This is a genomic window from Acinetobacter sp. ESBL14 (assembly GCF_036668815.1).
In the GTDB taxonomy this organism is placed as follows: Bacteria; Pseudomonadota; Gammaproteobacteria; order Pseudomonadales; family Moraxellaceae; genus Acinetobacter; species Acinetobacter gyllenbergii.
Map to the genome: position 1 here is coordinate 1 of NZ_JAZEVS010000011.1, position 57,671 is coordinate 57,671.

The 57,671-nt window shown below is 41.6% G+C and carries 54 protein-coding genes (1 of these 54 running past the window's edge); 26 read left to right on the forward strand and 28 right to left on the reverse strand.

Annotation, left to right across the window (positions count from 1 at the left end):
- Nucleotides 1-381: 381 nt before the first annotated feature.
- The 4 genes from V6E90_RS20850 to V6E90_RS20865 form a co-directional block, all read right to left on the reverse strand.
- Nucleotides 382-939: a peptidylprolyl isomerase gene (locus tag V6E90_RS20850; RefSeq protein ID WP_023271062.1), complete on the reverse strand. Its 558-nt coding sequence runs from the start codon at nt 937-939 to the stop codon at nt 382-384.
- A 132-nt stretch (nt 940-1,071) separates the two neighbouring features.
- On the reverse strand, nt 1,072-2,142 hold the full coding sequence (locus tag V6E90_RS20855) for an alpha/beta hydrolase (RefSeq protein ID WP_212750477.1): 1,071 nt from the start codon (nt 2,140-2,142) through the stop codon (nt 1,072-1,074).
- Between the two features lie 362 nt (nt 2,143-2,504).
- Nucleotides 2,505-2,744: a hypothetical protein gene (locus V6E90_RS20860; protein WP_016543245.1), complete on the reverse strand. Its 240-nt coding sequence runs from the start codon at nt 2,742-2,744 to the stop codon at nt 2,505-2,507.
- Between the two features lie 388 nt (nt 2,745-3,132).
- Nucleotides 3,133-3,987, reverse strand: a complete 855-nt coding sequence (locus V6E90_RS20865; protein ID WP_016543244.1) for an MBL fold metallo-hydrolase — start codon at nt 3,985-3,987, stop codon at nt 3,133-3,135.
- Between the two features lie 107 nt (nt 3,988-4,094).
- On the opposite strand from V6E90_RS20865, the gene V6E90_RS20870 reads away from it, so the two are divergent.
- From V6E90_RS20870 to dnaK, 3 genes are all read left to right on the forward strand, one after another.
- Complete coding sequence (locus V6E90_RS20870) at nt 4,095-4,988, forward strand: LysR family transcriptional regulator (protein ID WP_065344223.1); 894 nt, start codon at nt 4,095-4,097, stop codon at nt 4,986-4,988.
- Between the two features lie 160 nt (nt 4,989-5,148).
- The gene (gene grpE, locus V6E90_RS20875; RefSeq protein WP_016543243.1) at nt 5,149-5,694 is read left to right on the forward strand and encodes a nucleotide exchange factor GrpE; all 546 of its coding nucleotides are present in this window, start codon (nt 5,149-5,151) and stop codon (nt 5,692-5,694) included.
- Nucleotides 5,695-5,844: 150 nt separating this feature from the next.
- A complete protein-coding gene (gene dnaK, locus V6E90_RS20880) occupies nt 5,845-7,788 on the forward strand; it encodes a molecular chaperone DnaK (RefSeq protein ID WP_016543242.1) in 1,944 nt (647 codons plus the stop codon).
- A gap of 49 nt (nt 7,789-7,837) precedes the next feature.
- Here dnaK and V6E90_RS20885 read toward each other — a convergent pair whose 3' ends face one another.
- On the reverse strand, nt 7,838-8,722 hold the full coding sequence (locus tag V6E90_RS20885; RefSeq protein ID WP_065344224.1) for an MBL fold metallo-hydrolase: 885 nt from the start codon (nt 8,720-8,722) through the stop codon (nt 7,838-7,840).
- Between the two features lie 199 nt (nt 8,723-8,921).
- Here V6E90_RS20885 and V6E90_RS20890 point away from each other — a divergent pair, with 199 nt between their 5' ends.
- The 5 genes from V6E90_RS20890 to V6E90_RS20910 all read left to right on the forward strand — a co-directional run bounded on the left by V6E90_RS20890 (nt 8,922) and on the right by V6E90_RS20910 (nt 13,336).
- Nucleotides 8,922-9,338, forward strand: coding sequence for a hypothetical protein (locus V6E90_RS20890; RefSeq protein ID WP_065344225.1), 417 nt, complete (start codon nt 8,922-8,924; stop codon nt 9,336-9,338).
- Nucleotides 9,335-10,243 carry a matrixin family metalloprotease gene (locus tag V6E90_RS20895; protein ID WP_065344226.1) on the forward strand — a complete coding sequence of 303 codons (909 nt, stop codon included), beginning with the start codon at nt 9,335-9,337 and terminating at the stop codon, nt 10,241-10,243. Before V6E90_RS20890 ends, V6E90_RS20895 begins: the two co-directional genes overlap by 4 nt.
- A 383-nt stretch (nt 10,244-10,626) precedes the next feature.
- The gene (locus V6E90_RS20900; protein WP_213029727.1) at nt 10,627-11,538 is read left to right on the forward strand and encodes a matrixin family metalloprotease; all 912 of its coding nucleotides are present in this window, start codon (nt 10,627-10,629) and stop codon (nt 11,536-11,538) included.
- Between the two features lie 385 nt (nt 11,539-11,923).
- The gene (locus V6E90_RS20905) at nt 11,924-12,832 is read left to right on the forward strand and encodes a matrixin family metalloprotease (protein WP_332606353.1); all 909 of its coding nucleotides are present in this window, start codon (nt 11,924-11,926) and stop codon (nt 12,830-12,832) included.
- Nucleotides 12,833-12,952: 120 nt separating this feature from the next.
- On the forward strand, nt 12,953-13,336 hold the full coding sequence (locus tag V6E90_RS20910; RefSeq protein ID WP_167539957.1) for a hypothetical protein: 384 nt from the start codon (nt 12,953-12,955) through the stop codon (nt 13,334-13,336).
- A 58-nt stretch (nt 13,337-13,394) separates the two neighbouring features.
- Here the strand turns inward: V6E90_RS20910 and V6E90_RS20915 are convergent, their stop codons facing one another.
- The 4 genes from V6E90_RS20915 to purE all read right to left on the reverse strand — a co-directional run bounded on the left by V6E90_RS20915 (nt 13,395) and on the right by purE (nt 18,291).
- Nucleotides 13,395-14,690 carry a lytic murein transglycosylase gene (locus V6E90_RS20915; protein ID WP_262758567.1) on the reverse strand — a complete coding sequence of 432 codons (1,296 nt, stop codon included), beginning with the start codon at nt 14,688-14,690 and terminating at the stop codon, nt 13,395-13,397.
- A gap of 595 nt (nt 14,691-15,285) precedes the next feature.
- Nucleotides 15,286-16,257, reverse strand: coding sequence for an acyl-CoA desaturase (locus tag V6E90_RS20920; RefSeq protein WP_332606354.1), 972 nt, complete (start codon nt 16,255-16,257; stop codon nt 15,286-15,288).
- 328 nt (nt 16,258-16,585) lie between these two features.
- Nucleotides 16,586-17,707 carry a 5-(carboxyamino)imidazole ribonucleotide synthase gene (locus V6E90_RS20925; protein WP_332606355.1) on the reverse strand — a complete coding sequence of 374 codons (1,122 nt, stop codon included), beginning with the start codon at nt 17,705-17,707 and terminating at the stop codon, nt 16,586-16,588.
- A gap of 68 nt (nt 17,708-17,775) precedes the next feature.
- Nucleotides 17,776-18,291, reverse strand: a complete 516-nt coding sequence (gene purE, locus V6E90_RS20930) for a 5-(carboxyamino)imidazole ribonucleotide mutase (protein WP_004656816.1) — start codon at nt 18,289-18,291, stop codon at nt 17,776-17,778.
- A gap of 229 nt (nt 18,292-18,520) precedes the next feature.
- Here purE and V6E90_RS20935 point away from each other — a divergent pair, with 229 nt between their 5' ends.
- A complete protein-coding gene (locus tag V6E90_RS20935) occupies nt 18,521-18,979 on the forward strand; it encodes a hypothetical protein (RefSeq protein WP_016543232.1) in 459 nt (152 codons plus the stop codon).
- Between the two features lie 64 nt (nt 18,980-19,043).
- Here the strand turns inward: V6E90_RS20935 and V6E90_RS20940 are convergent, their stop codons facing one another.
- Nucleotides 19,044-19,394 carry a DMT family protein gene (locus tag V6E90_RS20940; protein ID WP_332606356.1) on the reverse strand — a complete coding sequence of 117 codons (351 nt, stop codon included), beginning with the start codon at nt 19,392-19,394 and terminating at the stop codon, nt 19,044-19,046.
- Nucleotides 19,395-19,616: 222 nt separating this feature from the next.
- On the opposite strand from V6E90_RS20940, the gene mpl reads away from it, so the two are divergent.
- Entirely contained in the window at nt 19,617-20,978 is a 1,362-nt protein-coding gene (gene mpl / locus V6E90_RS20945) for a UDP-N-acetylmuramate:L-alanyl-gamma-D-glutamyl-meso-diaminopimelate ligase (protein ID WP_065344231.1), read from the forward strand.
- A 322-nt stretch (nt 20,979-21,300) separates the two neighbouring features.
- Here mpl and V6E90_RS20950 read toward each other — a convergent pair whose 3' ends face one another.
- Genes V6E90_RS20950 through V6E90_RS20965 form a run of 4 tightly spaced genes read right to left on the reverse strand, consistent with a single transcriptional unit; the run spans nt 21,301 to nt 25,124 of the window.
- Nucleotides 21,301-22,044 (reverse strand): SDR family oxidoreductase, encoded by a 744-nt coding sequence (locus V6E90_RS20950; RefSeq protein WP_332606357.1) that lies wholly within the window; start codon nt 22,042-22,044, stop codon nt 21,301-21,303.
- A 17-nt stretch (nt 22,045-22,061) separates the two neighbouring features.
- Nucleotides 22,062-22,760 carry a histidine phosphatase family protein gene (locus tag V6E90_RS20955; RefSeq protein ID WP_016543228.1) on the reverse strand — a complete coding sequence of 233 codons (699 nt, stop codon included), beginning with the start codon at nt 22,758-22,760 and terminating at the stop codon, nt 22,062-22,064.
- The gene (locus V6E90_RS20960; protein ID WP_278491390.1) at nt 22,757-23,878 is read right to left on the reverse strand and encodes a phosphotransferase family protein; all 1,122 of its coding nucleotides are present in this window, start codon (nt 23,876-23,878) and stop codon (nt 22,757-22,759) included. Before V6E90_RS20960 ends, V6E90_RS20955 begins: the two co-directional genes overlap by 4 nt.
- A 16-nt stretch (nt 23,879-23,894) precedes the next feature.
- Nucleotides 23,895-25,124 (reverse strand): acyl-CoA dehydrogenase family protein, encoded by a 1,230-nt coding sequence (locus V6E90_RS20965; RefSeq protein ID WP_016660068.1) that lies wholly within the window; start codon nt 25,122-25,124, stop codon nt 23,895-23,897.
- Between the two features lie 105 nt (nt 25,125-25,229).
- On the opposite strand from V6E90_RS20965, the gene V6E90_RS20970 reads away from it, so the two are divergent.
- The gene (locus tag V6E90_RS20970; protein WP_332606358.1) at nt 25,230-26,147 is read left to right on the forward strand and encodes a LysR family transcriptional regulator; all 918 of its coding nucleotides are present in this window, start codon (nt 25,230-25,232) and stop codon (nt 26,145-26,147) included.
- 59 nt (nt 26,148-26,206) lie between these two features.
- Here the strand turns inward: V6E90_RS20970 and V6E90_RS20975 are convergent, their stop codons facing one another.
- Nucleotides 26,207-27,406, reverse strand: coding sequence for a low temperature requirement protein A (locus V6E90_RS20975; RefSeq protein ID WP_262758560.1), 1,200 nt, complete (start codon nt 27,404-27,406; stop codon nt 26,207-26,209).
- A gap of 393 nt (nt 27,407-27,799) precedes the next feature.
- On the opposite strand from V6E90_RS20975, the gene V6E90_RS20980 reads away from it, so the two are divergent.
- On the forward strand, nt 27,800-28,756 hold the full coding sequence (locus tag V6E90_RS20980) for a TerC family protein (protein ID WP_016543223.1): 957 nt from the start codon (nt 27,800-27,802) through the stop codon (nt 28,754-28,756).
- A gap of 24 nt (nt 28,757-28,780) precedes the next feature.
- On the opposite strand, the gene V6E90_RS20985 is transcribed toward V6E90_RS20980, so the two are convergent.
- Nucleotides 28,781-29,407, reverse strand: coding sequence for a nucleotidyltransferase family protein (locus V6E90_RS20985; protein WP_332606359.1), 627 nt, complete (start codon nt 29,405-29,407; stop codon nt 28,781-28,783).
- A gap of 139 nt (nt 29,408-29,546) precedes the next feature.
- Between V6E90_RS20985 and guaD the strand changes: the two genes are divergently transcribed.
- From guaD to V6E90_RS21000, 3 genes are all read left to right on the forward strand, one after another.
- Nucleotides 29,547-30,875: a guanine deaminase gene (gene guaD / locus V6E90_RS20990; RefSeq protein WP_332606360.1), complete on the forward strand. Its 1,329-nt coding sequence runs from the start codon at nt 29,547-29,549 to the stop codon at nt 30,873-30,875.
- Between the two features lie 212 nt (nt 30,876-31,087).
- The gene (hpt, locus tag V6E90_RS20995) at nt 31,088-31,618 is read left to right on the forward strand and encodes a hypoxanthine phosphoribosyltransferase (protein ID WP_016162105.1); all 531 of its coding nucleotides are present in this window, start codon (nt 31,088-31,090) and stop codon (nt 31,616-31,618) included.
- A 203-nt stretch (nt 31,619-31,821) separates the two neighbouring features.
- Nucleotides 31,822-32,073 (forward strand): GlsB/YeaQ/YmgE family stress response membrane protein, encoded by a 252-nt coding sequence (locus tag V6E90_RS21000; protein ID WP_016543219.1) that lies wholly within the window; start codon nt 31,822-31,824, stop codon nt 32,071-32,073.
- A 54-nt stretch (nt 32,074-32,127) separates the two neighbouring features.
- Here the strand turns inward: V6E90_RS21000 and V6E90_RS21005 are convergent, their stop codons facing one another.
- Nucleotides 32,128-32,826 (reverse strand): DsbC family protein, encoded by a 699-nt coding sequence (locus tag V6E90_RS21005; RefSeq protein WP_016543218.1) that lies wholly within the window; start codon nt 32,824-32,826, stop codon nt 32,128-32,130.
- 434 nt (nt 32,827-33,260) lie between these two features.
- Between V6E90_RS21005 and V6E90_RS21010 the strand changes: the two genes are divergently transcribed.
- Nucleotides 33,261-34,442 carry a PilT/PilU family type 4a pilus ATPase gene (locus V6E90_RS21010; RefSeq protein ID WP_065344238.1) on the forward strand — a complete coding sequence of 394 codons (1,182 nt, stop codon included), beginning with the start codon at nt 33,261-33,263 and terminating at the stop codon, nt 34,440-34,442.
- A gap of 54 nt (nt 34,443-34,496) precedes the next feature.
- Here V6E90_RS21010 and V6E90_RS21015 read toward each other — a convergent pair whose 3' ends face one another.
- The 6 genes from V6E90_RS21015 to rpmH all read right to left on the reverse strand — a co-directional run bounded on the left by V6E90_RS21015 (nt 34,497) and on the right by rpmH (nt 39,599).
- The gene (locus V6E90_RS21015) at nt 34,497-35,312 is read right to left on the reverse strand and encodes a DUF2310 family Zn-ribbon-containing protein (protein ID WP_065344239.1); all 816 of its coding nucleotides are present in this window, start codon (nt 35,310-35,312) and stop codon (nt 34,497-34,499) included.
- Nucleotides 35,313-35,475: 163 nt separating this feature from the next.
- On the reverse strand, nt 35,476-36,831 hold the full coding sequence (mnmE, locus tag V6E90_RS21020; RefSeq protein WP_332606361.1) for a tRNA uridine-5-carboxymethylaminomethyl(34) synthesis GTPase MnmE: 1,356 nt from the start codon (nt 36,829-36,831) through the stop codon (nt 35,476-35,478).
- A 114-nt stretch (nt 36,832-36,945) separates the two neighbouring features.
- Entirely contained in the window at nt 36,946-38,706 is a 1,761-nt protein-coding gene (yidC, locus tag V6E90_RS21025; RefSeq protein ID WP_016543214.1) for a membrane protein insertase YidC, read from the reverse strand.
- Nucleotides 38,707-38,708: 2 nt separating this feature from the next.
- Entirely contained in the window at nt 38,709-39,032 is a 324-nt protein-coding gene (gene yidD, locus V6E90_RS21030; RefSeq protein ID WP_004803336.1) for a membrane protein insertion efficiency factor YidD, read from the reverse strand.
- A 9-nt stretch (nt 39,033-39,041) separates the two neighbouring features.
- Nucleotides 39,042-39,437: a ribonuclease P protein component gene (gene rnpA / locus V6E90_RS21035; RefSeq protein ID WP_004656857.1), complete on the reverse strand. Its 396-nt coding sequence runs from the start codon at nt 39,435-39,437 to the stop codon at nt 39,042-39,044.
- Between the two features lie 27 nt (nt 39,438-39,464).
- Nucleotides 39,465-39,599 carry a 50S ribosomal protein L34 gene (rpmH, locus tag V6E90_RS21040; protein ID WP_000831329.1) on the reverse strand — a complete coding sequence of 45 codons (135 nt, stop codon included), beginning with the start codon at nt 39,597-39,599 and terminating at the stop codon, nt 39,465-39,467.
- Nucleotides 39,600-40,268: 669 nt separating this feature from the next.
- On the opposite strand from rpmH, the gene dnaA reads away from it, so the two are divergent.
- The 4 genes from dnaA to gyrB all read left to right on the forward strand — a co-directional run bounded on the left by dnaA (nt 40,269) and on the right by gyrB (nt 46,533).
- Entirely contained in the window at nt 40,269-41,666 is a 1,398-nt protein-coding gene (gene dnaA, locus V6E90_RS21045) for a chromosomal replication initiator protein DnaA (protein ID WP_004803339.1), read from the forward strand.
- Nucleotides 41,667-41,756: 90 nt separating this feature from the next.
- Nucleotides 41,757-42,905 (forward strand): DNA polymerase III subunit beta, encoded by a 1,149-nt coding sequence (gene dnaN / locus V6E90_RS21050; protein WP_016543212.1) that lies wholly within the window; start codon nt 41,757-41,759, stop codon nt 42,903-42,905.
- Nucleotides 42,906-42,932: 27 nt separating this feature from the next.
- Nucleotides 42,933-44,015 (forward strand): DNA replication/repair protein RecF, encoded by a 1,083-nt coding sequence (gene recF / locus V6E90_RS21055; RefSeq protein WP_332606362.1) that lies wholly within the window; start codon nt 42,933-42,935, stop codon nt 44,013-44,015.
- 49 nt (nt 44,016-44,064) lie between these two features.
- Nucleotides 44,065-46,533, forward strand: a complete 2,469-nt coding sequence (gene gyrB / locus V6E90_RS21060) for a DNA topoisomerase (ATP-hydrolyzing) subunit B (RefSeq protein ID WP_005277650.1) — start codon at nt 44,065-44,067, stop codon at nt 46,531-46,533.
- A gap of 28 nt (nt 46,534-46,561) precedes the next feature.
- On the opposite strand, the gene V6E90_RS21065 is transcribed toward gyrB, so the two are convergent.
- From V6E90_RS21065 to V6E90_RS21080, 4 genes are all read right to left on the reverse strand, one after another.
- On the reverse strand, nt 46,562-46,738 hold the full coding sequence (locus V6E90_RS21065; protein ID WP_016543210.1) for a hypothetical protein: 177 nt from the start codon (nt 46,736-46,738) through the stop codon (nt 46,562-46,564).
- Complete coding sequence (locus V6E90_RS21070; RefSeq protein ID WP_065344242.1) at nt 46,722-47,882, reverse strand: PepSY-associated TM helix domain-containing protein; 1,161 nt, start codon at nt 47,880-47,882, stop codon at nt 46,722-46,724. Before V6E90_RS21070 ends, V6E90_RS21065 begins: the two co-directional genes overlap by 17 nt.
- Nucleotides 47,883-48,092: 210 nt before the next feature.
- Nucleotides 48,093-48,650, reverse strand: coding sequence for a VTT domain-containing protein (locus V6E90_RS21075; protein WP_016543208.1), 558 nt, complete (start codon nt 48,648-48,650; stop codon nt 48,093-48,095).
- Nucleotides 48,651-48,992: 342 nt separating this feature from the next.
- Nucleotides 48,993-50,921: an ATP-binding cassette domain-containing protein gene (locus V6E90_RS21080; protein ID WP_065344246.1), complete on the reverse strand. Its 1,929-nt coding sequence runs from the start codon at nt 50,919-50,921 to the stop codon at nt 48,993-48,995.
- A 213-nt stretch (nt 50,922-51,134) separates the two neighbouring features.
- On the opposite strand from V6E90_RS21080, the gene V6E90_RS21085 reads away from it, so the two are divergent.
- The 5 genes from V6E90_RS21085 to erpA all read left to right on the forward strand — a co-directional run bounded on the left by V6E90_RS21085 (nt 51,135) and on the right by erpA (nt 56,315).
- Nucleotides 51,135-52,142 carry a putative solute-binding protein gene (locus V6E90_RS21085; RefSeq protein WP_332606363.1) on the forward strand — a complete coding sequence of 336 codons (1,008 nt, stop codon included), beginning with the start codon at nt 51,135-51,137 and terminating at the stop codon, nt 52,140-52,142.
- 195 nt (nt 52,143-52,337) lie between these two features.
- Nucleotides 52,338-53,339: a putative solute-binding protein gene (locus tag V6E90_RS21090; protein ID WP_004803362.1), complete on the forward strand. Its 1,002-nt coding sequence runs from the start codon at nt 52,338-52,340 to the stop codon at nt 53,337-53,339.
- A gap of 216 nt (nt 53,340-53,555) precedes the next feature.
- Complete coding sequence (locus V6E90_RS21095; protein ID WP_016543205.1) at nt 53,556-54,563, forward strand: putative solute-binding protein; 1,008 nt, start codon at nt 53,556-53,558, stop codon at nt 54,561-54,563.
- Nucleotides 54,564-54,852: 289 nt separating this feature from the next.
- Complete coding sequence (locus tag V6E90_RS21100) at nt 54,853-55,857, forward strand: putative solute-binding protein (RefSeq protein WP_065344245.1); 1,005 nt, start codon at nt 54,853-54,855, stop codon at nt 55,855-55,857.
- 122 nt (nt 55,858-55,979) lie between these two features.
- Nucleotides 55,980-56,315 (forward strand): iron-sulfur cluster insertion protein ErpA, encoded by a 336-nt coding sequence (gene erpA, locus V6E90_RS21105; protein ID WP_016660072.1) that lies wholly within the window; start codon nt 55,980-55,982, stop codon nt 56,313-56,315.
- A gap of 52 nt (nt 56,316-56,367) precedes the next feature.
- Here erpA and V6E90_RS21110 read toward each other — a convergent pair whose 3' ends face one another.
- Nucleotides 56,368-57,501: an anhydro-N-acetylmuramic acid kinase gene (locus V6E90_RS21110; protein WP_016543201.1), complete on the reverse strand. Its 1,134-nt coding sequence runs from the start codon at nt 57,499-57,501 to the stop codon at nt 56,368-56,370.
- 61 nt (nt 57,502-57,562) lie between these two features.
- Between V6E90_RS21110 and tyrS the strand changes: the two genes are divergently transcribed.
- A protein-coding gene (tyrS, locus tag V6E90_RS21115) for a tyrosine--tRNA ligase (protein WP_016543200.1) crosses the window boundary here: on the forward strand, nt 57,563-57,671 show its 5' end (the start). The gene runs 1,124 nt beyond the window's last position; the window shows 109 of its 1,233 coding nt (coding positions 1-109); its start codon is at nt 57,563-57,565; its stop codon lies off the right edge, out of view.

Here is a 57,671-nt window from a genome sequence, read left to right on the forward strand (position 1 = left end):
ATTTTCTGACTAAAAATTCGCTCAAATAAACTTCGAGAAATTTCTACTCTTCAATCAATGAAATATTTTCGATTGATCAACTAGTAAAAATCCACACAAGTTGTTCTTCTATTCTCTTAATGATCTTTTCACCACTTCGTCAGTGGCAAATCAACGCAATAAACATTCAACAACTTAACCAGTAAAGCTAAGTTATTTTTGCTTCATCGCGTCGGGATGAGTGCATTATAGGAGATTTTTTTTAGTGTGCAAGTCTTTTTAAACCCTTGTTTTATCAAGTGTTCTTTTTTTACACATTAACATGTATAACAAAGCAGCATAATTCTCGTAAGCACATAAAATTAAAGCAGAAATATTTTATAGATATTTCTGCTTTGTTTTTTACTTAGTGTTCTTTATCTGTACGCTGATAATTTTAATCGGTTGTTTTGGTACATTTTGATGCATCCCGTAGTTTGCCGTTGGTACATTTACGATCTTATCGACAATATCCATCCCTTTGGTCACTTTACCAAATACGGCGTACCCTGCATCCATTGCTGACTTATTTAAAAAGTTATTATCCGCCACATTAATAAAGAATTGGCTGCTTGCAGAATTCGGATTACTGGTACGTGCCATTGCCAAAGTACCACGTGTGTTCTTCAAACCATTGCTCGACTCATTCACAATCGGTGCTTTAGTTGTCTTCTCAATCATATTGGCATCTAAACCACCGCCCTGCACCATAAAACCAGGAATCACACGATGAAAGATCGTGCCTGTATAGAAGTTGCTTTTTACATAGCTTTCAAAGTTTTTTGCCGACACAGGTGCTTTATCATCAAAAAGTTCAATTTCGATGTTGCCCATACTGGTTTTCATATCAACCATGGTATTTGCAAATAAATGGCTGCTTGCCAAAATTAAACCTGTTGTCATGAACAACTTTTTCATCATTGCTTTTCTCGGCTTGATCATTGATTTGTTGTGAATGCTCATCTTAGTTTTGCTAATTCTATTTTGCTATTTCTATTTGTTATCTTTAAAACAAAAACCGATGTTTCACGTGAAACATCGGCTCAGACTTTATTAACTATGTTTATCCCAAAATTTTCTAAAGTTTTTGGCAACTTCAATGGTATTGCGTTTAGCCTTACTAGAGACTGGCGTGAGGTTAATAAAGCCATGGGTCTGATCTGGGTAATCAACGTATTGTACTTTCACCCCGTTTTGTCTGAGCTTATGACTATAGATTGCACCCTCATCATGCAGCAGATCATGCCCGGCAGTAATCACATAGGCTGGTGCCAGCTTTCTAAGACTGCCATAGGTTGGTGAGATCAACGGATCATCGAGTGCAACATCGTGCTGTGTCGCATAGTAGTCAGTGACATAGTCTACATCTTTGCTGGTCAACACCAAGCCCTCTCCATAGGCATAGAACGAAGGATGGCGGCTTTTGAAATCAACCACGGGATAAATCAATAATTGTGCTTGAGGTGCATAGGCCTTACCTACAGCATGTTGCGCAACCGTGGTACTGATATTACCCCCTGCACTGTCTCCTGCAACCGCAATCCGGTTTTTATAGATTTTCAGTTGACGGCGATTTTGATACACCCATGCCAAGGCATCTTCACATGATTTGATCAACAGTTGTGGCGATGCTTCTGGTGCAAGTGGATAATCAATACTTAAGACCTGTACTTTTGCATACTTGGCAATGAGTCGACAGGCTTCATCATGGGTATCCAAACCACCCACCACAAAACCACCACCATGATAGAACACAATCATCGGTAATTTTTTATTGGGTGCAGGATGATAATGTCTGGCAAATACCGTACCGCTTTGCAGTGGAAGACGGATATCTTCAACAGATTCTATTGAGGTTGGCTTGTTAATGATTGCCAACATTTGTGCATCAAACTGACGGCGAGATTCAATTGGGTCATCACCAATGAAGCCAATGCGCCCTTGTTTAATTTGGACAGCCATCAGACATTTGATAAAAGAATCTAAATCTGGATATTGGTGTGGATAAGCGAGAAGCTTGGCAAGAGACTCCTGTACGATTTTGGGGAGCTTATCAAGTGCTCGTGCAGCAGGGCCCTGTCCTTTGTCTAGAATGGTTTGAATTTTTTGAGGTAATGCTGTCACTTCTGTCCCCTTCTTCGCTCTGTCCATAATTCTTGTTGTCTTCGACTATATGCTTTTCTAAAGTCTTAGATCAAGTTCAAGATTTGAAAAAATATGTCGTACGCTAAAGGGCTATTATCAAAAAGTCATTAACCATAGTGCTTATTCACAACTACTTTTTATGTCAATTAAATGCTGTTTTAACATGCGATTGTTAAAACAATAAAACTAGAACCAATGAATTCGTTCTAGTTTTATAGCACTAAAAAAGTGTCAGTTTTATGAATTCAGTTAACTTCGCGTGATGTATAGCAGTACATCAATAAGATTGCATGCGGCATCGTGTGTTCAATCTTATGCGAAGCCAACTTCATCCTAAAAAATTATTGAGCAGTCGTACCTGCTGAACCAGAAACTGAACCTGATACATCCGCAGAAGCGCCACCAGGTTGAACATCAACAGATGATCCACCTTGCACACCAACACCACCTTGTACGCCTGCCGGGCTTGCACCTGTTGTTTGAGCTGAGCCAGATGCATCTAAACCACCTTGAGTTGAGCAACCTACAGCTGTTAATGCAACACCTGCTACAACCGCAGAAATCAATGCTAACTTTTTCATTTCGTATTTCCTTTCATTATGACAAAAAGCAAAGTTGTCTTTGCGATGCCTATGATTCACAATTTTTTTCTTAGACGTGATGCGGATTAGTTGCAGTTTGTTATGTAAGCCGCTCTATTTTGCAATTTTTCTTAAATCAACTCTTTTCATATTTCACATATTAAGAAAAACATTCAAAATCTCTAAAGCATTAGAGTTAAAGTAATTTCACGGTTTTTAGTTTTATTTTTTCAGTTAAAAAGAGATTATCTTATTTTTTTATAATTCATAGAAACACCGTACAATCTGCTTAAAAGATTACAATTGGGTAATTTTGATTAAAAATAAATGTAGCAGCCATAAAAAACCGTGACCTCTGATCACGGTTTTTCCATTTATTTAGCTTGGTTTAAGGCCATTGCATCTCGCCTTTTACCACTTTAGCCCCCAACTCTAGGCTGCTTGACTCACCTAAAGTTGGATACTGTTTTTGCATAATTCCAATTAATTCAGCTGAGTTTTTGCTGGCTTTTACCGCTTTTTCATACTGCTTTAAATAGTCAATCGAGAAGTTTACCGCATCAAGACCTTCGGCTGCGCCTACTTTCATATGTGCAGGCACCACCACTTGTGGATTTAAGGCTTTGATACTCTCTAAAGTCTGTACCACTTCTGCACGATCTTTGGCTGTTGGGGTATCCGCAGTCCACAGATGAATCCCCGAAGACACTGGAATACCACCGACAACTGCTTTGGCACTCGGAATCCATAAATAAGTCAGTTCTTTCTTACCTTTAATTTCGATATTTTCATTTTCTAATTTTAAGGTTTTAGCTGTATACGCTTGTGGAACAATAATCTTGCTCGGTGCATTGGCACCCATTTTTGGTCCCCAATACTGTACTTTCAGCGCTTGCGTATCCTGAATATGCTTCACAGTTTCAGGGGTCGCAATCACTTGCACATTCGGGAAGTACTGCTTAAATACGTCCAAACCAAAATAGAAGTCTGGATCGCCATAGCTGACAAAAATGGTTTTTAAGGTTTTACCGCTATCTAAGATATCTGCTGCAATACGCAATGCCTCTGATTTAGAGAATTGTGCATTCACCAATAACACTTCTTTATCGCCTTCAATTAAGGTCGAAGTCACACCAAAGTGTTCAGGTTGAGCCAGAAAGTTTTGGATTTTTAAGTCTTGTGCAAAAGCAGTTGATGTTGCCGCTAAAGTAGATAAAGCAATGATATAAGGTTTGGTATTCATCTTATCGTCTCCAATCTGATAAGGAACACTTTAAATTGCAATTATTGCTGAATAAACACCCTGAATTAAGATAAAATGTTGCATATCTTGCAACAATGATAATAAACATGGACACCTTAAAAGCCATCCAAGTCTTTGTCTGTATCGCGCAGCAAGGCAATCTCAGTAAAGCGGCCGAACATCTGGATTATTCTAAGGCAATGGTGTCACGCTATTTAGAACATCTCGAACAAACTTTTTCGACGCGGTTGTTTCAACGCAATACCCGTAAAGTTTCACTCACCCCTGCGGGTGAAAAAGCCTTGGTCTATTGTGAAAATATTTTACAGCAACAACAACTATTAGAAGGCTTAGCCGCGCCTGAACAGCACAGTGGTACGATTCGTTTCACCTGTGGCTTGTTTCTGTTCCAACTGGGTGTGAATGAATGTATTAAACAGTTTAAGAAACGCTACCCACAGATCCATTTCGATGTCTATTTAACTGAAAATACGGTCGACCTGATGGATGCCCATGTCGATCTGGCACTGCGTATTACCCAAAAAGTTGCTGAAGGGCTGATTGCCCGACCCGTCTGTCAAATCGAATCCATCTTTTGTGCACATCCCCACTATTTACAGGATCACACGCCCCTATCACATCCCAGTCAACTCATTCAACATGAATGCATTGCCCATCACACACATAACCAATACTGGACCCTATTTGATACAGATCAGCAACCGCAGAACTATCCATTAAATGTTACGTTTAAAAGCAATGATGTGATTGCGCTTTATCAAATGTGTCTTAAAGCCCAAGGGATTGCCATGTTGCCAACATTACTGGTGCGTAAGGATATTGCGCAACAGCGTTTGCAACAGGTATTTACAGATTTTGCTGCACCCGATCTGACCTTGTCCTTAGTCTATGCTTCTCGACAACATTTACCGAAAATCACCCAAGAATTTATTGCTTTTGTCATCGAAAACTTAAATTTTTACTTAAATCAGCAAAATTAAAAGATTTAAATCGACCTGAACGCTTGAATTTTGTCGGCTTGCCCATACTTCATCCCTATCTATGAATGACCAAGATGTGGCAGTTCGGGTTTAACCCTATGAGCATTCACGCCAAAAAGGACTGTACATGTTTAAGAACCTTTTTCAACGGAGATCATCAATGGCTAATGAGCACAATGAGCAAGCTCAAGACATTCAAAATGAGCAACAGACTGAACAAACTCAAGCTGAAGGTGTAGAGCAGGCAAACGAGCTTAGCGTTGAAGATTTACAAGCGCAAATCACCAAACTTGAAGAAAGCTTGAAATTAGAAAAAGCACGTACTGCCAATGCTGTTTATGAAGCGCAGAAGAGTGTCGAGCGTATTCAACGCGAATCTGAAAAGCACAAAGAGACCGTGCTAGAAAAATTTGCAAAAGAATTACTAGATTCTGTCGATAACCTTGAACGCGCAATTCAAGCGGCTGGCGAAGAAGAAACGCCTGTGCTTGAAGGTGTCAAGCTAACCCTGAAATCATTACTGACCACACTGGAAAAATTTGGCGTGCTTGAAGCGGATACCCAAAATGGCTTCAATGCTGATCTACACCAAGCAGTTGGGATCGATCCAAATGCCAAAGCCAACCAAATTGGCACTGTTTTACAGAAGGGTTATACCTTAAATGGTCGCCTACTCCGCCCAGCGATGGTGATGGTCGGTCAATAATCCAAGCAGCAAAGCGTTTATTTGCTCAAAAGTGCAGAAATTTGAGAGTTTTTTGATTTTTTTTCATAAAAATGCTTGAAAAATACCAATTGACTCTCATATCGAATAACAAGCAAAACATTGCAACAAAATTTTAGAGGAACACAATCAATGGCAAAAATTATTGGTATTGACTTAGGTACTACCAACTCATGTGTTGCTGTACTTGAAGGCGATAAAGTAAAAGTAATCGAAAACGCAGAAGGCGCACGTACAACTCCATCGATCATCGCATATAAAGATGGCGAGATCCTTGTGGGCCAAAGTGCGAAACGCCAAGCGGTAACCAACCCAAAAAACACATTATTCGCAATCAAGCGTTTAATTGGCCGTCGTTATGAAGATCAAGCGGTACAAAAAGATATCGGTCTTGTCCCTTATAAAATCATCAAAGCGGACAATGGCGATGCTTGGGTTGAAGTTAACGACAAGAAATTAGCACCTCAACAGATCTCTGCTGAAATCTTGAAAAAGATGAAGAAAACTGCAGAAGACTACTTAGGTGAAACCGTTACTGAAGCAGTCATCACTGTTCCTGCTTACTTTAACGATGCGCAACGTCAAGCAACTAAAGATGCAGGTAAAATTGCAGGTCTTGATGTTAAACGTATCATTAACGAACCAACTGCTGCGGCACTTGCGTTCGGTATGGACAAAAAAGAAGGCGATCGTAAAATCGCGGTTTACGACTTAGGTGGTGGTACATTCGACGTATCAATCATTGAAATCGCTGACCTTGATGGCGACCAACAAATCGAAGTGTTATCAACCAATGGTGATACTTTCCTTGGTGGTGAAGACTTTGATAACGCATTAATTGAATTCTTGGTTGAAGAGTTCAAGAAAGAACAAAGTGTGAACTTGAAAAATGATCCACTTGCGTTACAACGTTTGAAAGAAGCTGCTGAAAAAGCAAAAATCGAGCTTTCTTCATCGAATGCGACTGAAATCAACCTTCCATACATCACCGCTGATGCGACTGGTCCTAAACACTTAGTGATCAACGTAACACGTGCAAAACTTGAAGGTTTGGTTGCTGACTTGGTTGCTCGTACCATCGAGCCTTGCCGTATTGCGCTTAAAGATGCGGGTCTTTCAACGTCTGACATTTCTGACGTAATTTTGGTTGGTGGTCAGTCTCGTATGCCGCTTGTACAACAAAAAGTACAAGAATTCTTCGGTAAAGAGCCACGTAAAGACGTGAACCCTGACGAAGCCGTTGCAATCGGTGCCGCGATTCAAGGTGCGGTATTGTCTGGTGACAAAACTGACGTACTTTTATTAGACGTAACACCATTAACTTTAGGTATCGAAACAATGGGCGGCGTATTGACTCCGATCATTGAGAAAAACACCACGATTCCTGCGAAGAAATCACAAGTGTTCTCTACTGCTGCTGACAACCAGCCTGCTGTAGACATTTCGGTTTACCAAGGTGAACGTAAAATGGCCCAACAAAACAAATTGTTGGGTAACTTCCAATTGGGCGATATCCCACCTGCTCCACGTGGTGTACCGCAAATTGAAGTATCATTCGACATCAACGCAGATGGTATCTTGAAAGTATCTGCAAAAGATAAGAGCACTGGTAAAGAGCAATCAATCCAGATCAAAGCAAACTCAGGTTTGTCTGATGCTGAAATCGATGCAATGATCAAAGATGCTGAAGCGAATGCTGAAGAAGACCGTAAGTTTGAAGAGTTAGCGAAAGCACGTAACGAAGCAGATGCGCTGGTTTCTAGCTCAACAAAAGCAGTAAAAGATCTTGGTGACAAAGTCACTGAAGATGAAAAAACTGCCATCACAACTGCGGTTTCTGAGCTTGAAGCAGCAACCAAAGAAAATGATGTTGAAGACATCAAAGCGAAAACTGAAGCTTTACAAAACATCTTGATGCCAATCACTCAACGTGCTTATGAACAAGCACAAGGTGCTGGCGGCGCAGAAGGTTTTGATCCAAATGCATTCCAAGGTGATGCTGCTGGTCAACAACAAAAAGCGGACGATGGCGTTGTAGATGCTGAGTTCACTGAAGTAAAAGATGACAAAAAATAATTTGTCTCTTTAGAAAAGACCGCGCGAAAGCGCGGTTTTTTTTTATATTTTAAGATGAATCATTTTGTTCAAAATAAAGTTCGCCCAAAATTGGCATAAACAAAGGTATCACGCCACACGCTTTAATTTCATCCAGAAACTCAGCAATATTCACTCCAGGTAATAACTGCGCTGGTGCATCAATGGGTGTCACCATGCTGTCCCAATGACATGGAATAATATATTTCGGCTTGAGTAGTCGGACTACATCTTTGACATAGTTTGGTCGATATTTACGTCCGATTGCACATAAACAGACAATATCAGCGTGTTTGCCCTGTAACTCTTGCTCAATAAAGTCAGCAGAGTCGATGTGAACAACACGCAGTTGACCTGTGTCAATCCACCAGTTCAAAACCAAACCATGCCGTAACTGATGAAATTTTGGTGGATACGGTGGTGGTTCGATCATATCTCCAGGCAATGGAACACGACCAAACAAGGCTTTGCCATGGATTGAAGGTAAGCCAATCACCTGCCAAGAACCACAGTGAATCACATCCCTTCCCTGCGTTGCATGCATCTGTTGCTCAGGCAAACCTGCGGAACGCCCATACATCACACTGGCTTGTGAGCCAATCAAGCGAGCGCCTGTTTGTTTGCACACTTCTGCGGCATCCAGAATATGGTCATAATGCGCATGTCCAATCAGTACCTCATCCGCATCAGGAATATAGTGCTTGACCAATGCTGGATCACTAGATAAAGGTTGAGTAAAGGTCTGCCAAAGATTTGGACGGCTAATAAAAGGATCAAGTACTAAGCTTCGATTAGAATCAGACAAGATAAACCCTGCGGTCCCCAGATATTTAATTTTTAGATTTTCTGCCTTTGCTGGTGCGGGTGAAACGGCCGCCCATGCAGCCTCAGGCGATTTGAGTAAATATTTCAGCATGCATATTCCTTCGCACTATTTTTTTATTGTCCATCAGAATAAATTGTCTCATCGACCAGATGGCCAGTGTATGAATTAGTCCCATCGGAAATACTAAACCTGAACCAAATCGATTTGAATACCACAATATTGGCTTAATACACATGAAATTATTTTCGGTATAATCCAAATATTAAAAATAATGATACCTAGATTAAAGATGAAAATAGATCCTGTCATTAGCAGAACCCAATTTAGATTCATGCTTATTTTTTCGCTGCTGTGTATTTTTACAGGCGCAATATTCGATGCATATGATGAAACGTCGATTGCAATTAACCAACTATTATTCACAGACCCTCAGAACTGGGAACTCATTCTTTCAGGTCTTTTAGCTATTGGTCTCTTTGTTATCGTGGTCGGTTTACTTCTATTTAAAGAGTGGGCAAGAAAGCTATACGTTTATAGCTTCTTCCTGGGTCTACTCATTTATCTGTTACCAAGTTATTCTTGGACATTCATCTCTGGTTTTGGTGCTATTTTTTATGAGCTAGGCAATATTCTCTCTACACTGATCTGGGGAATTTTAGTACTACCTAGCCTCTACCAACCTCTATTTTCCAAAAATAACGAATGAAGCTCTTTCTCATTATTGCATTGCTACTCTTTATCTTCTGGTCGGGTTATCAAACCCGTCAACACCCTCAACTTAAATTTAACTCGCTAACAGATCGCATCACTAATCCACTAGATACACGTCTACGTTATCGTATTGCTGAAGTCGATCCTCGCTTTAAACTCAGTATTGAACAAGTCAAAGATATTAGCCAACAAGCGACTCAAATCTGGAAAGATGGTACAGGAGAAGATTATTTTATCTATGACCCCAATGCTCAACTCGCCATTCACCTGATTTATGATGAACGTCAAATCGAAAGTGAGCAACGCCGAGAACATTTAAGCCAACTCGCGTCGAATCAACAACATTGGCAAGAGAAAAAACAACAACTGGATCAGATCGAACAGGAAATTATACGGAGCAAGCAATTTCTGGATTTAAAACAACAACAGCTGAATCAGCAAATCCAGCACTATAATCAAGAACAACAAAATGCACGACAGCATCCAAGCGCATTTGCCAATTCGGACTATTTTCAGCAACGGCAGCGGGATCTAGAGCAAAATGTGCAAACCTTGCAGCAGGAAATTAATCAATATAATCAGAAAATTGCTCAACTCAATCAGCAAGTCGATGAACTCAATGCTCTAGACCAACAACTCAATGCCTCGGTGAACCAATATAAACAGCGCTTTAAACCACATTTATTTCATAAAGGTTTATTTAATGGTAAACAGATCTTTATTTATGAATTCGAATCTGAGGATGATCTACGTTTAACACTCGCCCACGAGTTCGGCCATGCATTGGGCTTAGCCCACGCCGAGGATGCTCAAGCCCTGATGTACCCAATCATGAAAGAACAAAATGCTGCTCATTTTCGCCTGACCCCAGCCGATCGTGCGCTATTCCTGACACGATAGGCTTTGTCTCCGCCAAGGTTGAATATCTCCTCAGGCACCCCCAAAATTTCATGGACTATAAATGTCACAAACAAACAATTATTCACTGAAAAGTCAAAAACTTGCCGCTTTCAGAAAAATTTTACAAAAGTTAACAATAGGTCTCTTCGTTGCGTTTATTCCTGAAAATTTTTACATCTGTTAATTTAATTCATTGATATTTTTTGAGTTATGCTTAAAAAAACAACAAAAACATCATTTTTTGATTGTGTACATCATTCGATTCATTTTTTTATTTATTAGAAAAAAATCACACTTTTTCATTTTATTTATTAACTACATAGCATTTTGACGCTCACAAAATAATGATCAAAAATAAGTTTTTATTTTGGGGAGATTTCACAATGCGAGTCTATTCTCTAGCATTTTTGATCGCTTGTTTAAGCATGGGCATATCTCAATTCAGCAATGCACAAAGCAATACCCATTCACAGGATACACACCAACACGCAAGCCCCAAAAAAATCGTGCATTATCGTATTGCAGAGATTGATCCACGCTTTAATTTAAATCAGCAACAAGTGCTTGAATTGACCCAACAAGCCGCCAAACTGTGGGAACAAGAAACAGGACAACAAAATTTCATTTATGACCCACAAGCCGAATTTAGCATTCATTTAGTCTTTGATGAGCGTCAACAACGCAGTACTGAGCGATTACAAGGCTTAGATCAACTGAAGCAACAGCAAAAGCAATGGGAAATCTTGAATCAACAATTGAAACAAGCAAAGGATGAAATCCAAAAAACGACCGCTTTAATTGCCACGAAACAGGCACAGCTCGCTGCTCAGTTCCAGCACTATAATGCAGAAGTACAGCGTTTCAATCAAAGTCGTTCCAGTTCAAAAGACTTGGCACAACAATTTTCACAAAGACAGCAAGCATTACAACAACAGTCTTTAGCACTACAACAGGAAGTTCAAGAACACAATCAACGTACGCAACAACTCAATCAACAGATCCAGAATTTAAATCAGAACAATCAACAACTGGTTGCATCCGCAAGTCAATTTAATCAAGTGTTTCAGCCCCACTTATTCCATAAAGGCCATTTCAACGGTAAACAGATTCTGATCTATGAATTTTCATCAATGAACGACCTCCGTTTCACACTGGCACACGAGTTTGGACATGCGCTTGGCTTAGAACATACCAATGATCCAAGCTCACTAATGTACCCTGTGATCCAAAAACAAAATCTACAGCAATTTGCACTCACCGATTCGGATAAAGACCTCGTAAAAGCCATTTATTAAATTGATTTCAGGAAAAACAGTTACAAGAATTAACATTAACTAGACTTTGAGTATAGTTTTTGTACAAATAGATAAATATTTTATGTGAAATAGAATGTATTTTTTGAAGCAGAAAAAAATATGTTTTCTAAATGTTTCGAGAAATTTTTATCAATCAAGCCGACTTAAAATAAAAAATAAACAGTTGTTCTGATGTTATTTTTAGATCATTTAATAAACAAATCTTGTTTTTTTATCACGATTTTTTAGCTATATGTCTACAAATGTATTTTTATTCATTTTACGGAAATATCGTTAAAACTCATAAGGCGCATCCTTTTACATCAATTTGACTACTGTCTTTTTTCGCTTAAAATGTGACCTCTTTCATGTTTTATCTCCTATTATGCGTCTTTTATCTCTACTTTTGGCTACATGTTTTAGCGTGCTAGCCCCAGTCACGGCTTTTGCTCAAATTTCCTCAACGGCCTCGGCACAGCCACAAATTCGCTACAGCACAGAGCAACCTTTACGCTACCGTATCGCAGAACTTGATCCACGCTTAAATATTGATCAAGCACAAATGGTTGCCTTAAGTAAACAAGCAGCAGCAATTTGGGAAAAAAACACGGGGCAAAAATATTTTGTGTATGACCCTGAGGCTGAATTTGCAATCAATCTGGTGTTTGATCAACGTCAAATTCGTAGCATGAAACGTGCTGAAAGTTTAGGTCAACTTGAGCAGGAACAACAGAATTGGGTGAGTCGAAATGAGCAGCTACAAAAAGTTAATGCTGACTTAGCTGAAAGCAGTGCCCAACTTGAGCGTCAAAAGCAAGTTTATGAAAACCAAGCTCAGCAATATCAACAAGGTTTAGCGCAATATAAGGCTGACAGCAGCAATAAAGCACTGTTCATTGCCTTACAAAAACAGCAGCAGCAATTGCAGCAACAAGCTCAGAAGCTACAAGCCAAGATTACTGAATACAATCATAAAGTTCAGCAAAATCAGCAACAGGCTGAAAAATCAAAGCAGATTCATCAGCAATTAAGTGCTTCTGTGAATGAATTTAATGAAACCTTTAAGCCTGAAGTACTGCACAAAGGTCAATTTGATGGAAAACAGATTTTTATTTATGAGTTTTCTTCAATCGATGATCTACGTTTAACTTTAGCACATGAGTTTGGTCATGCTTTGGGGCTCAAGCACACCCGTGACCCTAAATCTTTAATGTATCCACGTATTAAAGATCAAGATGCCAAAGATTTTCAGTTAACAGATACGGATCTCAAGTTACTCGGTTTTTCAAATTAAAAGCAGATCAATCTCACAGAATAGGTCGATATAAGATGATCTGCTAAGCAATAACAAGAATGGGTCGATTGTTTTGATTTATTCATGTTATTGTGGTGTTAAAACATCATCTTAGCCTTAATGGAGATCAGCATGAGTTATTATCATATCTTAATTGAAGTGAACGACCACATCAGTACGATTGAACAAACTCGTGATGTCGAACTTTTGGATATTCAAGATATTAGCCCATATCTGCACTCTATTTTAATTCCTTATTTCAATGAGCAGGAAATTGAGCTTGAAGATGAAAATGTAGCATATGACGAGATACTGCATTTAGAAGTTAAACAGACGTTATTACCGATTGAACACTTGATTGAAGAAGAACAAAAACAATTACCCAGTGATACTGATGTCACCATCACCGCTTTTGAGATCTTCAATGATCGTGATTTAAGCCAAGATGTGACTGCGGTGATTTTTGATATTTTAGAGGCCGTGAAATTAGACGCAGCACCATAAAACTGAAAGATAAAAAAGGTCTGCATTAAGCAGACCTTTTTGTTTTATCGAAGCCACTTTATTGCATCATTTGCTTGGCCTGTTCCTGACGGAAGGCACGTAAGATCTGCTGTCCAGCACGCCCCGTCTGGTTTAAACCGAGACGGCTCTGCTCTTGGCGAATGGCTTGACGACTTTTATCACCAATCAAACCATCAACAGCACCAATATCATAGCCACGCTGAACTAAGAACTGTTGAATTTCACGACGTTCAGCACGTGATGTACCTGCATCATCAGTTGGCCACGTGGTTAAAAATGGCGTACCACCACGTAAACGATCAGATAAATGCGCAATGGCTAAACCATAGCTCTCGGCTGCGTTATAGCTATAAATCGCATCAAAGTTTTTAAACACCAAGAACACTGGACCATTAGCCCCTGCTGGTGACATGAGTCCTGCCGGTGTGCTACCCGATAAATTGCCTTGAATCAATGCTGTCCCATCGGCACGGGTGACGCCTTGTGCAATCCAGCTATTCAATGGCTTTTTATTACGACGGCTTTCACCAGAGATGGACATACCTTGTGGAATTTTGACCTCAAAGCCCCATGGCATACCGGTTTGCCAGCCTGCTCGCTTTAAGAAATTTGCAGTCGAAGCCAAGGCATCGGTGGTGCTTGAAACCAAATCACGGCGGCCATCGCCATCAAAATCAACCGCTAAACGTTCATAGGTCGATGGCATAAATTGAGTATGACCAAAAGCCCCTGCCCATGAACCATACAATTGATCTTGAGTTAAATCACCACGTTGCAAAATCCGCATGGTGGCAAAAAACTCACCACGGAAATAACTTTGACGGCGACCTTCACAACTTAACGTACCGAGTGCTTGTAATAAAGGATATTTACCCGAAATATCACCATAATTACTTTCTACCCCCCAAACGGCAACTACTGTTTCTGCAGGTACACCATAGGCCTGTTCAACGCGGTTTAAGACTGCACGGTGTTGGGTGAGTTTTTGCTGCCCAGCCTGTACGCGTTCGTTATCCACAAGGCCCGACAAATAATCCCAAATTGGTGTCGAAAATTCAGGTTGATAATTCAGACGATCAATCACCGAATAATCTGGGCTTAAATTTTGGGTATAACGATCATAGCTTGCGCCCGATACACCGGATGCAATCGCCTGTGAACGTAAATTGGCAATACAGCCCTGAAAGTTGGTATTTGGCGTATAATTACTACTAACAGCAGCAGCTGTGGTCGGTGTCGAAACCGTTGCACCGTTAATCACAAGCTCAGCATGCGCCTGATTAAAAAAAGTAAATAAGGCAGTGCCTAGAAAAAAAGAAAAATGACGTTTCATGACTGAACCAAAACTTTTGAATTTAAATTTCCTTTCCACCTTAACATGCTCGATCAAGATGTATAGTTTGGAAACGTAACTTTAAATTCATTTTTGGGTTTTAAATTTAAAATACGCTTTTTAAATTCATAATTTCACCTTTGTTTTAAATTTAAAAGTTATCAACACCCCTCATTTAAATTCAAAAAACATAACCACCAAACCAACCCTTTTAAATTTAAAAAAGTTATCCACTTTTAAATTCATTTCACCCCTAAAAGCCAATCAAACACAGAATAAAACATCGAACCAACACAAATCCAAGCACTTAAATCATGAAAACAATAGATATCCACACGCCATTGATTTAAATTTAAACCCAAACCAACGCAGTTCTTTTAAATTTAAAACCCAGGATTATTTTTGAATTTAAAAACACATAACCACAATCAAGCTAGTTTTAAATTCAAACCACCCACCTGATTTTAAATTCAAAATCCACAACCAAGTTATCCACAGAAAACCACCACATGTTTTTTAAATTTAAAACCATCGCACATAAAAAAAAGCTTAATGAAGTTAACTCCACCAAGCTTTTTTTCGACACTGCATACAACTAACGAATCAAACTCAATACAGGACATTTAAAAGGCGCCTTAGTCCCTTTACCCTGTATTGCCCTATAGGTCAGTGCTTTTAAATTATGACGATGCGATAAATTTTCAGGCAACACAATATCCCAAACCAAGCCCAAATTATTTAAAGCATTTAAAGCCCACCAACCCGGATCAGGCTGATTCTCATAGATTCCTAAAATTGCTGATTCAGGATAAGCATGATGGTTGTTATGCCACGATTCACCCATGGTAATATACGAAGCCCATTTCACATTATGCCCTTGAACAGCAGCACCCATCACCTCATTGTCCATTTCCCCATGATTATGAGCAAAATAACCAATCAACCAATGTCCTATCACAGAAACAACGATACGCGCGGAAATTCCCCAAATCACCCATGCAAAACCACCACAAATAAACAAAAGAATTGCCAATGGCAGCTGTTGCAGCATCCACGTTCTTTCCATAAATTGATAAACCCAATTATCCTTCAAATGAGATTCAGGTTTAAACACAGGTGGGTGCTTTAATCTAAGGTCACAATGTAATTGCCACCAACCATCCTTCATCATATTTTCACCATGACGCAAATAAGAATGGCATTGCTTTTGTCTTTGCGCCCAGTCTCTTAAATCATGGGTGTGTACCATCCCAAATGGCCCAGCCAAGCCAACCAGCACCCCCAGATGAACCAAAAAATATTCTAGCCATTTTGGGCACTTATAGCTGTGATGAATCAATTTACGATGCATTCCCAAAGAATGCCCAAAACACAAAGTAAAAGCTGTCGTTAATATAAATACCAACAGTGCATCGAAAGAAAATGTCAGCGCACCACCAATCAATGCAATCGCCAAATGACTAAACACCCATAAAGATTTTAAAGGTGACCACCGCACCTCACCATCCATCGCATTGGTTAAAGGACTCTGCATTTTTATTCGAGCAATTTCAATTTTTTCGGACATCAGACCCTCCCACAGGCTTAGCCAATTTTTTTATTTAGAATCTTTTTATCTATTTGTTATAACGATTATTCCAAAGCAAGTAAATCACTGTTTTCTTTTTATACAATCTCAAATAAAACAACTCAACGCAGCTTATTCTCAGCAAATAAATTTAAAGTCATTCATTATATTTTGAATTCAAATCACCCCCTTGTTTTAAATTCAAAATCCACAATTAAGTTATCCACAACTTCTATTTATCAGTTTTTAAATTTAAAAGTTTAAATTTAAAATCAACCTGCAATAAAAAAGCGATCCGAAGATCGCTTTTTAGGAATTGTGGATAAGTTTAGAGCGTCATTTCTGCGGTTAGTGCCAATGGGACAGGTAAAATCTGAGCCAATTGACGACATAAATCCGTTAAATCATCTGTATTATTTGGCATCAAGGTAATATGACCCAGCTTACGACCTGTACGCTCAGACTTATTATAGAGGTGTAAATGTGCGCCATTTAGCGCCAAAACATCCTCAGAATTGGGATGTTGACCAATAATATTGATCATCACTGTAGGACGAATGACTTCTGTAGAACCTAATGGCAAGCCTGCAACTGCACGAATATGGTTTTCAAACTGCGAGCAAATTGCACCTTCAATCGACCAATGACCCGAGTTATGTACACGACATGCCATTTCATTGGCATATAAACCTTGTTCAGTGACAAACAATTCAAGCGTCAACACACCGACATAATTTAAGTGGTTTAACAAACGGGTAATATAGTCCTGTGCCACAGGCTGCAAATCGACACTATTCGGTGCAGGTACAATTGAATGCGACAGAATACCGTTATGGTGGTGATTTTCGGCCAATGCCCAAGTTTTCACATCACCATTTTGACCACGTACTGCAATGATCGAAACTTCACGGCTGAATTTGACAAAACTTTCCGCGATCAAGCTTTTCGCAGGACCGAGTTCAGCCCAAGCTGTCTCGATTTGATCTTGCGTACGTAATACGAATTGGCCCTTACCATCATAACCACCTGTTACGGTTTTTAAGACGATGGGTAAGCCTAATTCCGTCACCGCTTGTTTTAAGCTGTCCAAGCTATCCACAGCACGATACGGCGCAACTGGGATACCCAGTTCGTCAAACAAACTTTTTTCTGCCAAGCGATTTTGTGCGGTCGCCAAAGCAAGGCGAGGTGGGTACAAGGTTTTGCTTTGCGTCAACACATCTACATCTGCAACAGGCGTATTTTCAAATTCAAGGCTAAACACATCCGCACTGGCAATAAAATCTTGCAAGCCTTGCGGGTTTTGGCTAGAAAATACAGGACCTAAAATTGCAGCAGGGCAATCCGTTTCTGCTTCAAAAAAAGTACATTGAATATTCAGTGGTAAGGCTGCTTGCGCCATCATGCGACCAAGCTGTCCACCACCAAAAATACCGATGGTTTTATTCATATCTATAACTCTTTTGCTCAGACAAAGTCTTCGCCTTACATTCGGGCAAAGCGTTGCTTTGCTTATCCTCATTCATGACCAGGGATATTATTATTCGACACTTTTTCAGTTTGTGCGGTACGGAAGTCCGCTACATTTTTTGCAATGTCTGGGCGGGTTAAACCTAAAATCTGCGCCGCCATAATCGCTGCATTGGTTGCGCCAGCCTGACCAATGGCCAAAGTACCGACTGCAATACCTGCTGGCATTTGTACAATCGAAAGCAATGAATCTACACCATTTAAAATTGAAGACTTTACAGGCACGCCAAGCACAGGTAAATCAGTTTTCGCTGCACACATACCCGGTAAATGTGCTGCACCGCCGGCACCTGCAATAATCACTTGAATACCACGATCACGTGCAGTTTCCGCATATTCAAACAAACGGTCTGGGGTACGGTGTGCAGAAACAACTTCCGCTTCAAATGGGACACCAAGCTGTTTAAGCATATTGGCAGTATGTTCGAGAGTTGCCCAATCTGATTGAGAACCCATGATAATTCCAACAAGTGGTTGAGCGTCTTGTGCTGCGGCCGCATTCATTGCTAATGTTCCAGAGACAAAAATTAAAGAAGATAAATCTCGACGAGAGCCAAGCTTTAGAGGATTCAGAACCCGATTATTATAGACTGATTTTTCATCTCACGAAAATTTAACTGAACGACTGCAACTATATTTTTTAGGAAAAAATGAAATAAAGTGTGCTAACAATGACATAGCGCTATATTTCAATAATAATAGGGGAGCTTAAAAATCAACAAGAGCATTAATAATGAAAAAACGGTTAAGCCTATTGGCAATCACACTTTTCACAGCATACAGCAATGCCGCTTTAGTGAATTTAAATCTCGATGAGTTTCAAAAAACCTTTAAATCGTTAAATAAAGCACAGGGCTATAATGGCGAAATTAACAGTGATGCACTCACGGGTAAAGCCTATGAGAAATTCATTGTCACCGGTTCATCACATACCGATGAAAGAGAACCTGTATTGATGACAGGATATTATATGAACCCGACTGAGCTCGGTACGCTTTATTCAATTACACAGTATCGTGTGTACTGTGACGATGAGACCTATAGCTATGCCTTGTCTAATTTTGAGCCCAATGGTGCATTATCCACAACAACAATGGACAGTGACTATGGCTTTGAATATGAAAATCCTTCGGCAAGAGATCAAAAGTTTAGCAAAATTTTAAAAAATGCCTGTAAGCACCCAGCCAAATAGAGCTGAATGCGTATCTCACAATGGTGAAGGGCTTCAGACCATGTTTGATCCGAGCCATTGTGATTTACTGATTTCTAAAAACGAAATAGACACACCCCATTAAACACAGCATCGCCCAGACATAATCCAGTTTGAAGGGTTGTTTAAATAGAAAAATCATAAAAGGCACAAATACCAATAAAGTCACCACTTCTTGGGTAATCTTCATTTCGCCCAGACTCCAGCCATGCTGGTTGAGCAATTTGGTGGCAGGAATCATAAAACTGTATTCCAACAGTGCAATACACCAGCTAAATAAGATGGCCTGCCAGAGCGGTGCATCATGCAAAATCTTCAGATGCCCATACCATGCCAAGGTCATAAAACAGTTAGAAAGAATCAACAAACATAGCGCTAAAAGTGTCGGGCTCAACATCGTGTTCTTTTATCCAAATCAGGGTTGAACAATAGGGAATAGCATGCCAGTAAAATCGTTGAAATATTAGCATCTATCCGCATCATTATAAGTAAACAACAACAACGAATTTTGACTATCTTTTACATGCAAGCCTTGCTATCGTTGCGTTTGATTTTTATTGATAACGACAATCATACATACGATACCGTGCTGTATGAAAAGCAGTGGAGAAGGCGCGTTATGCATCTGCATATTTTGGGTATTTGTGGCACATTTATGGGGTCTTTGGCTCTACTCGCACGAGATTTAGGACATAAAGTCACAGGTTCAGATGCCAATGTTTATCCACCGATGTCGACTCAACTGGAAAATGCAGGTATTGAATTGATGCAGGGCTATGACCGTAGCCACTTGCAACCACATCCTGATCTTGTCATCGTCGGCAATGCTATGAAACGTGGTATTGATGCGATTGAATACATGCTGAATGAAGGCCTGCCTTATATTTCTGGTCCACAATTCTTGGCCGATCATGTGCTCCAAGGCAAACATGTACTTGGTGTCGCGGGCACACACGGTAAAACCACCACCACCACCATGTTGGCTTGGGTGCTTGATCAAGCAGGCTTAAATCCAGGTTTCTTGATTGGCGGCGTACCACTGGGTTTCAGTGAAAGTGCACGTTTAGGTGGCGGTCAATATTTCTGTGTTGAAGCAGATGAATATGATTCTGCTTTCTTCGACAAACGTTCTAAGTTCGTTCACTATCACCCTAAAACCGCGATTCTCAACAACCTCGAATTTGATCACGCCGATATTTTTGATGATCTGGCTGCGATTCAAAAACAGTTCCATCATTTAGTGCGTACCATTCCAAGCGAAGGTCGTATTATTGCACCGATTACTGAAACCAATATTGATGAAGTATTAGAGCAGGGCTGCTGGACCCCTGTGGTTCGTACCAGTCTTGAGCCAAATGAGCAAGCCGCATTATCTGCTGAACTAATCAGTGCCGATGGCAGTCACTTTAAAGTGCTTGAGCACGGCAAAGTGGTCGGTGAAGTGAAATGGAATATGACAGGGCAGCATAGTGTTGCCAATGCGTTGGCAACGATTGCAGCGGCACAGCACGTCGGTGTCAGCCTTGCGCAAGCCTGTGAAGCCTTATCCAACTTCGGCGGGGTGAAACGCCGTATGGAGCTATTAGGCACCGTGCGCGGCATCGAAGTCTATGATGACTTTGCCCATCACCCAACGGCGATTGAAACCACACTCGATGGCGCACGTAAACGTCTAGGCGAGCGTAAGTTGTGGGCGATCATTGAACCACGTTCTAACACCATGCGTATGGGTAGCCATAAAGATGGTTTAGCACATTCTGCACGTTTGGCCGATGAAGTGATTTGGTATCAACCAGAGGGCTTGGATTGGGATTTACAACCGGTGATCTCAGCATCAGCAAACAAGGCTGAAGTCAGCCGCTCTTTAGATGAGATCATTGCCCGTGTGGTCAATGAAGCAGGTGAGGGTGATGCGGTGGTGATCATGTCCAATGGTGGTTTTGGTGGTTTACACCAAAAGTTGATTACGGCTTTGTCGTAATTAACCTCAACACTTTCTCTAACTTATTGAAAAACTCTTGTCTCAACGGAGTCTTGCAAGTTCTTATCTAATTTCTGGATCAGCCTGCGGCTCGCCCTACTTTTCTTTCGGGAAAAGTAGGCAAAACCATTGTCATCTGCAAAACCTGTCCTCTTCTTGCATTGATCAACATATATCGCAGAAACAGTCTCTTACTTAAACCACGCAGGTTGCAGATGACGTTTCCGAGTATCACATTTCCTCGAAGTTATATTAATTCAGATCGCGACAGGCGGCATCCATGCCGAATAAACATATTTGTCCAATCCATTTTAAATGGCAATCAACTCAATTTATTCACCAATTTTAACGGCAAAATCTTCATTGCAATCCCCATTGGCAACCACGGCCACTGCGGTACATAAGCCTTCACAGGTTCCTTCTCAATGGCTTTGACCAAGGCCTTACTTCCTATTATCTCATCCACTTCAAACGGTAATTTCTTAGCACCCTCATTCAACTCGGTACGAATATATCCCGGGAAAATCGTTGAGACTTTAATTGGGGTATGCAGCAACTCCGCACGAATCCCTTCCGCCAAATGCGCCACCGCGGCTTTACTGGCGGCATAGGTCGATAAATGCTTCGGTAAACCACGCATCGCACTCATCGAAGAAATCACCACCAAATGGCCTTTATTTTGCGCTCTAAAGATTTCAACTGCGGCTTCACACTGTGCCAAGGCCGAGATAAAGTTGGTTTCCGCGGTAGCGCGGTTCACCTCAAAATGCCCTTTACCAATACGGCGACCATCGCCAACACCTGCATTGACAATAATTCGGTCAATCGTGCCAAATTCTTGCTGAAAGGCATGAAAAACCGTGAACACATCATCGTAATGGGTCACATCTAGGGTTTTAATCTTGACCTGTATCGAAAACTGCTTTTGCAGCTCTTGCTGTAAGGCTTCTAAACGCTCTAAACGTCGTGCGCAAAGCGCCAGATTATAGCCTTTGGCGGCAAATTCACGCGCCATACCTGCGCCCAAACCTGAACTTGCACCTGTAATTAAAATGGTTTTTGCCATGCCTGCCACCTATTTTTTTAAATCCATGTTAAAAGTTCAGCATCACGCGCTTTTAAATAATGATGCTCATTAAAACTGAGTAATTGCAAACGATCATCTGACCAACGCAGTGTAGTGATACTGGCATTGGCAATCGACCAATTCAGTGCAAAAATCTGTTTGGCATTCAATCCCAACACCTGACCGACCGCCACAGAAATCACACCGCCAGAACTAAATACCACGGCCTGACGGGGTTGCGTGGCATCAATATGCTGACACAAACCGTGCAAAGCACTTTGTACACGCGATTGAAAGCCTAACCAGGTCTCATGATATTCATGGTCATACTGCTCGCCAATCCAGCGGTCGATGGCTCCATCGAAAATTTTGGCGAGGTAAGCACGAGGATTCGCCATCAAATCGACATCCTGTTTCAGCAATTCAGGTTGATTAAAACGCGGTTCGTATTGGGCAAACACATGCTGATGATCAAACTCATTCCAATCCGATTCTGTTTGTATCAGTGCATCCTGAAAACTTTGTGATAAAGCCAATTGTGCTGTTTGCTGATGACGTTGCATCGAACCTGCCACAATCAGCGGTGTTTGCTTCAGGGTCTGTTTAAAAAAATCACCGACGACCTGTGCCTGCTGTTCACCTTTGGCTGAAAGTTGATCATAACTTGCTGCACCAAAAGATGCCTGCCCATGTCGTACCAAATAAATTGTGGTCATCGTTTTAAAATATCCTGTAGTTTTGCACCATATTCAGCAATTAATGGTCGTGCTTGCGGATTGTTTTGCGCGATCAGTTTTAAAGCCCGAATATGTAAAGCATGAATCATGATCCAGAAATCTTTAAAGGCTGGATTATCGGTTTGCTGATGGTAATAACGATAATAAATCTGTTGCGCAATCACTGCCAAACGGAACAAACCAAACACTTCATAAAAAGCCCAATTGGCAGGCTGTAAACCAGTCTTTTCCAGATAGTAATCCACCACCTGTTGCCGTGTCAGCATGCCTTTTAAATTGGTCGGCTGACGGCGGCTAGATTTCATCAAGGCATCATCGTCCTCTTGAATCCAGTAGGCGAGGGCGCTGCCCAGATCCATCAAAGGATCACCGAGTGTCGCCATTTCCCAATCCAGCACGCCAATCACTTGCGTCGGTTGTTGTGGAGCTAAAATGACATTATCAAAACGCCAGTCATTATGAATCACGCAGGTTTTTGCATCAGTTGGGATATGTTCCAGTAACCACTGACGCACAAAGGCAAAATCAGGTACATTCGGTGTCAGGGCTTTGTTATAACGTGCATCCCAACCTTCAACCTGACGGCGGCAGTAGCCTTCACCTTTACCCAATTTTTCTAGCTCTGTGCCTTGATAAGGGACTTGATGCAGCTCAATCAATTTATCCAGAACATTCAGACACAGCTGCTGTACTTGTGGCTCATCCAGCTGTAATTCTTTGGGTAAATTGGCACGCGGAATAATGCCCTCGATCCGTTTCATGACATAGAAATCGCAACCAATGACGCTGTCATCCTGACACAGCGCAATCATTTCAGGTAGCACAGGGTAGAACGGCGCAAGATGCTTCTGCACATTGTATTCACGCGCCATATCATGCGCTGATTTGGCTTTGGTGCCTTTCGGTGGGCGACGTAAGATCAGGTCGGCATTGTCATACTGTAGCCGATAAGTCCAATTCGATGCGCCCCCTGAATATTGGGTCAGTTGTGCCTGTCCTTGCAGATCCACACCTTGGTTTTTTAGCCAGTTTTCAACCGCTGCAATATCCAGCTCTTCGCCATGGCGAACCTGTCCACCGATATCAATCATTGTCATTGTTGTATGTTCCTTATCAACGAGCATAGCCACGTTTTTTCAGTTCGAGTTTGGCAATCATGCCTTTATGCACTTCATCAGGTCCATCGGCCAAACGTAAACTACGCGCTTGATTGAAAAATGCAGTCAGTGGGGTATCGCGTGAAACGCCTTCACCACCGTGAATCTGGATCGCCATATCGACCACATATTGCAAGACGCTCGGCGCCACCACTTTAATCGCAGAGATTTCTGTCAATGCCGCCATATTGCCCTGCGTATCCATCTTATAAGCGGCGTAGAGGGTCAATAAGCGCGCTTGATCGATCTGCACCCGCGCATCTGCAACACGCTCTAAATTACCACCGAGTTTGAGAATTTCTTTACCAAAGGCTTTACGTGACATGCCTCGATCAATCATCAGCTCCAATGCTTTTTCAGCTGCGCCAATACAACGCATACAATGGTGAATCCGCCCAGGCCCTAAACGCCCTTGTGCAATTTCAAATCCTTGCCCAGCACCGCCAATAAAGTTACTCACTGGCACACGCACTTGGTCGAAATTGACTTGCCCATGTCCATGCGGGGCATCGTAATCACCAAAGACTGGCAACATCCGTTCAATCGTTACCCCTTGCGTATCGATTGGCACCAATACCATCGAATGCTGATGATGACGGTCTTTACTAGGATCTGGGGTATAGGCCATGAAAATAATCACTTTGGCATTGGGATCACCCAAACCCGATGACCACCATTTGCGTCCATTCAAGACGATCTCATCGCCCTCAATCACCGCCGTGGCTTGCATATTGGTGGCATCACTGGAGGCCACTGCAGGTTCAGTCATGCAGAATACGGAACGGATTTCGCCCGCGAGGAGAGGGTGTAGCCATTGTTGTTTTTGCTGCTCACTGCCATAGCGCCATAACACTTCCATATTGCCACTATCAGGCGCATTACAGTTAAAAACCGTCGGGGCGAGCAGACTGCGTCCTGTCAGTTCCGCGATATGCGCATATTCCTGTACCGACAGACCTGCACCCAGTTCTGCATCAGGCAAGAACATGTTCCATAAGCCCGCTGCTTTGGCTTTACTTTTCAGCTGTTCCAGTTGCTCAGGCCATTGCCATTGCGTCCAGTCTCCATCGACATTCAGATGATGGACTTCATCCCAGAAGGCTTTTTCAATCGGTTCTATTTCTTGTTGAATAAAGGCTTGCGTTCGTGCAATAAAATCCTGTGCGCGTTCAGATAATGCAAACATCCTCATTTCCCTCAATCTAAAATATGGCGAATATTGATTCGCTGCTTTACATCACCATAAGCGAAAATTTATTATGAATGAAATGATTTTATTTTATTCAAAACTATGAATCAGATTCATAATACCAGCCCACTGGAAGTGGCTCACTTTCATCGTATTGATATCAATTTATATCCGCTGTTTATTGCGATTTTTGAACAAAAGAGCATTTCCAAAGCTGCGCAATTGTTGTGTATCAGCCAATCTGCAGTCAGTCATGCCTTGCAACGTTTGCGTACACAACTTGGAGACGAGTTATTTGTTCGAAGCGGGCAAAAAATGCTGCCAACACCTTATGCCGAGCAAATTTATCAGCCGATTCAAACAGCATTACTGGCGATTCAACAGATTGCCGTGCCCCAGCAAGGCTTTATGCCGAACATGCTGCACAGCCTAAAAATTGCCATTCATGATGAAATCGAACCGATTATTTTTCCACAATTGGTGCATCATTTTGCCCAATTGAATCTGAACATTCAGTTCTTGAGTTCCAAGCTGGATCGTAAAAATATGCTGGCCGATCTCTCAGCGCAACAAATCGATTTTGTGATTGATCTGGTGCAACCGCATCAGGATCATTTACAGTTTGAAAACCTGATTGACGACCATTTTGTGGTGTGTACCCAGCAGCCTGAGATCAGTTTATCTCAGTATTTATCCTCACCGCATATTGGTGTGTCATCACGGCGGACTGGCTTATTGCTGGAAGATATTTATCTAAATCGGCAACAGCTGTCTCGTCAAATTTTCCTACGTTGCCAACACTATTCAACCGCACTACAAGTTTTGGCCCAATACCCCGATGCAGTGCTAACGATTCCACAAAGTATTCTGAAAAATCTACATTATGCGAAGCATTTAAAGATCCATGCACTGCCGATTGAATTGCCTAAAATCAACATGGGGATGTATTGGCATGAACATGTCACACATAACCCACGACACCAATTTTTACGCACAGAAATTTTGAAAATTTTTAATTAGAACAGGCAAATGCATTGCTCATTCGCCTGTCTGCTCATCTCCATATTGGGAGGCTTTGATTATTTGTTTGATGCCAGCTGTTGCTGATCATGGCAATTGATCAAATACGCTTTGGAAAGCATGAGACGGAGGATATAAACCACCGCCATCGCAAAAATCATATAGCCAATATCGGCAAAGAAAAAAGGAATCGAGAAAAGGATCAAAATCGTCATTGGATAAAGCCAACGTCCCCATCCCGACAAATAGGAGGTCTCATAAAATAGCCAAATATAGGTGTTATAAACCACCAAGCAGATCGCAATCATCCATCCCATCATTTGACTGGAAATGTGAGCATGATGTGTTGAAACATCGACCGAGGCCGCTAAAGCTGCACCTAGGACTGCAATACTGATAAAGATAAAAAAATGGCCGTAACCCCATAAAAAAGGCTGCACCCCATGACGTTGATGGTGATGATGACTGCGATCAAAGTAGACCCACCACATGGCAAACATCATCAATAAGCCGCCAATCACTAAAAAGATTTCTTTGAAGTTCACGTCATGATTGGCAAAGGCTTCCTGAGTGGCAGCAAAACTGCCAATAATCGACTCTCCCAACACAATAATCGTGAGTAGGGCATAACGCTCAACAATATGATGTGGATGCCAAGGTGTCACCGCATATTTTTCGGCATACAGCGGTACGGCTAACTCAGCCAAAACCAAAATCAGGAACAACACAGGCGTCACATGGATGGCACTGAAATTACCAATTAACCATCCCAACTGCACCAAGACAATACCAATGGCATAGCGATAGGCTGTCACCCTTCTTTCAGGATCATGCTTGGCAACGCGTATCCATTGGGTCACTAAAGCCAAACGCATAATCACATAACCAATGATAATGACATCGAAATTATATTCTTGAAAAACTGCGGGGATACCCGCCGCCATTACCAATGATCCGATAATTTGGACAAAGGTCAAACAGCGATACAACGTGTCATCATTGTCATAGGCGGAGGCAAACCAAGTGAAATTCATCCATGCCCACCACAGGGCGAAAAACACCATAAAATAGGTCGGTAAAGCATGCCATAAATGACCTTCAATAATCGCGTGATGGAGTTGCTGTCCTGCGGTTGCAATCGCAACCACAAAAATCAGGTCAAATAAAAGTTCTAATGGCGTGGCCGCACGGTGGGCTTCTTCAGGGTCACGGGGGACAAATAATTTCCGCGGTTTATTTTGATTGTTTTCAGCACTCATCTCTTATTCTCTGAACAATATAGGCCTTCGCTTTTAAGTTAATCTATCTCCCAGCATTTACCTAATCCTGCAATCATAAAAAAATGCTTAAAATTTATGCATTGAAAGTTTGCTTAAATCGATTATTTATGTAATTCTATGCCTATCTTTGGATGTCATCATCCATAACAGAATTTGACAAGGGGAGTAGCCTCCTCCAAGCCTAGGTTGTGCAACTGAGCAATTTAGGTGTCAGAGTTTCGTCATTACACTTTGCAAAAAGTCGGACTCTGAGCATCACAGGTTATCGTGATGTAGGCAAGACCTTGATCATGTTGAAACAGATGTTTTATTTAATTCATCTGGCAACTGGTCAAGGTTTTTTTATGTCCATTTGCCAGATAGGGAGTTGTGATGGAAACTATCGGTAATTTATGGCTGTACGTTGCGTTCTTCGGAATCGTAACGGTCATGCTCATAGTCGACTTTTTAGGCTTTAAACAAAAACAAAACCAAGATGTACCCATCAGGCAAGCGGCTTATTGGAGTATTGCTTGGGTCACCGTTGCCATGATTTTTGGTGGTGGTTTGTGGCTATACCTGCAACAAACCGTAGGCGCAACCATCGCCAACCAAAAAACCATGGAATACTTTGCGGGTTATTTACTGGAAAAATCACTGGCAATTGATAACGTCTTTGTCTGGCTGATGATTTTTGCGGCTTTTGCGATTCCTCCTGCATTCCAACGTAAAATCCTGCTTTACGGCGTACTCGGCGCAATCATTTTAAGAACCATTTTTATCTTTATTGGTGCTTGGTTCGTACAAGAATTCTCTTGGGTGCTGTATATCTTCGGTGCGTTCCTCGTCTACACAGGCTTTAAGTTCCTAAAAGGACAGGACGAAGAAGAGACCAATATTGAAGATATCAAAATGCTGAAATGGTTACGCAAACACATGCGAATTACCCCACAGCTAGAAGGCAATAACTTCTTTGTTCGTCAGAACGGTGTGTTATGGGCAACGCCTTTGTTCTTGGTGTTAATCTTGGTAGAAGCGTCTGATGTGATTTTTGCGGTGGATTCTATTCCTGCGATTTTCGCCGTGACCAGTGACCCGTTCATTGTGTTAACCGCAAACTTAATGGCAATTTTGGGCTTACGTGCGATGTTCTTCTTATTGGCAGGTGCTGCAAGCAAAATGCATTACTTACCGTATGGTTTGGGCATCATCTTATTGTTCATTGGTGCAAAAATGTTATTGCTCGATGTATTCCACATGCCAATCTGGATCTCATTAGGCTTTATCGTACTGGTGTTGAGCATCACCGCGTATCTCTCGTTACGTCATAACAAACGCCAAGAACAATAAACACAAACTATCTCCAAAGGGTCTTCAATGAAGGCCCTTTTTTATTTGAGCATCATCCACTAATTGCAATTTAGGCCATTGCTGTAACCACTGTTTGGATTCAATCCGTTGTTTAAAGATGTCATAGCTGACCAATGCAGGATTCCAACGTAATTTGAGTGCAAATAAATCATGCAGACCAAAGGGTGCGATCAATTCCAATTCTCCTGAGCGATTTAAGCGGACTGCAAGCGCCGTTGCTGTGTCTGGCCATAGTGACAAAGCCTGCTCAATCGAGACTAGAGGCTGAATTTTTTCGGTCTTATCCTGACCATACCAGGTATGCACCAAGGCCTGATTTACCACATCCCATTGTTGTTCAGGAAAGATTAGCGCTAGTGCGCGCTGTAATTGCTTTTCTCTGCTGTGATCACGCTCAGTTGCATCATGGTAGATCACATCTATATCGCAATTGTTCAAGTCAAAGCTTTGACCATGTAAATGTGCCCATACGGTATTCCGAAGCACACCTGCACTTAAATAAGCCGTAGGATGCAATTGAGCCAGTAGCTGCAACATCCCATACAAAGTAGGGCAGTGCATAATCAGATCAAATAGTCTGCTTCGATTGCTTTGCTCTGTCTCTGTGTTTCCCCCAGATAACACATACATTTCGATCTCCCCAAACTGAGTTACTTTAAATTATGAGTCACATTTATATACCTTTTCAGCACGCGAATTAGACGAATAATCCAGTAACTTTGGCAAAATCAGGTACAATCAACCGAAAAAAGTAAAATTGTAGGTTGTTATGACTTTGGCTACTCCAATCACGGTGATTCGTGGTCGCTTCTTAGATATTCAAAAAACCGTTTCCCAAGCTGCTGAAATTGCCGATCAAGTGCGCTATCTCGAAGATGGTGTCATGATCACTGAACAAGGCAAAATTCGCTGGTTTGGCACGTGGAACGACGCTCAAGCCCATCTTCCTGCAAACGTTGACATTCAGCATTATCCAGAACAATTAATTATTCCGGGTATGATCGATACCCATATTCATTTCCCACAAACCGAAATGGTCGGGGCCTACGGCGAGCAACTTTTAAGCTGGTTAAACACCTATACCTTCCCAACCGAAATCCAGTTCAAAGACCAAGCCTATGCGCAAGACATTGCCAAGTTTTTTGTCAATGAACTACTCAAAAATGGCACCACTACGGCCTTGGTGTTCTGTACGGTACATCCTGAATCGGTGGATGCTTTATTTGAGGCCGCAGCACAGCACCAAATGCGTTTAATCGCAGGTAAGGTGATGATGGATCGTCATGCACCAGAAGCCTTGTGTGACACCGCAGACAGCAGCTATGAGGATTCTAAGGCATTAATCGAAAAGTGGCATGGTCAAGGTCGCGCACTGTATGCGATTACCCCACGCTTTGCACCCACCTCAACGCCTGAACAACTCGAAAAAGCAGGCCAACTCAAAGCCCAATTTCCGGATGTCTATGTACATACTCATTTAAGTGAAAACAAAGATGAAATCGCATGGGTGAAAGATTTATTCCCTGAGCAAAAGGGTTATCTGGATGTCTATCATCACTATGGCTTAACTGGTCAACGTTCGGTATTTGCGCACTGTGTGCATTTAGAAGATGCGGAATGGAAATGTATGCATGAGACTGATTCTGCAATTGCCTTCTGCCCAACTTCAAACCTGTTCTTGGGTAGCGGTTTATTTCCATTGAACAAAACCTGGCAACAACAAGTCAAAGTTGGTCTCGGAACCGATGTGGGGGCAGGGACCTCATTTAGCTTATTGCAAACCGTCAATGAAGCGTACAAGGTACAACAGTTGCAAGGCGATAAACTGTCTGCGTTTGAATCGCTATATCATGCAACCTTAGGCGGAGCAAAAGCCTTAGATCTAGATGACAAACTTGGCAACTTTAATATCGGGAAAGAGGCTGATTTTGTGGTGCTCAATCTCAAAGCAACTGCCTTACAACAATTACGTCAATCACGTTCAAAATCGGTTGATGATAGCTTATTTGCCTTATTCACCATGGGCGATGACCGAAATATTGAGGCAACCTATATCTATGGACAAAAAGCCTATAGCCAAAGCGAAACGCTTAAATAAACAAAAACTTGGGTGGATCATATTGGCCGTCGGATGTGCTGTTCTGTTAAAACGTGACCGTGCATCTGCTCAAAATGAAACATATTCTTCATCATCAAAAGGTGCATGAAAGGTGATTTTGTTTTAAAATTGGCGGATTAGCTCAAGATTTCGAGGTGTTGCAGGTCAACACCTTTTTTATTTTCCCGTTTTTAAGTTTTAGGAATCTACCGATGACCATTGCAATGCGCATTATGATTTCAAGTGAAGAGATTCAAGCCAAAGTCAAAGAACTGGGTGAAAAGATCAATGCACACTATGCTCAAAGTGATAAAGAACTGGTATTGATTGGCCTGTTACGTGGTTCAGTTATTTTTATGGCCGACCTATGCCGTGCCATTGAAAAGCCACACGAACTCGATTTTATGACTGTTTCTAGCTACGTCAATGGCACCACGGTTTCATCAAGAGACGTCAAGATTCTGAAAGATCTTGATGGTGAAATTCATGGTAAAGATGTGCTGGTGGTGGAAGACATTATCGACTCAGGCAACACCTTAAGCAAAGTAGTTGAAATGCTGCAAACACGTAACCCGAATTCGATTGAACTGTGTACTCTGGTGAGTAAGCCATCACGCCGTGAAATTCCGCTAGAAGTGAAATTCCTCGGTTTTGAAGTCGAAGATCGCTTTATTGTCGGTTATGGTTTGGATTTCGATCAAAAGTACCGTCATCTGCCATTTATTGGTGAAATCGGTCTTTAATGAGTAGACCGTGACTGGCATTTTATCCATGTTCGCCCCTTACTCAGGTGCCTTAGGGCGCCTTTTTTATGGCCTGCTATAAACAAACTTTGCTCAAGAACGCACAAAAATACGACACAAATAGGCAATCCACTACAGACAAAGCACACTCAAATCAAGCAGGATAATAAGAAATACTGCTTTTAAAACAAGGAGAAAAGATAATGTGGTCTCTGATTGTAGCGATTGTTGTTGGTTTTTTTGCTGGTTTAATTGCACGCGCAATACATCCAGGTGATGACAAAGCGGGCTTTATTGTCACGACTTTATTGGGTATCGCAGGTTCATTACTCGCCACCTATGGCGGGCGTTTACTTGGCTTATATGCTGAAAATTCGGCAGCTGGTTTTATTGCGTCTGTGCTAGGTGCGGTGATTATTTTATTCCTTTATAAACTCGTCACCAAAAAAAGTTAAATCCATTCGGAAGGCTCCCCATTCATTTTAATTGATGATTGGGGAGCTTTTTCATTAGAGTCCGAGCTCTTTCCAAATTATCTGAATTTCTTCAGCACTGCGTCCACCAACCATTTTTAAACCATTTGAGAAAATCAAAGTTGGCGTGGCATCGACAGCAAGTTTACGACCGAGTTCGAGGTTACGATCAATCGGGTTGGCACAACTTTTCTCTTTCGGCTGCACATTCTTTTGTAGCAAGTTTTTCCATGCATAAGCTGGATTCGCATCACACCACACCGATTTTGACACCGCGATTGATTGTGGTTTTAGGGCATAGATAAAGGTATAAATCGTCACATCGGTCAGCTTGTCCAATTCAGCTTCTAATTTTTTGCAATATGAACAATTTGGGTCAGAAAACACGGCTAACTGACGCTTTCCATTGCCTTTGACCGTTTTAATCGCATCTTTTAAAGGCAGCTGTTTCCAGTCAATCGAATTTTGTTGAATGACTAAATCTTTGGTCAGGTTCTTTTGATCTTTTAAGCGCACCATAGACCCCACAAACATATGTTGGGCACTTTCATCCAGGTAAATAATCTGATTATCTAGACTGGCACTATATAAGCCTTTCATTTCTGTAGGTTGAATATTGCTGACTTCGATATTGGGATATTGCTGATTTAAATTGTTTTTTAAGCTGTCTACGTTGGCAAAACTCAGCGCTGAAATACAGCCCAATAATGAGAACATCCCAATTTTCTTTAACATGTCTGACACTCAATTCAAAAATCAGCGGCTATTGTAATCAGTCTCAAGCCACTCAACAGTTCAGCTTACTCAGTAACAACCAAAACTCAACCAATTCATGCGATGTTTCACGTGGAACGTTCGTTTATCCTGTTCACATCCCCCATACAGCATGCTGCAAGCGATCGATTCAGTAAAAAACTGACAATTTAGGTCCATCACATTGATAATTATTTAATAATTTTAAAAAGCACATAGATCAACACCTCGCTTTTTGGAATAATTCGTATCATTCAGCAACACAGTGAAAATGATGACGATAAAATGGTCAAAATCGAGTCACATTGATCTATCATCATTCATTTTCAAGAAACAAAAATGTTCCCCTATCGGGATGATTGTCATCGTATTACAGCAATGAACTTCGCTTCATTCTAAAAAATTTAGGTAGCTCAATGTATAACGCGGAACTATTAGAAGAAGCCAAAACCTTTATGTTTCACATGCTCAGCAAAGTGGTGGAATATGGAGGGTCTGATTTATTTATCACTGCTGATTTTCCACCAAGCATTAAATTGCAAGGGCTGATGCGTCCATTGGGGCAACAAGCACTCACCGCAGATAAAACCAAGCTGTTTGCCTATAGCTTGATGAATGAAAAACAACGTCAAGAGTTTGAAACAGAATGGGAATGTAATTTTGCCATCAATGTGCCCAATGTTTCCCGTTTCCGTGTCAACGTGTTTAAACAACAGCTACAAATCGGTATGGTGATTCGTACCATTACCTCAGAAATTCCAACCTTTCAGAAACTAAAATTACCAGAATCTCTGAAAAATGTGATTATGGAAAAACGTGGTTTGGTGCTGGTTGTTGGGGGTACAGGTTCAGGAAAATCAACCTCTTTGGCTGCCATGATTGACCATCGCAATGAAAACTCAGCGGGGCATATCATTACCGTTGAAGACCCAGTGGAATACGTGCATAAACATAAAAAATCAATGATTACCCATCGTGAGGTGGGGGTTGATTGTCATTCATGGCAGCATGCCTTGAAAAACACGCTACGTCAGGCACCCGATGTGATTCTGATTGGCGAAATCCGTGACACAGAAACCATGGAACATGCAATTGCCTTTGCGGAAACTGGGCATTTGTGTCTAGGTACATTACACGCTAACAATGCCAACCAAGCACTGGACCGAATTATTAACTTTTTCCCAGAAGAGCGTCGCAATCAATTACTGATGGATCTTTCATCCAATATGAAAGGGATTATTTCGCAACGCTTGGTACGTACCGAAGATGGCAAAGGTCGTCGTGCTGCAATTGAAATTTTGTTGAATACCCCATTAATTGCAGACAATATTCTCAAAGGGCAGTTCCACGCACTGAAAGAGATTATGAGCAAATCGCGTGAGTTGGGTATGCAAACCTTCGACCAAGCCTTATTTGAGCTGTATAACGAAGGCGCAATTAGCTATGATGAAGCCTTACGCAATGCCGATTCAGTCAATGAATTGCGTTTGCAGATCAAGCTCAAAAGTACTCGCCAAGAAGGCGCACCGGCCGCCATGATGACCGCGTTAAATGTGGTACAAGAAGAAAAAACAGAGGAAGAACAAGAAGAAGGTTGATCAACAATGGCTTAGATCATCACGATCTAAGCCTTTTATTTATATGAATTTTAATTAGATTTTAGATGGCCGCCATTCTCCAATAACTGCATGTCGTTCATCTTCATAAGAGACGGCAAGATGTGAGACTAAACGGCATGGATCACATTTAAAAGTAAAATTATAAAAAACATTCACTTTTGCATCCGTATCTATACTCCATTTTTGACCACAAGCTGGGCACAGCCGAGCATCTTCATTCTTTTTACGTCCCCAATAACGCTTAACGTAATAGTACGTAGGTACACCTGTAACTTCTTCAATATATTTACAGATTTTTTGACCTGTTTTTGCTAACTCACTATCTGGAGTTGCCAATTGTTTATAAGCTATTTTTTCCAAAGCGCCACTATGTATCCAAGCTTGATCATAGATCTTATATTCTTGTTGCCAAAAAAATATTTCTTCTCGTTGCTGATGCTCTCCTGAAAGAAGAAAAATCGGTATTGGATAACCATTATCCCCTCGACACACAGGTGACTGCCAATCATTCATATGGGTATAAAGGTAAAGGAAAGTAGCATTTTGCCAATGGGTATTTTTTTCTGGAACATCATCATCAATACATTCCCATAATGGTTCACAATCAAACAACTCAGTAATGCGTTTCAATCGTTCAATACCATATTTGCAATGATATTCTTTTAAATTTGCATCAAGACCTTGCAGATTGATATAGGTACACAACAGGCCTTGATGTACGATCAAATAGTACTCACCGCAGACTTGACCATTATGTAATAAAGCCGAAAGATAATCCTCAACCAACCATTCGGCTTGTTCTCGATTTGTTTTTGTAATTGGCCCAAAAATCACTTTATAAGCAATCATTTTTAACTCATCAGAAATTTTGTAATAAGAAAAATCAGCAATAAAAGTATAATAATTACACTAAATTTTATTATCAGTATATTTTAGAATAAAAAGTACTAATTCATTATAAATTAGTACTTTTATCTTGTTTTATGATTGTTAAAATGGCTTAAATACTTGATTACTTCCCAATACAGAACGAACCAAAAATCTTGCCGAGCAAATCATCGGCACTGAAATCACCGGTGATTTCACCCAATGCATTTTGCGCCAAACGCAATGACTCAGCCACCAGCTCACCAGCGTTAAACACCACCAACTGCTCACGTGCCTCAGACAAATAGCGCTGAGTGCGCTTCATTGCGTCTAAATGACGCGTTCGGGCGATGAAGGTGTCTTCCTCAGGTTGGAAGCCCGCATGCGCTGTAATCGCATCTATGAGCGCCTGAACCCCCATATCCTGTTTGGCTGAGACACTAATATGACGGAAGCCCTGATAATCGGTCATTTCCGCCTGTTGTCCAGTTAAATCGCATTTATTCCCAATCAACAATAAACGCTTTGGCTCCAGATGATCAGCAAAATATTCATGTGCCAGCTGTAAAGGTTCATCGCCTTGATTCAAGTCATACACCAACAGCAATAAATCAGCCTGTTCAATTTCCTTGATCGCACGACGAATCCCTTCCTGCTCGACGATATCGCCCGTTTCACGTAAGCCTGCAGTATCGGTTAAAGTCATCGGCAAGCCATTTAAACTGATCTTTTCATGCAACACATCACGGGTAGTCCCTGCAATATCGGTCACAATGGCACGTTCATGACCAGCGAGTGCGTTTAACAGGCTCGATTTACCCGCATTGGGCTTACCCGCAATCACCACCTGTAAACCTTCACGTAGCAATTGGCCTTGGCGTGCGGACTGCTGTACCGCTTGAACCGAGTCCTGTACACCATCCAGCAAGGCCAAAATCTTGCCATCGGCCAGGAAATCAATTTCTTCTTCGGGGAAATCAATCGCAGCTTCAACATGCAACCGTAAGTGAATCAGTTGCTCTAAAACCATATTAATTTTGGTTGAAAATGCACCTTGTAAAGAGCGTACTGCTGAACGTGCTGCCGCCTGTGAAGTAGCATCAATCAAATCGGCAATCGCTTCGGCTTGTACCAAGTCCATCTTGCCATTTTCAAAGGCACGCATGGAAAACTCACCCGCCTTTGCAGCAGTTGCGCCTAAATCCAGTAAACGTGCTAATAACGCATTCTGAATGACTGGACCACCATGACCTTGTAATTCCACCACATCTTCCCCGGTAAAGGAATGTGGGTTTGGAAAACACAATACAATGCCTTCGTCCATTACCGAGCCATCGGCATCACAAAACTGACGGAAACCAGCCATGCGTGCCGCAGGGGGCTTTTTCTGGGTCAGTTGCTCTGCAATCACATAAGCTTTCGGTCCAGAGAGTCGAATCACCCCCACACCACCACGACCTAATGGAGTAGCAATCGCAGCAATTGTGGTTTGATGTTGCATGTTAAATTCACCTAAAAAAAGCAAGGGTTGTTGGGTTCAAACCCTAAATACAGACAAAGAAAAATCCGCCTAAGATTACCATCTTAAGCGGATTTATTCAGTAAAAGTTCGAACTTAAGCGCTCGGCTCAACCTTGTTGAGACGGTCTTTTTCGACACCTTTGTTAATAAACCATTGTTGTAAAATGGTAATACTGTTGTTGACGATCCAGTAAAGCACTAAGCCCGCAGGGAAGAACAACATGAATACCGTAAACATGATTGGCATGATACGGAACACTTTGGCCTGCATTGGATCAGTCGGTTGTGGGTTCAACATTTGCTGAACGAACATGGTCACACCCATGATCAACGGCAAGATAAACCATGGATCCATTGCTGATAAATCTTGAATCCAGCCTAACCATGGTGCATGGCGCAGCTCAACAGATTCCATCAATACCCAATACAAGGCTAAGAAAATCGGCATTTGTAATAGCAATGGCAAGCAACCAGACAATGGGTTGACTTGTTCACGCTTGTATAACGCCATCATTTCTTGCGAGAAACGCATGCGGTCTTCACCAAATTCTTCTTTCATGCGTTGCATTTCGGGTGCAATCACACGCATTTTCGCCATCGAACGATAACTTTTTGAAGAAAGTGGCCATAAAATCAACTTCACCAAGATCGTCAATAAGATAATTGACCAGCCCCAGTTCCCAATAATGTTATGGAAGAATTGCAAGCCCAAGAACAATAATTTCGCAATTGGCCATAACCAACCATAATCTACAGTTTGGTTTAAACCATCAGCCAAGTCTTTCAGCTCAGACTGAACTTTCGGACCAGAATAAAGCTTAGCATCCACTTCCATTGAGGTACCTGCAGGTACATTAATCACTGGAGAGGTGAAGCCCATGATATTCATGCCGTCCGTAGACTGACGTGACTCTAATTTTGCATTATATGGCTGACCATCGGCCTGAGTGAGTTTTAAGTTCCCAGGAATCCATGCGCTCACAAAATAATGCTGAACCATGGCAACCCAGCCGCCTTTGGCTTCAACATTTAATTTTTCGTCATTAAAGTTAGCGAATTTTAACTTGTTATAATGCGCATCTGGTGTACCCCAAGCGCCGCCAAGATAAGTACCCAAGGTGAAAATACCTTGTGAAGACTTACCAGGATCATCCGAATTATCACGCTTTAACTGACCAAACATTTGACCTTGCCAGTTTTGCTGACTGCGGTTAATAACTTGATGTTTAACGGTAATTGGGTAATCGCCTTGCGTGAAGGTGAACGATTTGATCACTTCCACACCTTCAGGTGTTTTAAATACCAACGGCACAGTCAACACTTGATGTGTTTTACCATCTTTCGACGCAACGCTTTTCGCATCTGCCAAGGTATATGCTGTTTTTTCAACATCATACATTGGACGACCGCCACGGCTGCTATCTGGTCCATTTAAACCAATTAAACCAGATTGAGCGACGTAAGTACGTTTCGCATCACTTTCCAGCATGACAAACGGTTTATCGCTGTCTTTGCTTTCATCATGGCTTAACAATTCAATACGGACGATATCACCACCTTTTGGATTGATCCACAGGTGATAAAGATCAGTTTGTACTGAAATCAGTTGCTGGCTCACAGATGTATTATGTTCTGTAGCTTGTGATGCAGTCGCATTTGCTTGTGGCAAGTCTGAAGCCGCTGTTGCATTTTGAGCATTTGGCAAATCTGCAGATACTTCATGTGCAGTCACAGCAGCCGCTTGTTGTTGCGGTGCTGGTGCAGCATGACCATAATCTTTTTGCCAAGCCAAAATAAGCAAATATGCGGTAACAAACATGGCTCCAAGAATTGCAAATCTGGCCCATTGTTGCATATCTATAATCCCAAATGGTTAGAGAGATTTTGCTTGAATAAACGATCACGAAAGGGTACAGCAACGTGATGCATTTGAGAATCTATTTGATGAAACGAAATAAAACGAAGTGCTTTACGAGGCACTGGATCATAGCCTGACCCACCCCAAGGATGACAACGGCAAATTCGCTTAGTCGATAGCCATACACCTTTGACCGCGCCATGTGTCTGCAACGCTTCGATTGCATATTGCGAACAAGTGGGAATATAGCGACAACGAGGACCCAATAATGGACTAATTGCGATTTGGTAACATCTTATCAACCAATGCAGTAAACGTACCATTGGAGATCTCTAATTTTGGAGGGATGTCACAACGACTTTGGAATGCTTCTTTGCTAAGCGTTGTAATTTTTGCCAAGCAAAATCTAATTGTTGATGTAATTCTTGATTTGCGATTGCTTCTATACCTACTTTAGGCATCACCACAATATCGATATCAGCATTAAATTGCGCTTGATGTAAACGAAAGCTCTCCCGAGCAAGACGTTTTATTCGATTTCGTTCATGTGCACGACGCACCTTTTTTTTAGCAACGACAATACCCAAACGGCTTTTCGGCTGTTCGGTTAATTTTGCTAAAAAAAGGAAATGGGGCTGATGCACTTTAAAAAGCGCACCATCAAATACACTTTTATAATCAGCGGCACAACGAATACGAGATTCAGTGCCGAAACTGTAAAGTGTCATCACCCAAGTCTGGTCAGCTTAACAGTATTAAACAGTTAAGCTATGACGACCTTTTGCACGACGACGAGCTAAAACTTGACGACCTGCTTTAGTAGCCATACGAGCGCGGAAACCATGAACGCGTTTACGCTTTAATTCAGATGGTTGGAAAGTACGTTTCATTTCGAAACTCCAAAATGATCTTTCTATAAAGGTCCGCGATTTTATTGCGCAATGTTTACGCTGTCAATGGAAAATCAAAAACTTTACATTTTGTTTGTTCTGTTTTGAAGCGATAAAGCTGCTCGTAGTTATATGCTTTTATTGAAAACAAAAAATATACACAAGCTATCTATTTAAATAATATCAGTATTCGTCTATATTCACAGCTTACAAACAAGCTTATCAACACTCCACCATCTGATTTAAATTTAATTCTTGGATTTTGAATTTAAATTTCGATATGCTCAGTTATCCACAATTCGAGTGAACCCTATAAGTAAATTCAAATTTTAAAATTTAAATTTATTCTTATTAGGGTGGATATTTTCTGTGGAAAGTGATGTTTTTTTATGAGTAAACATAAAGTTACACTGTGGATAAGCATGTTTTTATTAATTTTATAGTTTGTGGATAACTTTGAGCTTAAAACTATCCACAGCTTGTGCAAAAAGTTATGCACATGTGGTTTTGAATTTAAATTTATAAACGAATGCTGTCTTTTTCAGCAAAAGTCCCATAAATTGTCCTGACAGATGTGGATAACTTGGTTAGAATGGCGACCCCTTTGAAAGATGAGGGGTGACGGTTTTTTATTTTTGAATTTAAAAAATGGATATATAGGGGATGCACATGCTCTGGACAGACTGCTTAACTCGCTTGCGACAAGAGCTATCTGATAACGTCTTTGCGATGTGGATTCGTCCTTTGGTTGCTGAAGAGGTTGATGGTGTGATGCGTTTATACGCACCGAACCCTTATTGGACGCGTTATATTCAAGATAACCATTTAGAACTGATTTCTATTCTTGCTGAACAATTGTCGGAAGGTCGAGTTCGTCAGGTTGAAATTCTGGTTGATTCACGTCCTGGGACGATTTTGTCTTCTAATGAGCAACCTGCAACCACAACAGCAGCGTTGAGTAGCGCTCCTGTTGCTGTTCCAACAAAGGTAAAAAAAGAATCTGATTTGGTTCAACCGAGTCAAAATGTCACTAAAATACCGAAGAAAAGACAACTCAATCCGTTATTTACCTTCTCTTTATTTGTTGAAGGCCGTTCTAACCAAATGGCTGCTGAAACCTGCCGTAAGGTGTTAACCCAGTTAGGTGCTTCTCAACATAACCCTTTATTTTTATATGGCCCAACAGGTCTCGGTAAAACCCATTTAATGCAGGCTGTGGGCAATGCGCTATTACAAGCCAAGCCAAATGCACGTGTGATGTATATGACCTCCGAAAGTTTTGTTCAGGACTTTGTCAGTTCATTGCAAAAAGGTAAGGTTGAAGAATTTAAGAAAAATTGCCGTTCTTTAGACTTGTTATTGGTTGATGATATCCATTTACTCGCAGGCAAAGAAGCGAGCCTTGTTGAATTCTTTTATACATTCAATGCCTTACTGGATGAATCTAAACAAATTATTTTAACCTCAGATCGTTATCCCAAAGAACTCACTGAACTTGATCCACGTTTAGTTTCTCGCTTTTCATGGGGTTTATCTGTGGGGGTAGAACCGCCCGATATTGAAACCCGAATCGAGATCTTGCTGAAAAAAGCGGAAAATAGTGGTGTTGATTTACCGCGAAACTGTGCTTTGTTTATTGCACAACAAGTGGTTGCAAACGTACGTGAGCTTGAAGGTGCACTCAATAAAGTCGTCGCAATTTCACGTTTTAAAGGCACCGTGATTGATTTGGATGTGGTGCGGGAATCTTTAAAAGATGTTTTAGCAATTCGTGCGCGTACGATTAGCGTGGAAAACATCCAGCGGGTGGTGAGTGAATACTTCCGAATTCCACTGAAAGAGTTGATTGGGCCAAAACGTACCCGTATTTATGCACGCCCACGTCAATTGGCTATGGGGTTGGCGCGTGAATTAACTGGGGACAGTTTCCCTGAAATTGGTATGGCCTTTGGTGGTCGTGACCACAGTACCGTGATGCATGCCTGTGAAAAAGTGGTCAGCTTGCGTGAAGAAGACCCTATTTTTAATGAAGACTATAAAAATTTACTGCGCTTGTTACAAAGTTAATCTATTTTTCAGAGTTGCAAACTATTTTTAAGTGCAGCATAGTACACTGCTAACATTCATATCGGCTTCTGTTGTAAGAGGAATAAAATCGTGCGTTTGAAAATCGCTAAAGAAAGTTTAGTCAATGTTTTATCCCATGTGGTGGGGGCTGTTGAACGCCGTCATACCTTGAATATTCTTTCAAACGTTAAAATTCAAACCACACAACAGGCTTTAACCATTACAGGTTCTGACTTGGAAGTTGAATTGGTTGCCAGTACTACGTTAGCAGAAGGTGCTTGCTTGGAAGCGGGTGAAACCACAGTTCCTGCACGAAAACTGGTCGAAATTTGTAAATCTCTTCCTACAGCAGCCTTAATTGATCTACAAATTACCGAAGATCAACGTTGTATTTTAAAATCGGGCAACAGCCGTTTCGTCTTGGGTACACTTCCAGCAGAAGATTATCCATTATTGACCACCGAAAATAGCCAAGGGACACAAGTCCAGGTTACCCAACGCGAATTAAAGCGTTTATTTGAAAAAACCGCCTTCGCGATGGCGGTTCAGGATGTTCGTTTTTATTTGACTGGTACATTGTTGGAAATTGATCAAAATCAACTACGTACAGTCACTACCGATGGACATCGTTTAGCCTTATGTGAAGTGTTAGCTTCATCAACAGCAGCCGCACCAATGCAGGCCATTGTGCCACGTAAGGCGGTCGGTGAATTACAGCGTTTACTCAGTATTGAAGATGAACAATTAACCTTATTGATTGGTCGTGAATTATTGAACGTCACCATCAATACGCCAAGCCGTGATAAAGAGCAGGGCGATATTACCGTTCGTTTTACCACGAAATTGATTGACGGAAAATTCCCAGATTATCGCCGTGTGATTCCAAAAAATGGTGATAAGCATGTCTTTATTGCACATGATGTGTTTAAACAATCATTACAGCGTGTGGCAATTTTAAGTAATGAAAAACTTCGTGGCGTGTTCTTGAATTTCAATCAAGACTCATTACAGTTGCGTGCCAATAACCCTGAACAAGATGAGGCGGTTGAAGATATTGCAATTCAATATCAAGATGCGCCGTTGGAAATGTCATTTAATGCGCAGTATATCCTTGATGTTTTAAGCGTTTTAGATGGTGATGATGTGAAAATGAGCATGAGCGAAGCCAATCAATCTGTACTTGTTCAAGATCCAGCCCATCCAGATCAAACTTATGTTGTCATGCCAATGCGTGTTTAAGGTCGTTGATGGTTTGAGTTTAAAATCATGCAAATTACGCGTTTAAATATCGAGCGTGTACGTAATTTAAAGGCGGTTGCACTCAATGAGTTGCAACCGTTTAATATTTTTTACGGGGCCAATGGTTCTGGGAAAACCTCAATACTTGAATCCATCCATTTATTGGCTACAGGTCGCTCGTTTCGTACCCATATTCCTAAACATTATATCCAATACGAGGCTGGTGATGCGATTGTGTTTGCACAATCGGCAAGTGAACGGATCGGTATGCAAAAAATGGCTTCGGGTGAGCAACTGATTAAGGTCAATGGAGATACCATTGCCACACAAGGTCAGTTGGCAAAACTATTGCCTTTACAACATATCGATCCACAAAGTACCGATATTATCGATCACGGCGCTAAACCGAGACGACAATTGTTGGATTGGTTGATGTTCCACGTGGAACCTGAGTTCTATTTTGCATGGCAGTATTATTCGCGTGCATTAAAGCAGCGCAATAGTTTACTGAAAACACGGCGTAATCTCAGCTTGGCTGATTTAGAGCCGTGGAACAAAATGCTGAGTGATTATGGCGAAATTTTGCACTCACAACGTGTTGGAATCGTTGAACAATGGAATCAGTTTTTCCATGAAGATTTGCAGCAGTTGTTACCAAATCTGCAGATTGAGCTGGAATACAGTGCGGGCTTTCATACCGAGCAGGGCTTCCTACAGGACTTGGTTCAGCAGCATCAAAAAGACCTTGATCGGCGTTATACCGAGTACGGTCCACACCGTGCGGATTTACGCTTAAAAACGCCATTTGGCAATGCCGATGATGTGCTGTCTCGCGGGCAAAAAAAGTTGTTAATCATGGCATTAAAACTGTCACAAATTGCAATGCTGCATGCGAGTAACAAGGAAACTGTGGTATTATTAGATGATCTGACAGCAGAGTTAGATTTAGCTGCACAACAACGTTTAATTGAGCGACTGAGTCAGTTGGGAAGTCAGGTTTTTATGACCACCTTAGACCATGCGTCGGTATTAAAACACTTACATGATCTGTCGATTCCCTTTCAATTATTCCATGTTGTTCACGGCCAAGTCAGTCTTGCTGCGCCATAATTTTATTTCCTCATCTTTGGATAGATTAGATATTTACTAGGGAGTAACCATGAGTTCAGAGTCTCAATCAGTCTCTCAAACAGAACAAACAAATGAAAAGGCTTATGATTCCTCTAGTATTAAAGTATTACGTGGATTAGACGCGGTTCGTAAACGCCCTGGCATGTATATCGGTGACACCGATGACGGTACAGGTTTGCACCATATGGTGTTTGAGGTGGTGGATAATGCCATTGATGAAGCTTTAGCAGGCCACTGTGACGAGATTTTGGTCACCATTCATGAAGATGAATCGGTCAGCGTCTCGGATAATGGCCGTGGTATTCCGACCGATATTCACCCTGAAGAAGGGGTGTCTGCGGCAGAGGTGATTCTGACCATTCTGCATGCAGGTGGTAAGTTCGATGATAACAGCTATAAAGTGTCGGGTGGTTTACATGGTGTAGGTGTCTCAGTTGTTAATGCTTTATCAAAAAAATTGCATTTGACCATTCACCGTGCCGGCCAAATCCATGAGCAAGAATACGCACATGGCGATCCGCAATATCCGTTAAAAGTTGTGGGTGAAACCGATACATCGGGCACAACCGTTCGTTTCTGGCCAAGTGAACTGACTTTTAGCCAAACCATTTTTAGTGTCGATATTTTGGCGCGTCGTTTAAGAGAGCTTTCGTTCCTGAACGCAGGGGTACGTATCGTATTGCGTGACGAACGTGTTAATCTCGAGCATGTCTACGATTATGAAGGTGGTTTATCTGAGTTTGTTAAATATATTAACGAAGGTAAAACCCATCTAAATGAAATCTTCCACTTCACCATGGATGCGGATAATGGCATCGGTGTCGAAGTCGCATTGCAGTGGAACGATAGCTATCAAGAGAATGTCCGTTGCTTTACCAACAACATTCCACAGAAAGATGGTGGTACACACCTCGCAGGTTTCCGAGCTGCATTAACCCGTGGCCTCAACAGCTACATGGAAAATGAAAGCTTACTGAAAAAAGAAAAAGTGGCTGTGACGGGCGATGATGCACGTGAAGGTTTAACCGCCATTATTTCAGTGAAAGTACCTGATCCAAAATTCTCTTCACAAACCAAAGAAAAACTGGTGTCGAGTGAAGTAAAACCGGCTGTTGAACAAGCCATGAACAAAGAGTTTTCAGCTTATTTGCTTGAAAACCCACAGGCTGCAAAATCGATTGCAGGTAAAATTATTGATGCAGCACGTGCGCGTGATGCGGCACGTAAAGCACGTGAAATGACCCGCCGTAAGAGTGCTTTGGATATCGCAGGTTTACCAGGTAAGTTGGCAGACTGTCAGGAAAAAGATCCAGCATTGTCGGAACTGTATCTGGTCGAGGGTGACTCTGCAGGCGGTAGCGCCAAGCAAGGTCGTAACCGTAAGATGCAGGCGATTTTGCCACTTAAGGGTAAAATCCTGAACGTTGAACGTGCACGTTTTGACAAGATGATTTCTAGCCAAGAAGTGGGTACGTTGATTACCGCTTTGGGCTGTGGTATCGGACGTGAAGAATATAACCCAGACAAGTTGCGTTATCACAAAATCATTATCATGACCGATGCGGACGTGGATGGTTCACATATTCGTACCTTGTTATTGACCTTCTTCTTCCGTCAAATGCCTGAGTTGGTTGAACGTGGTTATATCTATATCGCACAGCCACCGTTGTACAAGTTAAAGAAAGGCAAGCAAGAGCAATACATCAAAGATAACGATGCACTTGAGACTTACCTGATCTCAAATGCGATTGATGAACTTGCATTACATATTAGCGCTGAAGCACCAGCGATTAATGGCACCGCGCTAGCGAGTGTTATTGCTGATTATCAAGTGTCGCAGAAGAGCTTACAACGCTTAACCCAACGTTATCCTGCAAGCTTGCTCGATGGTCTACTTGAGTTGGATGCATTTAAAGCGGATCACAATCACGAACGCGATTATGTGGAAGCATGGGCAGAGCAATTACGTGTTGCAATTGAAAAATTACAACCAAGCTTACGTCCAGAAATTACATTGGAAGCGTTTGAACGTGAAAATGCGCAAGGTGAGAAGTCGGCACATTATTGGCCGCGTGTCACCGTATATGTACATAATTTGCCGCATTCGTATTTATTAGATGCAGGTTTGTTAAATTCTGCTGAATATGCACGTTTGCTGAAAAACTCGAAGAGCTGGTTCAAGTTGCTTGAAGAAGGGGCTTATCTACAAAAAGGTGATCGCCGTATTCAAGTCAGCAGTTTCCATCAAGTGTGGCAGCATATTTTACAAGACTCGCGCCGTGGCATGATGATCCAACGCTATAAAGGTTTGGGAGAGATGAATGCTGAGCAACTTTGGGAAACCACGATGGATCCTGAAAACCGTAATATGTTGCAAGTGACCATTGATGATGCGATTGAAGCAGATCGTATGTTCTCATGCTTGATGGGTGATGACGTAGAACCACGTCGTGCCTTCATTGAAGAAAATGCCTTAAATGCAGATATTGATGCTTAATTAGTTTAGGCATCAATATCAATCAAGCTTATCTTTTACCACGCTGTAAAAGATAAGCTCGCCATCCTGCAAGCAACAGGGGCAGCAGGGTAATCATTAGAAAAATAACATCTGCCATACCATCCATTAGCAGCATTCCAATAATCCCACCAATACTGCAGAGTGCGAGTAACCATAAAGTACTGAGCTTATTCCATCGTTGCATTGTTGTTGCCTCCTTTTAAGCTCTTTTGTTGACGTTTTGCCCACCACAACCAGGCGCCATTCAGGGTAATAAATAGGGTGAGTAGGGTGCATAAACTCCATAGAATCTTTAATGGCAGGCCACCGTAATTGCCAAAATGCAGCGGTTGTGACAGTAAAATGGCTTTCAAATAAGTCGGTAATTCCTCAACAGTATCCACTTGTCCTGTTTCTGCATTGACCAAGGCCACTTTAAGCATCTTTTCTTTTAGCCCTTCATTGCCTTGTAACAGCACCATATAATGTCCTTGGGTGGCATATTCAGTTTTTGGGTAGAACACACTGGTCGGATGCCATTCTGTTTGACCCTTTTGTGCAGCGGCATAAACTTGATCAATGCTTAAATGGGGATGAATCACACGGGCATGCTGATATTTGTCTTGCAGTGCTTTCAGTTCAGTCATTTGCCAAACCCCAATTGCAACCGTGCCAAAACCCAGTAAAAAACCAGTGATCGTCACCACCAGCGCCCAGCCCAGTACAGCAGAACCAATTAAGTTATGTAGATCGAGCTGTAATAGCCGTTGCCCCTTATTAAAACGCAAAATGCCAAACAGGAATTTTTTCACGTACGGGGCATAGACCACCAAGCCAGAAATAAGGGATAACAACACTAAAAAGGCGATCAGTGCACCAATCAGTTGTCCAATAAAGCCTAAAAACCAGTTGGCATGCAGTTCCAGCAAAAAGCCCGTTAAGGTATCTCGTTCATTTGGTTGCTGAATCAAACGTGCCGTTCCAATGTCAGCAAACAGCCAACGTGCTTGTTCGAAGCTTTGATCGGGCTTGGCCATCCCAATCAACAGCACACCAGGATGGTGTTCAGGATCATAGCCTGTACTGATAATCTGCTCATTGGGGTAGGTGCGCTGTGCAGTCGCAATAGAATCGGCTAAAGGTCGTTGCTGTGCTAAAGAAGAATGCAGCGCTGTAGGCTCGACACCAAGTGCATGATCAATCTCTTCATGAAAGATCAGAATGACCCCAGTGATCGATAGAATCGCAAAGGGAATCACAATCACCAAGCTGACCCAGCGATGAATCCATAAATTAAGACGGTACCAGCGGGAGTTGGTTTTCTTGGTTGAAGGTACGGTTTGCTTCATAACTGATTTTCCCATGCGGCTTAGTGCATGGGATCCCCTTGATGATTAGATTTTTTATAAGGTGATTTTATTTTTATTGATAATTATTTTCATTATTATTTACGATTGTTTTTTGCGTTCCACGTGGAACTTAGCAGGGGATAAATTGATTAAAAAAAAGCAGGAGAGCTGAGCTTTCCTGCTGAATAAGAAAATAGTGTGCTATTAAAATTAACTTTCTACAAAATCGCTTACTTGAATCAGTGCATGACCGAACAGGTATCCAGCAGTAACCAGGACACTAATCCACAGCAATGCGCCTAAGATGTTATAAATCACAAAATGGCTATAGTTCATATTACTAGAACCAGCTGCTAAGGGCGCAAATGAACGGGCAAACGGAATAAAACGAGCCAGTAAAATGGTTTTTCCGCCGTGTTTCAGAAAGAACACATTGGTCTTTTGTAGATATTCTTGCTTAATAAAGCGCGATTTCATATTGAAAATACGGTCGCCAAAATGACGGCCAATATGGTAGTTCACCATATAGCCCAACGCTGCAGCAAAGAACAACAGGCTAATCATGTAGCCGAGGTGCATGATTTCCACCACAGAACATAATGCACCTACGGTGAGTAATAGACTATCACCGGGTAGGAAGAACATAAAAACAAAGGCGGTTTCTGAAAAAATAATCAGAAAAAGGATGGCATAAATCCATAAACCGTACTCTTGAACCAAGACCGGTAGAATATGTTCAAAATTAAAAATAAAATCTAAAGAATTCATTCAGTTTGTATGATCCAAAATAGAGTACTCACCAAATCAAAGTACAAAAAATGTGAAATGAATTTAACCCTCAGGATTCATTCGTCAGTTATAAATTTACAACAGTGGGGGTCGAGTATATCGAGCCTGAGACTAAAGCTCAATTTTCTGAGAAAATTCCAATTTTTACCTTATCTTAAATTACCGACAAATTCATGACATTTTTCATGCTATTCATAGTGTTTTTAAGTATCCGAAACATCTTTTAAGGCCATAAATGGGATGATTCTGTTTAAAACACTGACCTTAAATGTTGTGATTCATACACACTCAATCAGAGATGTGTATGAATCTGCGAACTGCTTAATCTGCAAATGAGCTTTCCAATTCTTCCAGTTCCATCATTAGTTCTAAAAGTTGTTCTTCATGCTGTTCCAACTTGGCTTTGAGCTCATTTTGTTCATTCATCAGCTTGATCAAATCATTTTTACGGTCGGCCTCATATAGAGCACTATCCGCTAAAGCATGTTCAATCTCAGCTAAGCGTGGTTGAACCTTTTCAATTTGAGCCTCGACTTTTTCGATGTTTTTACGAATTGGCCGCGTCATTTCACGGCGACGAGCTGCTTCTTTACGTTGCGCTTCTTTATCTACTTTTGCGGCAGGGGCTTGAGTGGTTGTACTTTGTTGCTGTGATGCATTTTGTGCATTGATCTGTTGTTGGCGCGCTTCACGTAACCATTTGGCATAGTCTTGTAAATCACCCTCAAACTCGGTGCATTGACCTGCATGTACTAATAACAAGTCATCACAGACACTCGCAATCAATTGGCGTTCATGTGAAACCAGCACCACTGCACCATCAAAGTCTTGTAACGCCATGGTCAATGCCAGACGCATATCCAAGTCCAAATGGTTGGTTGGTTCGTCCAGAATCAAGACATTGGGGCGTTGCCACACAATCAGGGCTAAGGCCAAACGGGCACGCTCACCGCCAGAGAAGCTCTCACATGGCGTATCCATCCGTTCGCCACTAAAGCCAAAACCACCTAAAAAGGCACGTAAAGCGGCTTCGCTGATTTTTTTATCGGCAATACGGGCCAATTGCAACATTGGACTGGCATGGGCATCCAAGGCATCCATTTGATGCTGAGCAAAATAACCAATATTGAGCAGTTCAGAAGCCTTACGTTCACCTGCAAGTAGCGGTAAATCACCGACAAGGGTCTTGATTAAGGTTGATTTACCCGCACCATTCATTCCCAATAAGCCAATGCGTGAACTTGGTGTAATTTGCAGGCGAATTTTTTCAGCAATGATTTTATCGCCGTAGCCAATTGTAGCCGCATCTAGACTGAGCAGCGGTGAACTCATTTTGGTCGGTTCACGGAAGCTAAAGGTAAACGGTGTATCAACATGTGCGGGTGCCAGCTGCTGCATACGCTCCAATTGCTTAATTCGGCTTTGTGCTTGGCGGGCTTTGGTGGCCTTGGCTTTAAAGCGATCAATAAACTTTTGTAGGTGTGCACGGGTTTCTTGCTGCTTTTCAAAGGCTTGTTGTTGCTGGGCTAAACGTTCACTACGGGTGGTTTCAAAGGTGGAATAATTGCCTGTATATAAGGTCAGTTCTTGATTCTCGATATGAAGAATATGATCGGTAATCGCATCGAGGAAATCTCGGTCATGTGAAATCAGGACCAAGGTGCCTTCATAGGCTTTGAGCCAGTCTTCTAACCACAAGATCGCATCCAAGTCCAAATGGTTAGTCGGTTCATCCAATAACAGCAGGTCTGAACGGCTCATGAGGGTACGCGCCAAGTTCAAACGCATGCGCCACCCACCCGAGAAGCTGGCGACATTTAATTTTAATTGGTGATCGAGAAAGCCGAGACCTGCCATCAATTGCGCTGCTTTGGCAGGTGCTGCATATCCGTGAATCTCGTCAAAACGACCATGCAATCGGGCTAAATCATCATTACTCAACTGGTCTGGATGGGCTAATTTTTCTTGAATATCCCAATACTCTTCATCGCCTGACAGGACAAAATCAATTGCTGGTATGTCCAAGGCTTTAATTTCTTGCGCCATGTGGGCCACAGTCCACACCGCTGGACGAGTCAGATTACCTTCATCTGCGACCAAATCTCCTAGAAATGCAGCAAATAAGGTCGATTTACCTGCACCATTCACGCCAGTAAGACCAATTTTCCAGCCTGGATGAAGCTGCATCGATGCTTTTTGGAACAGAACTCGCCCACCACGGCGTAATGAAACTTGGTCAAATTGGATCATGAGCATGCAAAATAGCGAATAGATAGCTGCATTTTAAGGTGATCGTCCATGAATGCAAATTTTTATATTTAAGATCAAGTTGTTCGAATTGAGCTGATCAATCAATGATAAAATAGAGTAAAAGCTCTATTTTTGTGATGCGAATCAGATTATTATTTAAATTATATGAAAAAATAAGCAACAAGACTAAAAGTAGTAGCATAGGATTTAAGGATGAAAAAGGGAATTCTTGCATTGGGGGCAATGCTGGTGTTGGGGACCTATACAGAAACACAGGCAGCGAGCAAAATTTGTGTTTTTGATTTGTTGGGGAAATCAGGAGAAGCCTATAAGGCTATGGAAGAATGGGCCTTGGCTGCTAAAGCATGGCGTGGTGATACCTTTTTGATCAGCTATCAGAATGAAGCGTTGGCTGAAAATGACTTTGAACAAGGCAAATGTGATGGCGTCTATATGACCTCGATGCGTGCGCGTCGTTATAACAAATTTGCAGGTTCGATTGATGCCATTGGCGCTGTGCCCAGCTATGCAATTGCACAGAAAGCGATTAGTTTTGCTTTGGACAAACGTAATCAACGCCGTTTGGTCAGTAGCGTTGATAATGAAAATTATGAAGTTGCAGGGATTTCGCAAATCGGCTTGGCCTATATTTTTGTCAAAGACAAGAAAATGAATACCATTGAGCAAATCAAAGGCAAAAAATTTGCAGTGCTGGGCTATGACGAAGCTCAAAAGATCGTGGTGAAAAGCCTCGGTGGACAAGCGGTACTTGCGGATATCTCTGATATCGCTAAAAAGTTTAATACTGGTCAGGCCGATATTATGGCGGCACCTGCCTATGCCTATAAGCCTTTAGAGCTGTCTAAGGGATTGGGAAATGAGGGCGCGATTATTACTTTCCCTGCGGTGAATATGACCATGGACTTGATTATCCGTCCTGAAAAATTCTCCAGTAATTTTGGACAGAACTCTCGGGCATGGTTTCTGAGCCGTCTAAATACCAATTTCGCACTGATCCAGCGTTTGGAATCTGAATTACCTGCCAAGTATAAAATTAACCTGAATAACGAGGATAAAACCCGTTATCAGCAAATCCTGCGTGAAGCACGAATGGGACTCACCAAACGCGGTATTTACGATGCCAGCATGATGAGTGTATTGAAACGCGCGCGTTGTACAGTCGATCGAACCAATTTTGAATGTACTTTGGGTGGTGAGTAAATCGCTGTGAAAGGACATGTTTTTAGCTGATTCGTGTCTACCTATCACTGGATCTGATTCTGTGATGCAGATGGTTAAAACAGATGAAAACCCGACATATGTATATAAAAGCGCTATTCTTTTGGTCAAAATCTGACTATATTGAATAAGCACTGCTGGAAAATTGTGCAAAATAGCAAAGTAAGGGAAAACAAGATGAAAAAAGGACTTTGGGCATTGAGTGCTACAGCTCTATTTGTCATGAGCACTCCTGTACAGGCAAAACAACAAATTTGTGTTTTTGATTTATTGGGTAAGGCGGGGGAGTCTTATAAACTGATTGAGGAATGGAAGCTGGCTTCTAAAACATGGCAGGGCGATGTTGAACTGATTCCTTATCAAGACGAAGAAAAAGCAGAAAAAGATTTCGATGCGGGCAAGTGTGATGGGGTCTATATGACCTCGATGCGTGCTCGTAAATATAATAAATTTGCAGGCTCTGTGGATGCGGTCGGGGCAGTCACCAGCAATGCCATTGCGCAAAAGGCGATTACGTATGTACTGGATAAACGTAATCAGCATCGTTTAACTGCAACGATGAACGGCGAGAAATTTGAAGTTGCAGGCATTATCCAAGTCGGGCTGGCGTATATTTTTGTACGTGACAAAAAGATCGACACCATTGAAAAAGCCAAAGGCAAAAAATTTGCTTATTTACATTATGACCAAGCGCAAAAGGCCATTGTCGAAAGCATCGATTTGGTGGCGGTACCATCGGATATTTCAGATTTTGTGAAAAAATTTAATAGTGGACAGGTGGATGTGATTGCAGCACCTGCCTATGCCTATAAGCCTTTAGAAATCAGTAAAGGTTTGGTCAATGGAGCATTGTTTAATTTCCCTGTAGTGAATATTACCGGTGACCTGATTATTCGTCCTGCACAATTCCCAAGTGGTTTTGGTCCACAATCTCGACAATGGTTCGTCAACAAACTGCCAAGTAACTTTGCCATGGTGCAGCGTTTAGAGGCCGGAATGAATGCCAAAAAGATTACTTTGACCAATGAAGATAAAACCCGTTATCAAAAAATGTTGCGTGATGGACGCATGAATTTAACCAAGCAAGGCGTGTACGATGCGAGTATGATGAATGTGCTGAAACGTGCCCGTTGTACGGTTGAACGGACTAACTTTGAGTGTACTTTGAGTGGTGAATAAAAAAGGAGAACAGTAGCCTAGATATAAATCTATACACAAAGTGAGGCAGATATAACAAAATTGCCTAAGAAAATAATAGAAATAGATAAAAGAGGGTAAAAAATAAACAATCTAGTCATAAAAATAGAGTATAAGCTCTATTTTTTTTCAAAAAACATGATTAATATTTGCTTCGAACAAGGAGACAAACATAAAGTTTGTGAAAGGATGAAAAATATGAAAAAAATTGCACTTGCTCTTGCAGCAACTTCGATCTTTGGTGTATCTGCTTCTACTCAAGCAGCAATTGATGTGTGTGTATTCGACTTATTAGGAAAGTCAGGTGAATCATACAAAATGATGCAAGACTGGGCACTCGCAGCGAAAGGCTGGGGCGCTGATGTTAACTTACTTGCAATCACGGATGAACAGGTTGCAGACAATAACTTTAAAGCGGGTAAATGTGCTGCTGTTGCGATGACAGCAATGCGTGCTCGTCCTTATAACAAATTTGCGGGTTCAGTTGATTCATTGGGCGGTGCGCCAAGCAATGAAGTTGCACAGCGTGCGATTACCTATGTACTTGATGCACGTAATGCAGCAAAAATGACCACTAATTTGGGTGGTAATAAATATGAAATCGCGGGTATCGCGCCTTTAGGTGCTGCTTACATTTTCGTACGCGACAAGAGCATTAACTCAATTGAAAAAGCAGCGGGTAAAAAATTCGCCGTATTGGGTTATGACGATGCACAAAAAATCATGGTACAACGCGTAGGCGCGCAAGCGGTACTTTCTGATATCTCTAACTTCGCTGCTAAATTTAACAACGGTCAAGTGGATATGGTCGGTGCGCCTGCTTATGCTTACAAACCATTAGAGTTAAGCAAAGGCTTAGGTTCAAATGGTGCGATGTTTAACTTCCCAGTGTTACAAGTTACTGCGGATCTTGTGATTCGTCCAGAGAAGTTCCCTGCTGGTTTTGGTCAAAAATCTCGTGACTACTTTGTAAAACAACTTCCAAAAGCATTCTCAATGATCAAACGTTATGAAGCTGAAATTCCAGCCAAATATAAAATGAACTTGAGTGCTGAAGACAACTTGAAATATCAAAAATTATTACGTGATGGTCGTATGGATCTGACTAAACGTGGTATTTACGATGCGGGTATGATGTCTGTATTGAAGAAAGCGCGTTGTTCAGTAGACAAAGCAAACTTTGAATGTGCATTACCGGGTGAATAATCCAGAATTGCTATAATCAAGACTTAAAGCCTAGATTGATCTAGGCTTTTTGTTTTTTTGTAGATGTCATTTAAGCCATTGTCTTGCTTTAAAAAGATCGTAATTATATAAAAATATAAAAACCAAATGGAATCTTGGTGATTTAAAAAGATGTTTCAATCAGGACGATTAAACATGACTGTATTCAAACATTGATTCATTGGTAAACCGTATTTCAAGATAGACCACCAGTCTTTTGATTTTGGATGGGATGCAACAACAATCAGCATAGATGCAAAGGAAAAATAAAATGCAATGGTTTAAAACTTTATTACTTGCGACTGGGATCGCTGCGGTATCTGCGGGCACTCAGGCAAAACAAACAATTTGTGTATTTGATATCGTGGGCAAAAGTGGCGATGTTTATGCATTAATGAAGGATTATCAACTCGCTGCAAAAACGTGGGGCGCTGATATTGAGCTGAAGGTCGGAACTAACGAAGCTGTTATTGCCGAAGATTTCAAGGCAGGTAAATGTGATGGGGTCAGTATCACAGGAATGCGTGGCCGTCAGTTTAACCAGTTTACCGGCTCATTGGATGCAATCGGGGCGATTACTGACCTTAAATTGGCCGTTAAAGTGATGCAGGGCTTAGCTAGCCCGACCTTTGCTAAAGCGATGGTGAATGGTAAATATGAAGTGGTTGGGGTCATTCCTGTAGGTGATGCCTATTTATTGGTGAATGATCGTAACATCAATACGGTGGCGAAGGCTGCAGGCAAGAAAATCGCTGTCCTAGATTATGATGAGGCCCAAAAAATTATGGCTTCACAAGTTGGCGCACAAGCTGTGAGTTCTGATATCACCAACTTTGGTGCCAAGTTCAATAATGGTCAGGTGGATATTATTGGTGCACCAGCCGCGGCCTTTAAACCTTTGGAACTGTATAAGGGCTTAGGAACCAAAGGGGCAATTGTCAATTATCCAATTCTGCAAGTAACAGGCAATTTAATTATTCATCCAGAGAAATTTCCGGCAGGTTTTGGTCAAAAATCTCGAGAGTGGGTGAAGGCACAATTGCCACGTGCATTTACCATTCTTGGGAAGATGAAAGCAGACATTCCACAAAAATATTGGATGGAAGTGCCCGCTTCTGATAAGCCTGGCTATCAAAAGTTGATGCGTGAAGCGCGTATCAACCTGACTGCAAAAGGAATTTATGACAAGCGTATGATGAAATTGTTATGGCAATTCCGTTGCCGTGAAGATGCCAAGAATTTTGAATGTGGCCTACAAGACGAGAACTACAAATAATCGTATAAAAAGTCTTTAATGGCACTTTAAACTTCAAATACAGACCCGATATTGAGTATGCTATACTACATATCGGGTCTTTTATTTATGAAAGACGTATTGAAGTCTGAGGAATATCTATCATGAACGCCCAAGCTCTAGAATTGTCAGATAGTGCTGCTAACAAAGTTCGCCAACTACGCGAAAGTGAAGGCAATAACGACCTTATGTTACGTGTTTATGTAACGGGTGGTGGCTGTTCAGGCTTCTCTTATGGCTTTAACTTTGCAGAAAGTGTCAATGAGGATGATGCTGAGTTCAGCAATGGTGATGTGAAAGTATTGGTTGACTCTCTCAGCTATCAGTATCTCGTGGGTTCTGTTGTCGACTATCTTGAAGGGCTTGAAGGTTCACGCTTTGTGATCCAAAACCCAAATGCGACCACAACCTGTGGCTGTGGATCATCTTTCTCGATTTAATCGATTTTTGATGTAAAAAAAGCTTCTCCAATTGAGAAGCTTTTTTATTGTTTTATACCATGGTGATGGTGCCGAGAATGCGATCTCCAGCTGCACCCGTCACCGCGGGTAAATTACCACTCAGTTGTTGTACGAAGCGCATAGCCAACCACGCAAAAGCAGTTGCTTCAACCCATGTTGGGGCTAAATCAAGTGCATCCGTGGTTTGTACTGACCAATTGTGTTTACGTAAGCGCCAACGGAGTTGCTCAAGTAAATGTGAGTTATAGGCACCCCCACCACAAACATAGATTTCACCCGTCGGCATGGTTTCTTTACTACGGTAAATCGCTTTTTTAATGGCGCGTGTGGTGAGTTTCATCAAAGTGGATTGAATATTTTCTGGGGTATCTTCCAGTTCATCATATTCAAGATCATTGCGCCAATCGCTGAGCTGCTCATCTAGCCATTCTAAATTAAAGTCTTCGCGGCCTGTGCTCTTCGGGGGTTCTTTGGCAAAAAACTCATGATTCTGTAGACGATCCAATAACGAACGGATGGGATTGCCATAGGCTGCCCAATCGCCATTTTCATCATAAGGATGTCCAGTATGGCGATGACACCACGCATCCATCAAGATATTGGCAGGACCTGTATCAAAGCCATATACGCCGTCTAGGTTATTTGCAGGCAGCATACTGACATTGGCAATGCCACCTAAATTTAAAATCACGCGGTGAATGCTGTCATGCTGAAACAGCGCTTGATGGAAAGCAGGCACTAAAGGCGCACCTTGACCACCTGCGGCCATATCACGACGACGGAAATCCGAGACCACAGGCAGTTGTGTGATTTCTGTGATGATATTAGGATCACCAATTTGTAAGGTGAAACCATGTTCAGGACGATGGCGAATGGTTTGTCCATGTGAACCAATCGCTTTAATTTGGCTTCGGTCTAAATTATTTTGTTCAATCAGTTGATTAATGCCATGCCCAATCATTTGCGCTAAAGCAACATCAGCTTTACCCATACGATCAATTTCATTGTCGTCAGGGAGTGTCAATGCCATCAACTCATCACGTAGTTCAGGCTCAAAAGGCACAGTCAGCGTGGCATGCAGTGTTAATGGATCGAATGAAGTTGCAACAATATCAACACCATCCATGCTCGTGCCTGTCATTACACCAATATAGATCGCGCTCATATACAACTTATCCTGCAAGATGCTGAAAAAATGTTAGTATATCGCACAAATTGAATAACTGATGTGTTTAGGTTTTGTGATGTCAAATTTCTTGCCAGCCGAAGAACAGCTTGCTCTCATTCAAAGAGGCACGCACGAGATTATCTCTGAAGAAGATTTATTGAAAAAAC

Bases quoted from the DNA above. Each gene is read 5' to 3' on its own strand.
- V6E90_RS20850 (WP_023271062.1), bottom strand. From the start codon at position 939: ATGATGAAAAAGTTGTTCATGACAACAGGTTTAATTTTGGCAAGCAGC.
- V6E90_RS20860 (WP_016543245.1), bottom strand. From the start codon at position 2,744: ATGAAAAAGTTAGCATTGATTTCTGCGGTTGTAGCAGGTGTTGCATTA.
- V6E90_RS20865 (WP_016543244.1), bottom strand. From the start codon at position 3,987: ATGAATACCAAACCTTATATCATTGCTTTATCTACTTTAGCGGCAACA.
- V6E90_RS20870 (WP_065344223.1), top strand. From the start codon at position 4,095: ATGGACACCTTAAAAGCCATCCAAGTCTTTGTCTGTATCGCGCAGCAA.
- grpE (WP_016543243.1), top strand. From the start codon at position 5,149: ATGGCTAATGAGCACAATGAGCAAGCTCAAGACATTCAAAATGAGCAA.
- dnaK (WP_016543242.1), top strand. From the start codon at position 5,845: ATGGCAAAAATTATTGGTATTGACTTAGGTACTACCAACTCATGTGTT.
- V6E90_RS20885 (WP_065344224.1), bottom strand. From the start codon at position 8,722: ATGCTGAAATATTTACTCAAATCGCCTGAGGCTGCATGGGCGGCCGTT.
- V6E90_RS20890 (WP_065344225.1), top strand. From the start codon at position 8,922: ATGAAAATAGATCCTGTCATTAGCAGAACCCAATTTAGATTCATGCTT.
- V6E90_RS20895 (WP_065344226.1), top strand. From the start codon at position 9,335: ATGAAGCTCTTTCTCATTATTGCATTGCTACTCTTTATCTTCTGGTCG.
- V6E90_RS20900 (WP_213029727.1), top strand. From the start codon at position 10,627: ATGCGAGTCTATTCTCTAGCATTTTTGATCGCTTGTTTAAGCATGGGC.
- V6E90_RS20905 (WP_332606353.1), top strand. From the start codon at position 11,924: ATGCGTCTTTTATCTCTACTTTTGGCTACATGTTTTAGCGTGCTAGCC.
- V6E90_RS20910 (WP_167539957.1), top strand. From the start codon at position 12,953: ATGGAGATCAGCATGAGTTATTATCATATCTTAATTGAAGTGAACGAC.
- V6E90_RS20915 (WP_262758567.1), bottom strand. From the start codon at position 14,690: ATGAAACGTCATTTTTCTTTTTTTCTAGGCACTGCCTTATTTACTTTT.
- V6E90_RS20920 (WP_332606354.1), bottom strand. From the start codon at position 16,257: ATGTCCGAAAAAATTGAAATTGCTCGAATAAAAATGCAGAGTCCTTTA.
- V6E90_RS20925 (WP_332606355.1), bottom strand. From the start codon at position 17,707: ATGAATAAAACCATCGGTATTTTTGGTGGTGGACAGCTTGGTCGCATG.
- purE (WP_004656816.1), bottom strand. From the start codon at position 18,291: ATGAATGCGGCCGCAGCACAAGACGCTCAACCACTTGTTGGAATTATC.
- V6E90_RS20935 (WP_016543232.1), top strand. From the start codon at position 18,521: ATGAAAAAACGGTTAAGCCTATTGGCAATCACACTTTTCACAGCATAC.
- V6E90_RS20940 (WP_332606356.1), bottom strand. From the start codon at position 19,394: ATGTTGAGCCCGACACTTTTAGCGCTATGTTTGTTGATTCTTTCTAAC.
- mpl (WP_065344231.1), top strand. From the start codon at position 19,617: ATGCATCTGCATATTTTGGGTATTTGTGGCACATTTATGGGGTCTTTG.
- V6E90_RS20950 (WP_332606357.1), bottom strand. From the start codon at position 22,044: ATGGCAAAAACCATTTTAATTACAGGTGCAAGTTCAGGTTTGGGCGCA.
- V6E90_RS20955 (WP_016543228.1), bottom strand. From the start codon at position 22,760: ATGACCACAATTTATTTGGTACGACATGGGCAGGCATCTTTTGGTGCA.
- V6E90_RS20960 (WP_278491390.1), bottom strand. From the start codon at position 23,878: ATGACAATGATTGATATCGGTGGACAGGTTCGCCATGGCGAAGAGCTG.
- V6E90_RS20965 (WP_016660068.1), bottom strand. From the start codon at position 25,124: ATGTTTGCATTATCTGAACGCGCACAGGATTTTATTGCACGAACGCAA.
- V6E90_RS20970 (WP_332606358.1), top strand. From the start codon at position 25,230: ATGAATCAGATTCATAATACCAGCCCACTGGAAGTGGCTCACTTTCAT.
- V6E90_RS20975 (WP_262758560.1), bottom strand. From the start codon at position 27,406: ATGAGTGCTGAAAACAATCAAAATAAACCGCGGAAATTATTTGTCCCC.
- V6E90_RS20980 (WP_016543223.1), top strand. From the start codon at position 27,800: ATGGAAACTATCGGTAATTTATGGCTGTACGTTGCGTTCTTCGGAATC.
- V6E90_RS20985 (WP_332606359.1), bottom strand. From the start codon at position 29,407: ATGTATGTGTTATCTGGGGGAAACACAGAGACAGAGCAAAGCAATCGA.
- guaD (WP_332606360.1), top strand. From the start codon at position 29,547: ATGACTTTGGCTACTCCAATCACGGTGATTCGTGGTCGCTTCTTAGAT.
- hpt (WP_016162105.1), top strand. From the start codon at position 31,088: ATGACCATTGCAATGCGCATTATGATTTCAAGTGAAGAGATTCAAGCC.
- V6E90_RS21000 (WP_016543219.1), top strand. From the start codon at position 31,822: ATGTGGTCTCTGATTGTAGCGATTGTTGTTGGTTTTTTTGCTGGTTTA.
- V6E90_RS21005 (WP_016543218.1), bottom strand. From the start codon at position 32,826: ATGTTAAAGAAAATTGGGATGTTCTCATTATTGGGCTGTATTTCAGCG.
- V6E90_RS21010 (WP_065344238.1), top strand. From the start codon at position 33,261: ATGTATAACGCGGAACTATTAGAAGAAGCCAAAACCTTTATGTTTCAC.
- V6E90_RS21015 (WP_065344239.1), bottom strand. From the start codon at position 35,312: ATGATTGCTTATAAAGTGATTTTTGGGCCAATTACAAAAACAAATCGA.
- mnmE (WP_332606361.1), bottom strand. From the start codon at position 36,831: ATGCAACATCAAACCACAATTGCTGCGATTGCTACTCCATTAGGTCGT.
- yidC (WP_016543214.1), bottom strand. From the start codon at position 38,706: ATGCAACAATGGGCCAGATTTGCAATTCTTGGAGCCATGTTTGTTACC.
- yidD (WP_004803336.1), bottom strand. From the start codon at position 39,032: ATGGTACGTTTACTGCATTGGTTGATAAGATGTTACCAAATCGCAATT.
- rnpA (WP_004656857.1), bottom strand. From the start codon at position 39,437: ATGACACTTTACAGTTTCGGCACTGAATCTCGTATTCGTTGTGCCGCT.
- rpmH (WP_000831329.1), bottom strand. From the start codon at position 39,599: ATGAAACGTACTTTCCAACCATCTGAATTAAAGCGTAAACGCGTTCAT.
- dnaA (WP_004803339.1), top strand. From the start codon at position 40,269: ATGCTCTGGACAGACTGCTTAACTCGCTTGCGACAAGAGCTATCTGAT.
- recF (WP_332606362.1), top strand. From the start codon at position 42,933: ATGCAAATTACGCGTTTAAATATCGAGCGTGTACGTAATTTAAAGGCG.
- gyrB (WP_005277650.1), top strand. From the start codon at position 44,065: ATGAGTTCAGAGTCTCAATCAGTCTCTCAAACAGAACAAACAAATGAA.
- V6E90_RS21065 (WP_016543210.1), bottom strand. From the start codon at position 46,738: ATGCAACGATGGAATAAGCTCAGTACTTTATGGTTACTCGCACTCTGC.
- V6E90_RS21070 (WP_065344242.1), bottom strand. From the start codon at position 47,882: ATGAAGCAAACCGTACCTTCAACCAAGAAAACCAACTCCCGCTGGTAC.
- V6E90_RS21075 (WP_016543208.1), bottom strand. From the start codon at position 48,650: ATGAATTCTTTAGATTTTATTTTTAATTTTGAACATATTCTACCGGTC.
- V6E90_RS21080 (WP_065344246.1), bottom strand. From the start codon at position 50,921: ATGATCCAATTTGACCAAGTTTCATTACGCCGTGGTGGGCGAGTTCTG.
- V6E90_RS21085 (WP_332606363.1), top strand. From the start codon at position 51,135: ATGAAAAAGGGAATTCTTGCATTGGGGGCAATGCTGGTGTTGGGGACC.
- V6E90_RS21090 (WP_004803362.1), top strand. From the start codon at position 52,338: ATGAAAAAAGGACTTTGGGCATTGAGTGCTACAGCTCTATTTGTCATG.
- V6E90_RS21095 (WP_016543205.1), top strand. From the start codon at position 53,556: ATGAAAAAAATTGCACTTGCTCTTGCAGCAACTTCGATCTTTGGTGTA.
- V6E90_RS21100 (WP_065344245.1), top strand. From the start codon at position 54,853: ATGCAATGGTTTAAAACTTTATTACTTGCGACTGGGATCGCTGCGGTA.
- erpA (WP_016660072.1), top strand. From the start codon at position 55,980: ATGAACGCCCAAGCTCTAGAATTGTCAGATAGTGCTGCTAACAAAGTT.
- V6E90_RS21110 (WP_016543201.1), bottom strand. From the start codon at position 57,501: ATGAGCGCGATCTATATTGGTGTAATGACAGGCACGAGCATGGATGGT.